This is a genomic window from Rhizobium lusitanum, from assembly GCF_014189535.1.
Lineage (GTDB): Bacteria > Pseudomonadota > Alphaproteobacteria > Rhizobiales > Rhizobiaceae > Rhizobium > Rhizobium lusitanum_C.
The window spans coordinates 1,950,493-2,008,163 of sequence record NZ_CP050307.1; the positions used below are offsets into that span (position 1 = coordinate 1,950,493).

General features: G+C 59.0%; 45 protein-coding genes and 3 pseudogenes (2 of these 48 only partly in view). 26 read left to right on the plus strand and 22 right to left on the minus strand.

The window, feature by feature from the left end:
- From HB780_RS12010 to HB780_RS12020, 3 genes are all read left to right on the plus strand, one after another.
- Window positions 1-384, plus strand: partial view of an ABC transporter ATP-binding protein gene (locus tag HB780_RS12010; protein WP_183687992.1) — the end only. 585 nt of this gene lie to the left of the window's left edge; only the last 384 of its 969 coding nucleotides appear in the window; its start codon lies off the left edge, out of view; it ends in the stop codon at window positions 382-384.
- A 51-nt stretch (window positions 385-435) separates the two neighbouring features.
- The gene (locus tag HB780_RS12015) at window positions 436-1,140 is read left to right on the plus strand and encodes an aspartate/glutamate racemase family protein (protein ID WP_183687994.1); all 705 of its coding nucleotides are present in this window, start codon (window positions 436-438) and stop codon (window positions 1,138-1,140) included.
- Window positions 1,141-1,238: 98 nt separating this feature from the next.
- Window positions 1,239-2,078 carry a MurR/RpiR family transcriptional regulator gene (locus tag HB780_RS12020; protein WP_183687996.1) on the plus strand — a complete coding sequence of 280 codons (840 nt, stop codon included), beginning with the start codon at window positions 1,239-1,241 and terminating at the stop codon, window positions 2,076-2,078.
- A 138-nt stretch (window positions 2,079-2,216) separates the two neighbouring features.
- Here the strand turns inward: HB780_RS12020 and HB780_RS12025 are convergent, their stop codons facing one another.
- The 4 genes from HB780_RS12025 to HB780_RS12040 are packed head-to-tail and all read right to left on the minus strand — an operon-like array spanning window position 2,217 to window position 5,165.
- On the minus strand, window positions 2,217-2,978 hold the full coding sequence (locus HB780_RS12025; RefSeq protein ID WP_183687998.1) for an amino acid ABC transporter ATP-binding protein: 762 nt from the start codon (window positions 2,976-2,978) through the stop codon (window positions 2,217-2,219).
- The gene (locus HB780_RS12030) at window positions 2,935-3,645 is read right to left on the minus strand and encodes an amino acid ABC transporter permease (protein ID WP_183688000.1); all 711 of its coding nucleotides are present in this window, start codon (window positions 3,643-3,645) and stop codon (window positions 2,935-2,937) included. The genes HB780_RS12025 and HB780_RS12030 overlap by 44 nt, the downstream gene beginning before the upstream one ends.
- Complete coding sequence (locus HB780_RS12035; RefSeq protein ID WP_183688002.1) at window positions 3,645-4,319, minus strand: amino acid ABC transporter permease; 675 nt, start codon at window positions 4,317-4,319, stop codon at window positions 3,645-3,647. Before HB780_RS12035 ends, HB780_RS12030 begins: the two co-directional genes overlap by 1 nt.
- 36 nt (window positions 4,320-4,355) lie before the next feature.
- Window positions 4,356-5,165: a transporter substrate-binding domain-containing protein gene (locus HB780_RS12040; RefSeq protein WP_183688004.1), complete on the minus strand. Its 810-nt coding sequence runs from the start codon at window positions 5,163-5,165 to the stop codon at window positions 4,356-4,358.
- A gap of 120 nt (window positions 5,166-5,285) precedes the next feature.
- On the opposite strand from HB780_RS12040, the gene HB780_RS12045 reads away from it, so the two are divergent.
- The 10 genes from HB780_RS12045 to HB780_RS12090 all read left to right on the plus strand — a co-directional run bounded on the left by HB780_RS12045 (window position 5,286) and on the right by HB780_RS12090 (window position 13,687).
- Window positions 5,286-5,603, plus strand: coding sequence for a (2Fe-2S)-binding protein (locus HB780_RS12045; protein WP_286202931.1), 318 nt, complete (start codon window positions 5,286-5,288; stop codon window positions 5,601-5,603).
- Window positions 5,600-7,027, plus strand: a complete 1,428-nt coding sequence (locus tag HB780_RS12050; RefSeq protein WP_183688007.1) for an FAD/NAD(P)-dependent oxidoreductase — start codon at window positions 5,600-5,602, stop codon at window positions 7,025-7,027. Before HB780_RS12045 ends, HB780_RS12050 begins: the two co-directional genes overlap by 4 nt.
- Window positions 7,024-8,160 carry an NAD(P)/FAD-dependent oxidoreductase gene (locus tag HB780_RS12055; protein ID WP_183688009.1) on the plus strand — a complete coding sequence of 379 codons (1,137 nt, stop codon included), beginning with the start codon at window positions 7,024-7,026 and terminating at the stop codon, window positions 8,158-8,160. The genes HB780_RS12050 and HB780_RS12055 overlap by 4 nt, the downstream gene beginning before the upstream one ends.
- Window positions 8,157-9,098: a dihydrodipicolinate synthase family protein gene (locus HB780_RS12060; protein WP_183688011.1), complete on the plus strand. Its 942-nt coding sequence runs from the start codon at window positions 8,157-8,159 to the stop codon at window positions 9,096-9,098. Before HB780_RS12055 ends, HB780_RS12060 begins: the two co-directional genes overlap by 4 nt.
- The gene (locus HB780_RS12065) at window positions 9,095-9,784 is read left to right on the plus strand and encodes a GntR family transcriptional regulator (RefSeq protein ID WP_183688013.1); all 690 of its coding nucleotides are present in this window, start codon (window positions 9,095-9,097) and stop codon (window positions 9,782-9,784) included. Before HB780_RS12060 ends, HB780_RS12065 begins: the two co-directional genes overlap by 4 nt.
- Before the next feature lie 334 nt (window positions 9,785-10,118).
- Window positions 10,119-11,210, plus strand: a complete 1,092-nt coding sequence (gene rutA / locus HB780_RS12070; RefSeq protein ID WP_183688015.1) for a pyrimidine utilization protein A — start codon at window positions 10,119-10,121, stop codon at window positions 11,208-11,210.
- Window positions 11,207-11,947, plus strand: a complete 741-nt coding sequence (rutB, locus tag HB780_RS12075; RefSeq protein WP_183688017.1) for a pyrimidine utilization protein B — start codon at window positions 11,207-11,209, stop codon at window positions 11,945-11,947. The genes rutA and rutB overlap by 4 nt, the downstream gene beginning before the upstream one ends.
- Before the next feature lie 24 nt (window positions 11,948-11,971).
- The gene (gene rutC / locus HB780_RS12080) at window positions 11,972-12,361 is read left to right on the plus strand and encodes a pyrimidine utilization protein C (RefSeq protein WP_007688838.1); all 390 of its coding nucleotides are present in this window, start codon (window positions 11,972-11,974) and stop codon (window positions 12,359-12,361) included.
- Between the two features lie 5 nt (window positions 12,362-12,366).
- A complete protein-coding gene (gene rutD / locus HB780_RS12085) occupies window positions 12,367-13,155 on the plus strand; it encodes a pyrimidine utilization protein D (protein ID WP_183688019.1) in 789 nt (262 codons plus the stop codon).
- A 10-nt stretch (window positions 13,156-13,165) separates the two neighbouring features.
- Window positions 13,166-13,687, plus strand: a complete 522-nt coding sequence (locus HB780_RS12090) for a flavin reductase (RefSeq protein ID WP_183688021.1) — start codon at window positions 13,166-13,168, stop codon at window positions 13,685-13,687.
- A gap of 316 nt (window positions 13,688-14,003) precedes the next feature.
- On the opposite strand, the gene HB780_RS12095 is transcribed toward HB780_RS12090, so the two are convergent.
- The 7 genes and pseudogenes from HB780_RS12095 to HB780_RS12125 all read right to left on the minus strand — a co-directional run bounded on the left by HB780_RS12095 (window position 14,004) and on the right by HB780_RS12125 (window position 25,237).
- Window positions 14,004-15,353 (minus strand): cytochrome c, encoded by a 1,350-nt coding sequence (locus HB780_RS12095; RefSeq protein WP_183688023.1) that lies wholly within the window; start codon window positions 15,351-15,353, stop codon window positions 14,004-14,006.
- A 158-nt stretch (window positions 15,354-15,511) separates the two neighbouring features.
- Window positions 15,512-17,778 (minus strand): annotated as a pseudogene (locus tag HB780_RS12100) (molybdopterin cofactor-binding domain-containing protein).
- Entirely contained in the window at window positions 17,775-18,236 is a 462-nt protein-coding gene (locus HB780_RS12105; RefSeq protein WP_183688025.1) for a (2Fe-2S)-binding protein, read from the minus strand. Before HB780_RS12105 ends, HB780_RS12100 begins: the two are co-directional and overlap by 4 nt.
- Before the next feature lie 286 nt (window positions 18,237-18,522).
- Complete coding sequence (locus HB780_RS12110) at window positions 18,523-20,019, minus strand: ATP-binding protein (protein ID WP_183688027.1); 1,497 nt, start codon at window positions 20,017-20,019, stop codon at window positions 18,523-18,525.
- Window positions 20,016-20,741: a response regulator gene (locus HB780_RS12115; RefSeq protein WP_183688029.1), complete on the minus strand. Its 726-nt coding sequence runs from the start codon at window positions 20,739-20,741 to the stop codon at window positions 20,016-20,018. Before HB780_RS12115 ends, HB780_RS12110 begins: the two co-directional genes overlap by 4 nt.
- A gap of 118 nt (window positions 20,742-20,859) precedes the next feature.
- Window positions 20,860-24,015, minus strand: coding sequence for an efflux RND transporter permease subunit (locus HB780_RS12120; protein WP_183688031.1), 3,156 nt, complete (start codon window positions 24,013-24,015; stop codon window positions 20,860-20,862).
- 9 nt (window positions 24,016-24,024) lie between these two features.
- Window positions 24,025-25,237 (minus strand): annotated as a pseudogene (locus tag HB780_RS12125) (efflux RND transporter periplasmic adaptor subunit).
- Window positions 25,238-26,097: 860 nt separating this feature from the next.
- Between HB780_RS12125 and HB780_RS12130 the strand changes: the two are divergent.
- Window positions 26,098-26,676, plus strand: a complete 579-nt coding sequence (locus HB780_RS12130; protein WP_183688033.1) for a flavodoxin — start codon at window positions 26,098-26,100, stop codon at window positions 26,674-26,676.
- Between the two features lie 278 nt (window positions 26,677-26,954).
- Window positions 26,955-29,035 (plus strand): annotated as a pseudogene (locus tag HB780_RS12135) (carboxy terminal-processing peptidase).
- Window positions 29,036-29,421: 386 nt separating this feature from the next.
- Here HB780_RS12135 and HB780_RS12140 read toward each other — a convergent pair.
- The 10 genes from HB780_RS12140 to HB780_RS12185 form a co-directional block, all read right to left on the minus strand.
- The gene (locus HB780_RS12140) at window positions 29,422-30,759 is read right to left on the minus strand and encodes a diguanylate cyclase domain-containing protein (protein WP_286202932.1); all 1,338 of its coding nucleotides are present in this window, start codon (window positions 30,757-30,759) and stop codon (window positions 29,422-29,424) included.
- A gap of 418 nt (window positions 30,760-31,177) precedes the next feature.
- The gene (locus tag HB780_RS12145; RefSeq protein WP_183688037.1) at window positions 31,178-32,545 is read right to left on the minus strand and encodes an acetyl-CoA hydrolase/transferase family protein; all 1,368 of its coding nucleotides are present in this window, start codon (window positions 32,543-32,545) and stop codon (window positions 31,178-31,180) included.
- A 529-nt stretch (window positions 32,546-33,074) separates the two neighbouring features.
- The gene (locus HB780_RS12150) at window positions 33,075-33,989 is read right to left on the minus strand and encodes a DMT family transporter (RefSeq protein ID WP_183688039.1); all 915 of its coding nucleotides are present in this window, start codon (window positions 33,987-33,989) and stop codon (window positions 33,075-33,077) included.
- 88 nt (window positions 33,990-34,077) lie between these two features.
- Window positions 34,078-35,646, minus strand: coding sequence for a pyridoxal phosphate-dependent decarboxylase family protein (locus tag HB780_RS12155; protein WP_183688041.1), 1,569 nt, complete (start codon window positions 35,644-35,646; stop codon window positions 34,078-34,080).
- A 34-nt stretch (window positions 35,647-35,680) separates the two neighbouring features.
- On the minus strand, window positions 35,681-36,478 hold the full coding sequence (locus HB780_RS12160; protein ID WP_183688042.1) for a YqcI/YcgG family protein: 798 nt from the start codon (window positions 36,476-36,478) through the stop codon (window positions 35,681-35,683).
- 246 nt (window positions 36,479-36,724) lie between these two features.
- Window positions 36,725-37,762: an extracellular solute-binding protein gene (locus HB780_RS12165; RefSeq protein ID WP_183688044.1), complete on the minus strand. Its 1,038-nt coding sequence runs from the start codon at window positions 37,760-37,762 to the stop codon at window positions 36,725-36,727.
- A gap of 24 nt (window positions 37,763-37,786) precedes the next feature.
- On the minus strand, window positions 37,787-38,590 hold the full coding sequence (locus HB780_RS12170) for an ABC transporter permease (protein ID WP_183688045.1): 804 nt from the start codon (window positions 38,588-38,590) through the stop codon (window positions 37,787-37,789).
- Window positions 38,591-38,600: 10 nt separating this feature from the next.
- Window positions 38,601-39,500 carry an ABC transporter permease gene (locus HB780_RS12175; protein ID WP_183688046.1) on the minus strand — a complete coding sequence of 300 codons (900 nt, stop codon included), beginning with the start codon at window positions 39,498-39,500 and terminating at the stop codon, window positions 38,601-38,603.
- A 3-nt stretch (window positions 39,501-39,503) separates the two neighbouring features.
- Window positions 39,504-40,601 carry an ABC transporter ATP-binding protein gene (locus tag HB780_RS12180; RefSeq protein ID WP_435693861.1) on the minus strand — a complete coding sequence of 366 codons (1,098 nt, stop codon included), beginning with the start codon at window positions 40,599-40,601 and terminating at the stop codon, window positions 39,504-39,506.
- Between the two features lie 55 nt (window positions 40,602-40,656).
- Window positions 40,657-42,033 carry an aminotransferase gene (locus HB780_RS12185; RefSeq protein ID WP_183688048.1) on the minus strand — a complete coding sequence of 459 codons (1,377 nt, stop codon included), beginning with the start codon at window positions 42,031-42,033 and terminating at the stop codon, window positions 40,657-40,659.
- Between the two features lie 213 nt (window positions 42,034-42,246).
- Between HB780_RS12185 and HB780_RS12190 the strand changes: the two genes are divergently transcribed.
- Window positions 42,247-43,749 (plus strand): aldehyde dehydrogenase family protein, encoded by a 1,503-nt coding sequence (locus HB780_RS12190; protein WP_183688049.1) that lies wholly within the window; start codon window positions 42,247-42,249, stop codon window positions 43,747-43,749.
- 57 nt (window positions 43,750-43,806) lie between these two features.
- Complete coding sequence (locus HB780_RS12195; protein ID WP_183688050.1) at window positions 43,807-45,048, plus strand: M20 family metallo-hydrolase; 1,242 nt, start codon at window positions 43,807-43,809, stop codon at window positions 45,046-45,048.
- Between the two features lie 43 nt (window positions 45,049-45,091).
- On the opposite strand, the gene HB780_RS12200 is transcribed toward HB780_RS12195, so the two are convergent.
- On the minus strand, window positions 45,092-45,982 hold the full coding sequence (locus HB780_RS12200) for a helix-turn-helix transcriptional regulator (RefSeq protein WP_183688051.1): 891 nt from the start codon (window positions 45,980-45,982) through the stop codon (window positions 45,092-45,094).
- Window positions 45,983-46,039: 57 nt separating this feature from the next.
- Here HB780_RS12200 and HB780_RS12205 point away from each other — a divergent pair, with 57 nt between their 5' ends.
- The 9 genes from HB780_RS12205 to HB780_RS12245 form a co-directional block, all read left to right on the plus strand.
- Window positions 46,040-47,578 carry an IS3 family transposase gene (locus HB780_RS12205; protein WP_183686203.1) on the plus strand — a complete coding sequence of 513 codons (1,539 nt, stop codon included), beginning with the start codon at window positions 46,040-46,042 and terminating at the stop codon, window positions 47,576-47,578.
- A gap of 507 nt (window positions 47,579-48,085) precedes the next feature.
- On the plus strand, window positions 48,086-49,276 hold the full coding sequence (gene fdhA, locus HB780_RS12210; RefSeq protein WP_183688052.1) for a formaldehyde dehydrogenase, glutathione-independent: 1,191 nt from the start codon (window positions 48,086-48,088) through the stop codon (window positions 49,274-49,276).
- 574 nt (window positions 49,277-49,850) lie between these two features.
- Window positions 49,851-50,882 (plus strand): substrate-binding domain-containing protein, encoded by a 1,032-nt coding sequence (locus HB780_RS12215; RefSeq protein WP_183688053.1) that lies wholly within the window; start codon window positions 49,851-49,853, stop codon window positions 50,880-50,882.
- Window positions 50,883-50,955: 73 nt separating this feature from the next.
- Complete coding sequence (locus HB780_RS12220) at window positions 50,956-52,500, plus strand: sugar ABC transporter ATP-binding protein (protein ID WP_183688055.1); 1,545 nt, start codon at window positions 50,956-50,958, stop codon at window positions 52,498-52,500.
- 28 nt (window positions 52,501-52,528) lie between these two features.
- Window positions 52,529-53,518 (plus strand): ABC transporter permease, encoded by a 990-nt coding sequence (locus HB780_RS12225; RefSeq protein ID WP_183688057.1) that lies wholly within the window; start codon window positions 52,529-52,531, stop codon window positions 53,516-53,518.
- Window position 53,519: 1 nt separating this feature from the next.
- Window positions 53,520-54,524 carry a sugar-binding transcriptional regulator gene (locus tag HB780_RS12230; protein ID WP_183688059.1) on the plus strand — a complete coding sequence of 335 codons (1,005 nt, stop codon included), beginning with the start codon at window positions 53,520-53,522 and terminating at the stop codon, window positions 54,522-54,524.
- Window positions 54,521-55,516, plus strand: a complete 996-nt coding sequence (locus HB780_RS12235; RefSeq protein ID WP_183688061.1) for an aldo/keto reductase — start codon at window positions 54,521-54,523, stop codon at window positions 55,514-55,516. Before HB780_RS12230 ends, HB780_RS12235 begins: the two co-directional genes overlap by 4 nt.
- Before the next feature lie 12 nt (window positions 55,517-55,528).
- On the plus strand, window positions 55,529-57,277 hold the full coding sequence (locus tag HB780_RS12240) for a glycerol-3-phosphate dehydrogenase/oxidase (RefSeq protein WP_183688063.1): 1,749 nt from the start codon (window positions 55,529-55,531) through the stop codon (window positions 57,275-57,277).
- Window positions 57,250-57,671: the 5' portion of a class I fructose-bisphosphate aldolase gene (locus tag HB780_RS12245; RefSeq protein WP_286202933.1), read on the plus strand. It continues 421 nt past the right edge of the window; the window shows 422 of its 843 coding nt (coding positions 1-422); it begins with the start codon at window positions 57,250-57,252; the stop codon falls past the right edge of the window. Before HB780_RS12240 ends, HB780_RS12245 begins: the two co-directional genes overlap by 28 nt.

A 57,671-nucleotide genomic window follows, 5' to 3' on the forward strand; every position in this document is an offset into this window, starting at 1 on the left:
CTCCTCCTGATCCGGGAGCTTCAGGAGGAATATGGACTGTCGGTGATCTTCGTCACGCATGACATCGGCGTCGCGGCGGAAGTCGCCGACAGGATTGCGGTGATGTATGCCGGGCGGGTCGTCGAGGAAGGCACTGTCTCCGACATCATCAACCAACCGAAGCATCCCTACACCCGTGGCTTGCTGGGAGCCCGCGTCGAGCTGGCGCATGGCCGGGACAGGCTGGTGACAATTCCGGGCTCGCCACCCGATCTTGCAAACATGCCACCTGGCTGCGCCTTCGCGCCTCGCTGCCCACAGGTGTCTGACGCGTGCCGATCCCGTGTGCCCGATCTCGTCAGCCAAGGCGGAACCGGACAGGTGGCCTGCCTTCAATACGCGTGAGTTTCGAGCTATCCGTCACTAAAAAAACAATTACGAACCAGGGAGACCGTCGTGCTCGTTCAGCATCCTCAACATACAACGAAGCACATCGTCCTCATCAACCCGAATACGTCTGAGACGACGACAACAATGATGACCGACATCGCCCGCAGCGTCCTTCCGCCCGATGTCACCATCGAAGGCATGACCGCGACGAGCGGCGTTCCAATGATCCTCGATGATAGGCAGTTGGCGGCCTCCACCGCCGGAGTGGTCGAGTTGGGGCTCGCAGCGGCCCGGTTTTGCGACGGCATCATCGTCAGCGCCTTCGGCGATCCCGGCATCGAGCAGCTAAGGGAACTCATCGATGTTCCCGTTGTCGGCATCTGCGAGGCCAGCATGCTTGAGGCGTCCGCGCGTCGACGTCGTTTTGGCATCGCGACGGTCACGCCCGATCTCGTCGCCAGCTTTGCCCGCAAGGCGGAAGGCCTTGGACTTGGTCAGCTCTTCACAGGGACGCGCCTGACCGAAGGCGACCCGCAAAAGCTCGCGGCCAATCCGGAGCGGCTGCAGGCCGAACTTGCCTTTGCGGTCGAACAGGCATTCGACCTCGACGGAGCCGAGGCTGTCATCATCGGTGGTGGGCCATTGGGACAGGCCGCCGTTGAGCTGGGGCGCCGGTTTTCCAGGCCGGTGATTGCACCGATCACGGCGGCCGTTGCGCTGCTGCTGCTCCAAATCAAAGCCACGTCTGCCACCAGCAACCTTTCTCCATGAGGAGCGCGCACGGACGTCGGTTGCCGGCGCCCTTTTCGATTGCAAATCGGGTAGCCGCGACCGAAAATCCCTCAGCGAGCAATCTGGTGGAGACGGGAGTGCCCAAAGAAACGTCGTTTCTGTTCAGTGTCAGGCAGGCTCTTCCGGCGCTCCACCCCGCCGAGCGGCGGCTTGGAGATTTTGTCTGCGATTTTCCAGGCGAGCTTGCGAGCTATTCCGCGCAGGAACTGGCGGCACTTGCCCATGTTTCGAAGGCGACCGTTTCGCGGTTCGTCCAGCGGCTGGGTTACGCAAACTACGAAGAGGCACGCAGGCACGCCCGCGCCGAGCAGCAGACTGGATCGCGACTGTTTCTGTCAACCTCCACAGATGCCTCCACGAGGCAATCGATCAAAGCACACATCGCACAAGCGATCGCCAACATTGACGCGACATTTCTCGCAATCAACGATACGCAAATCGACGCTGTTGCAGAAGCAATGCTAAACGCCCGCAAGGTATGGGTGGTTGGCTTCCGCGCCAATCATCCCTTCGCCTCCTATCTCCAGTGGCAACTCACGCAGGTCATCGAGAATATCGTGGCGATCCCCGGTCCGGGGCAGACCCTCGGCGAGCATTTGGTCAGCGTGCAGGAAGACGATGTCGTCGTGCTGTTCGGCCTGCGGCGGCGGATAGCGCGGATGGATCTGCTGATCGAGCAAATCCTGCGGTCGAAAGCCAGGTTTCTTTACATCACCGACGAAGGTGCGCCCGTTCTGACAAGCGCCGAATGGCATTTTCTTTGCCAGACACTGGCGCCCGGGCCACTCTTCAATCATGCCTCCGTCATGGCGCTTTGCCACCTGCTCATAACGCGATGCGTCGAAAAGGCGGAGGTGTCAGGTCGAAGGCGCCTGCGAAGCATCGAAGCTTTGAACGATAGCCTTGAGGAGCTTTAGGCAGATGGCATTCCCTTATCGAGATGAAAGATCCGGGCGCGCATCTGACGGAAAGGCACTGTAAATTTATCGGCCTCGGGTCAAGGGCCGACGCGAGGTCCGTGATCAGGCGACATGAAGATGGGCGATCGGGTCGGATTAAATAGTAACAGGATCTGCCTGAGACACCCGAGCGATCCTACTCGTAAACTCGCGGGTGCGCTGCACCCGAGGAGCGTCGAATATCTGCTCCGGCGGACCAATTTCCTGGATCTTGCCATTCGCCATGAAGACAACGCGATCGGAAACCTCACGTACGAAATTCATTTCATGGGAAACGATCAGAAGGGTGATGTTCTCGGAGGCCAAGAGCTTGATAGTATCGAGGACTTCGCTCACCCGCTCAGGATCAAGCGCAGACGTGACTTCATCGAGCAGCAGGATTTCCGGCTTCAGGCAAAGCGCCCGCGCAAGTGCCACACGCTGTTGCTGGCCGCCCGAAAGCTCATCCGGATAGGCGTTGAGCTTGTCGCCAAGCCCCACCTTCTCGAGCAGGCGCCGGGCGTCAGCCTCCACCTCGCTCCTATCGCGCTTTCGAACCTTCGCCGGGGCGACCGTGACGTTGGCAAGCACAGTCATATTGCCGAACAGATTATATTGCTGGAACACGATCGCGAGCTTTTCCCGCGCGGCCTTCAGCGAGCGGCGATCGGCATAGTCGATCTTGCTACCGTCGAGAACAATCTCGCCACGGTCCGGCTTGAGGAGACCAGTGATCACCCGCAGCAGCGTGCTCTTACCGGACCCTGACGGGCCGATCAGGCTCACGATCTCGCCGCGCTCCACCGTCAGGTCTATGCCGTCGAGGACGGTGAGATTAGCGTAGCTGGCCGTGAGACCGCGAATGTCGAGATGCGCCAAGATAGCTCTCCAGATAGGCCCCCAGCCGGGCCAGGGGGTAGGAAATCAGAAAATAGAGAATAAGGATCGTCGCGAAGACGAGCAGAGCCGAAAAGCCCTTGGTATTGAGGATCTTGCCCGCCTGGGTGAGTTCGAGGACACCGATCTGCGAGGCAAGCGCCGTGTCCTTGATGAACAGGACGAAATAGCCGAACACCGGCGGCAGGATCAGCGGCCAGGCTTGCGGCCAGCGAACGAGACAAAGGGTCTGCCAGGGTGAGAAATTCATGACCTCGGCAGCTTCGAGCTGACTGGGACGCACGGCGGCAAGCCCCGCGCGGATGATCTCGGCGACGAAGGCAGTGGAAATAACCGAGGTGCTGATCAGCGTGACGACCAGCGGCGAAATATCAAAGCCAAGCACCTGCGCGCCGAAGAAGAACACCAGCAATGTCACCAGGAAGGGCACACGCCGAAACACTTCGACATAGACCAAAGCGATGATCTTGAGAGGCAGGAGAAGCCGAGAACGCGACAGGCGGGCCAGGGACAGGATCGTTCCGAATACGACCCCGACGAGGCAGCCGACGGCCGAGAGAAAAAGCGTCGTCAACGCAGCCTCGGCAAGCATGATGATGTTGTAGCTCGTGAAGACCTGGGGAAATTGAACAATAATATCCTTCAACATCAAAGCACCCTGACCCTTGCGCGGAAGACGTAGCGACCGACCACCGCGAGCAGGATCGTCGCCATGAAGGTGATGACGACATAAAGCCCGGCGATCGTCGTGAAGATCTCGATCGAGCGAAACGTTGTCGAGTTCACATTGAACGCCCGGCCTGTCAGCTCCTCGACGCCGAACACGGCCGCCATCGATGTGCCGAGTGTCATCAGGATATATTGGTTGCTGAGCGGAGGCATGGAGACGCGGAAGACATGCGGCACGATCACATAGCGCAGGCTCTGAAGCCGGTTCATGCCCAGCGTCTCGGCCGCGTCGAGTTCCTCACGGTGCACCGATGCGAGGCCGGCTCTAAGGATTTCCGTCAAATAGGCTCCCGCATTCAACGTCATGCCGATCAGCACGGCCGCGAAGGGCGAGAACACGACGCCAAGATCCGGCAAGCCGAAGAAGATCACGTAGATCTGCACGAGCTGCGGCGTGTTGGTGAAGAAGACAACATAGGCCCGCACCAGCCGCGACAGGATCGGGCCACCCTCGTTGCGGGCGATGGCAAGCGCGAAACCGATCACAATGCCACCCGCGAAGGCAAGGACGCTCAGCTCAAGGCTAAGCAGAGCGCCCCCTATCAAATAAGGCAGATAGGATGTGATCTGGCTGTAATGTAGAGCGTAGTGCATGACCCGATCCCGTTCCGTATCAGCCGTGTCGTCCGGTCAGAAATAAGGCGTGACAGGGACCGGATAGACCATGTCGATCCCGAACCACTGCTTGTAGGTCTGCTTCATGAAGCCGTTTGTCTGCAGCTGATAAAGGGCCACATTGACCCACGACTTCAGCGCCGTATTGCCCTGCGCCAAGCCGATGCAATCATAGTCGATCGAGGCCGACTTATCCGTGATCACCCGCGTCTCCGCGCTATAGTTCTTGGTATAGGCGCCGAGATAATCGACAACGTCGACGATGGCATCGCCCCGGCCCTGCTCGAAGGCGCGCACGGCATCGGGATAATTGTCGAACAACGTCACCTGCGCCTTCGGCAAGCGGTCCTTCACGAAATCGACGGGTGTCGTACCGCGCACTTCGACCAGATGAACCTCAGTGGAGTTCAGATCGTCCATGGTCTGGTAAGGCTTGTCCTTCGCAACCAGTGCGCTGATCGCTTCGGTCTGGATCGGCAGGGAGAAATCGATCACCTTCGCCCGGTCGGCCGTGCGGGTCAGCGCGCCAAGTACGATATCGGCCTTGCCGGTCGCCAGAAACGGCACGCGATCAGCCGACGAGACCTGCACGAGCGAAACCTCCACTCCGAGCATCTCGCCGAGCTTCTTGGCGACATCGACGTCGAAACCCTCGATTTCGTTCTTGTCGTTGAAGCGGCCGAGCGGCGGCAGGTTCGGATTGATGCCCACTACGATCTTCTTGGCCGAAAGAATTTCATCCAGGCTATGCGCATCGGCGGCAACCGCCGTGAGAGCGAGGCAGGCCGCGCCGGCAAGCATACAAACCGTCTTTAAACTATTCATATTGATCCCCTTTTTTTGCTTTGCCGTGGCCAGACCGGAGATATTTCAGCATCCGAACCGTTGCACTGGCGTTCCCGACGGTGTATCTATTGTATACCGTTCGTAGACGAAAGAAACACCGTGACAGACGAAAGTCAACCCTTCGAATTGAGACGGCCCAGTCTGCGAGAGCCGAATGTGAAGCGTGGGGCGCCTGTGCGCTTCACCTTTGACGGCGACCTCGTTGACGCCTATGCGGGAGAATCGGTGGCGGCCGCACTGCTTGCCGCCGGCTATCGAACCCTGCGGGAAAGCCCGAACGAGCGTGCGCCACGAGGTGCATTCTGCTGGATGGGCCTCTGCCAGGAATGCACGATGGAAATAGACGGAATTCGCCGGCCGGCTTGCCGCACGGAATGTGCGAATGGCATTATCGTGCGCAAAGGAACAATCGCATGAGCGAGACCTGCGATGTGCTCGTCATTGGAGCTGGCCCGGCCGGCACAGAGGCTGCCTTGTCCGCCGCCGGCTGCGGCCTGCGGGTGGTGCTGGCCGACGAAGCCCCCTCTGCAGGCGGACAGGTCTATCGCGCGCCGCCCGATACCTTTTCCGGCCTGCCAGCCACCCCGGAAAGCCGCATAGGAGATGCGTTGCGTCGCCGGCTCGCGGAAAGCACGGTCGACACCCATTTCGGTCATATCGTCTGGTCGGTCTCGCCGGACTTGCGAGTGGACGCTCTGGCAAAGGAGGGCCCGGTGTCGTGGAGCGCCCGCAAGATCATTGTCGCGACCGGCGCGCAGGAGCGGGTCGTGCCGTTTCCCGGCTGGACGCTTCCCGGCATCATCGGCCTCGCCGGTGCGACGATACTTCTCAAGTCGCAACGCATGCTGCCGGGCCGCAGCACTCTGGTCGCCGGGCAAGGCCCGCTTCTCCTGGCGGTCGCCGCCGGAATTCTGAAGGCGGGCGGTACGGTGGCCGGTGTCGTCGATCTTTCCTCCCGCAGCGAATGGCTGGCGCAGAGCCCCGCATTCCTGACCCGCCCCGACCTTGCCGCTCGCGGTGCCGGATGGCTGGCCCGCCTTCATGGCACGCGCGTTCCCTTTTTCTATCGCCACGCCATCCGCCGCGCCGTAAAGCGGGATGAGAACGAAATTGAGGTGACGATCGGCCCTGTCGACCGGAGTGGTTGTTCGATCGCGGGTAAGGAGCGGATATTCACCGTCGATGCCGTCGCCGTCGGCAACGGTCTTGTCGCCTCCACCGACGTCACCAGGCTGCTGCGGGCAGAGCATACATTCGACGAGGCTCGCGGCGGCTGGATTCCACGGATCGACGCCGACTTTCGCACCAGCATCGCTGGCCTTTATACGGTCGGTGACGGCACCGGGATCGCCGGAGCGGCGGCAGCCGCGCTAAACGGTCGTCTCGCCGGCCTTGTGGCCGCCCGCGACCTGGGAGCCCTGACGGGCGAAGCCTATGAGGAGAAATCCGCACCCCTTCGCCGAAGCGCCAAACGAGCGCTCGGATTTGGCGGCGCCATGGCCGGGCTGATGGCTCTGAGACCGGGACAGATCAAAAGCATCGCCGAAGACGCGGTCGTCTGCCGCTGCGAGGACGTGACGCGCCGGGATATCGACTTGGCCTTTGCGGACGGCGCACGCAGTGCAAACCAGCTCAAAGCCTGGACGCGCTGTGGCATGGGGCCTTGCCAGGGCCGCATCTGCGGCGACATAGCGAGCGCCCTGCTCGCCCAAACGACAGGCGAACATCCAAGGTCGGGCATGTTTACCGGCCGGACCCCGTTTCGTCCGCTTCCGCTCACCCAGCTTCTCGAGCCGGTCGATTACTCCGAACTGAATCTCCCACCGCCCGCGCCGCTATGATGTCAAAAAATCCCTCGCAAATATTCGATATCGCCGTGGTCGGCGCAGGCGCGATGGGGGCGACAGCGGCCCTACATCTCGCGCGTTCCGGCATGCGTGTCGCGTTGATCGACCGTGGTGAAATTTGCCGCGAGGCCTCCGGCGTCAATGCCGGCACGCTGACGCTCCACATGACCCGCGCCGCCCTGATCCCCTACGCCATGAAGGGGCGCGAACTCTGGCTTGACGCGCCGAACTGGCTCGGCATGGATGTCGGTGCCCGCTCGGCGCCGGGGCTGTCCCTTGCCTTCACGGCGGCGGAACGAGAGATGCTGGAAAAAAGGGCGCAGGCGCGTGCCGCCATGGGCGCGCCTATTCGGCTGATCACACCCGCCGAGGCTCTTCGGATAGAACCGGGTCTCAATCCTTCCCTCATTGCCGCCGCCTATTGCGAGCTCGATGGTCACGTCACCGCCTATATGACGGGCCGCGCCTATCGAAAGGCACTGGTCGCGGCAAATGTCACCATTCTCGAAAACGCATCCGTCAGCGAGATAGAACCGGATGGCGGCCACTACACCATTCTGCATGAGGATGGCGGAAGAACGACGACGAAGCGGCTGGTTCTCGCCGGCGGCGTCTGGCTTGAGACGATGCTCGCCTGGCTCGGTTTGAGCGTCCCGATCAAATGCCTGATCAACCAGCTCGCGGTTACCGAGCGCATGCGGCCGGTGATGCAGACCGTGGTCGGGATCGCCAACGGTCTCCTGTCGCTCAAGCAGTTCGAAAACGGCAGCGTCTTGATCGGCGGCGGCTGGCAGGGCATCGGCGATCCGATCCGCGGCGGCGTCGAGACGATCCCGGAAAACCTTATCGGCAATGTGCAGCTCGCCCGTCATGCCATACCAGCCCTCGGCGACACCCGCATCTTGCGTATCTGGCTCGGCCTCGAATCCGAGACCGCCGATGCCATGCCGATCATCGGACCGCTGTCCGGATTTGACGACGCCTATGTGATCGGCGGCGTCCACTCCGGTTACACCAGTGCCCCTTACATGGGACGGCTCCTCGCCGACCGGATTCTCGGGCGTGAGCCCGAAATGCCGCTCTTCGACCCCGCCCGGCTGATCAAGAACCCGGAGGAAATAGCGTGATACCTGCCATAGACCACCCCTTCCGCGGCATCTACGTCGCCACGCTCACCCCATTTCGCGATGATGGCGTGATCGACGAGGAAGTACTCGCCGATCACTTCCGTACCGTGACCGCCGAGCCCGGCATCGTCGGCATTCTTTGTAACGGCCATGCGGGCGAGAACATCTTGCTCACCCGCGAGGAGCGCCGCCGGGTCACGGAAATCGCCGTCAAAGCGATCGGCAGCACCCATATCGTCGTCTGCGGGATCCTGTGCGAGGCGACAGCGGAAGCCGTCTGCCATGCCGAAGACGCTGTCGATGCCGGTGCTGATGCCATTCTCGTCTTTCCGCCATTCTCCTGGGCGCTGTCGCAGGACGCCGAGATGGCCGTGACGCATCATCGCGCAATCGCCGAGGCCGTCGATACACCGATGATGCTCTATCAGGCTGGCGTCGCTTCCGCGCTTGCCTACCGGCCGGAGGTGCTCTCAAGGCTGGTCCTGTTGCCCACAGTCGTGGGGATCAAGGAGGGGAGCTGGGAGAGCAACGCCTATGATCGCAATCGCCGCCTCGTCAAAAACACAGCGCCCCACGTTGAAATCATGGCATCCGGGGACGAGCATCTGCTCTCTTGTTTTGCGATCGGCAGTGAAGGTAGTCTCGTGAGTCTGGCGGCGATCATGCCGGGAGAGATCGTGGCGCTGGATCGCGCTGTGCAAGGGGGAGATTTGGAACGGGCACGCGCCTTGAGCGAACGCATTCAGCCGCTGGCAAATGTTATTTACGGCACGCATCCCGTCGGTTGGGCCACGGCGCGCTTGAAGGCCTGCATGGTTCTGCTTGGGCATTGGCGCAACGGCAGTCCGCGCGCTCCCATCACAGATCTGCCATCCTCCGAAATCCTTCGGCTGCGGCTTGCCCTTGCCACTGCCGGACTGCTAGGCCCTGACGCATGAACGACGATAGCCTTTTGTCCGCCATCAACGGTGAAGCAAGCCTTAGCGAGCGCGCCTATGACGAGCTCAGCCGTCTCATCCTGACCCGCAAGCTGCCGGGCGGCAGCCTCGTGGTGGAAGGACGGCTCGCCCAGCAGCTCGATGTCTCCCGCACCCCGATGCGCGAGGCCATCCTGCGGCTTGCAGCGGAGGGACTTCTCATCAAGCAGGGCTCGCGCTCCTATGCGGTGCGCCGGGTACAGCCGGTGGAGTTCTTCCAGGCGCTCAAGGTTCGCGAGCTGCTCGAAGGCGAGGCCGTGGAGCTCGCGATCGGCCGCATCAAACCAGAAACGATCGAGGCGCTGCGCAGTGATATTCTGAGACTTGGCGCACTGGAAGCGCAGGCCGCCGAGCACTGGGAGACCGACGACCGTCTTCACATGCTTTTCCCGGAAGCGCTCGGCAACGGCGTACTGGTGCGAATGATCCAGCAGCTGCGCGTCATCACGCGCCTGTTTGAACTGACCAGTCCGTCGGGTCGCGTGGCGGCGGATGCCGCCGAACATGTCGCCATCCTGGACGCCTTCGCCAAGGGCGACGGCCGGCGCGCGCGGGCGGCGATGGTAACCCATCTACGCAATGTCGCATCCGAGATTTTGGACATCGTCAGCGGCCGGGACACTGCCCCACCTCGCCGGAGACCGTGAACAGGGGTGAATTCAATCTCGTCGTTCGCCACGGTCCCATCCCTGATAACGAACCCATCTCAGCCTGGGTAAGTCTAAGGACATAACCCTACGATGGGCCGCCACCCTGTTTGCATCACAGTCAAATATGACGGCGCTGCATTTTTGTGCGGCACCGGCCGTTTTTTGGTCAAAAATTTACCGTCCGATAAATTTTTGACCAAACGATAAATAATTTTCGATGCACGAAATGAAATGCTATTGATTCAATTGGATTTTTCGATCTGGCACGCAAACTGCTTTCAAGACATCGAACCAGGCTTTGGCCGCTCGCGACCTCAAGAGGAGAGCAAGTATGGAAATCGGTGTCTTCATCCCGATCGGGAATAATGGTTGGCTGCTGTCGGAAAATGCGCCGCAGTACAAACCCAGCTTCGAGCTGAACAAGGAAATCACACTAAAGGCAGAAAAATACGGCCTCGACTTCGTGCTCTCGATGATCAAGCTGCGCGGCTTCGGCGGAAAGACGGAATTCTGGGATCACAATCTCGAATCCTTCACGCTGATGTCCGGCTTGGCTGCCGTCACCACGCGCATCAAGCTGTTTGCCACCGCCGCGACGCTGGTGATGCCGCCGGCTATCGTCGCCCGCATGGCGTCGACCATCGATAGCATTTCCAACGGCCGCTTCGGTCTCAACCTCGTCACCGGCTGGCAGCGCCCGGAATACTCCCAGATGGGGATGTGGCCAGGCGACGAGTATTTCGCCAAGCGCTACGACTATCTCGGCGAATATGCCACCGTGCTGCGGGATCTGTGGGAAACCGGCAAGAGCGATCTCAAGGGCGAGTTCTTCCAGATGGACGACTGCCGCCTGTCGCCACGCCCCCAGGCCGACATGAAGGTGATTTGCGCAGGCTCCTCGACCGCAGGCATGGAGTTCTCGGCCCAATATGCCGACTACAATTTTTGCTTCGGCGTCGGCGTCAATACGCCGAAGGCGTTTGCACCGGCAGCCGAGCGGCTTCAGGTGGCAACCGCCAAGACCGGCCGCGACGTCTCTTCATTCGTTCTCTTCATGGTAATCGCCGACGAGACGGATGAGGCAGCCCGCGCCAAGTGGGAGAGCTACAAGGACGGCGCCGATCAGGAAGCGATTGCCTGGCTCGGCGTGCAGGGTGCCGCAGATTCCAAGTCCGGCTCGGACACCAATATCCGCCAGATGGCCGACCCCGTCTCGGCCGTCAACATCAACATGGGAACACTGGTCGGCTCCTACGAGACCGTCGCCAAGCTGCTCGATGAAGTCCCGACCGTTCCCGGAACCGGCGGTGTGCTGCTGACTTTCGACGACTTCGTCAAGGGCGTCGAGGATTTCGGCACGAAGATCCAGCCGCTGATGAAGTGCCGTCAACATATAAAGCCGATGCTGGAGGCTGCCGAATGAGCTCCGTTACCACAGCCGGATACCAGGCTCCTCAGGAACGCTCACAGAGCGTCACCCTCCCCGCCAGGCCCGAACCGATTACGCTGAAACCCAGTGAAACGGCGGTCGTGGTCGTCGACATGCAGAACGCCTATTCGACTGAAGGCGGCTATGTCGATCTCGCCGGCTTCGATATCGCGGGGGCCAAGGGGACGATCGCCAATATCAAGAAGACGCTGGACGCGGCGCGCGACGCCGGTGTTCAGGTCATCTATTTCCAGAACGGCTGGGACAAGGACTATATGGAGGCCGGAGGCCCCGGCTCGCCGAACTATCACAAGTCCAACGCACTGAAGACCATGCGCCAGAGACCGGAGCTGCAGGGCCAACTTCTCGCCAAGGGAACCTGGGACTACGCGATCGTCGACGAGCTGCAACCCCAACCCGGCGACATCCTGGTGCCGAAGACCCGCTATAGCGGTTTCTTCAACACCAATATGGACAGCGTGCTGCGCGCGCGCGGCATCCGCAACCTCGTCTTCGTCGGCATCGCCACGAATGTCTGCGTGGAGAGCTCGCTTCGCGACGCCTTCCATCTCGAATATTTCGGCGTGATGCTCGAGGATGCCACCCATCATCTCGGCCCCGATTTTATCCAGCAGGCGACCGTCTACAACGTCGAAAAATTCTTCGGCTGGGTCGCAACGGTCAACGACTTCTGCGCCACCATCTCGCAAGCCGCTCCCAACGAAGCCTGATCCAATCATCAAGAGGAAACCCTCATGCCCAAGTCCATCATCGTGCCCGCAGGAACCCATAAGCCAATCGCACCATTTTCGCCCGGTACGCTTGCCGATGGCATCGTCTACGTCTCCGGCACACTGCCCTTCGACAAGAACAATGATGTCGTGCATGTCGGCGACGCCGGCGCCCAGACGCGCCATGTGCTGGAAACCATCAAATCGGTGATCGAGACGGCCGGCGGCACGATGGAAGACGTGACCATGAACCATATCTTCGTCACCGACTGGGCCAACTATCAGGCCGTCAACGCCGTCTATGCCGAATACTTCCCGGGCGACAAGCCGGCGCGCTACTGCATCCTGTGCGGGCTCGTGAAGCCAGACGCGCTGGTCGAGATCGCAACCGTCGCGCATATCGGCAAGAAGTAGACGGCATGCATTTCGAGGTTCACGGGCTCGATCGCCCCAATGCCAAGACGATCATCCTGTCCTCCGGGCTCGGCGGATCGGGAAGCTATTGGGCGCCTCAGATCGAGGCGCTCGCAACCGATTTCCGGATCGTTACCTACGACCATCGCGGCACGGGGCGCACCGGCGGCGATGTTCCGGACACGGGCGGCATCTCGGCCATGGCGGACGACGTGCTGGAGATCGCAGCCCGGCTGCAGCTTGATCGGTTCGACTTCATGGGCCACGCGCTCGGTGGCCTGATCGGTCTTGATATCGCGCTGCGACGCCCCGAGCTTATCGAAAAACTGATCCTCATCAACGCATGGAGCAAGGCCGATCCGCATTCCGGCCGCTGCTTCGATATCCGCACCGAGCTGCTGGAGCGATCCGGCGTCGAAGCCTTTGTCAAGGCGCAGCCCCTGTTTCTCTATCCGGCCGTCTGGATGTCGGAAAATGCCGAGCGCATGGCGGCTGACGAGCGCCATGGCGTCGCACACTTTCAGGGCAAGGCGAATGTCCTCAAACGGATCGCCGCGTTGCGGGCGTTCGATATCGAGCACAGGCTCTCCGAGATCCACACTCCGACGCTGGTCGTCGGCACCCGCGACGATCTCCTCGTGCCCTATACGCGTTCTATCCGGCTTGCCGAGGGTTTGCCGGCCGCCGAGCTTGCCCTCTCCGATTTTGGCGCGCATGCGGTCAACGTCGTCGAGCCGGCGGAGTTCAACAAGACCCTGCTGCGCTTCTTACGCGCGGGGCCTGAAGGTCGATAAGGAGCCAGACATGCAAGCCTCATCGCTGACGGACGCAGCCCCACCCATTCCCTCCCTCGAGGAAAGGAAGCAGGAATACCGCAACGCCATGGCGCGGCTCGGAGCCGCCGTCAACATCGTGACGACCGACGGCCCGGGCGGTCTTGCGGGCTTTGCGGCGACAGCGGTGTGCAGCGTGACCGACAGCCCGCCGACATTGCTGGTCTGCCTCAATCGCACCTCTTCCGCCTATCCGGCCGTCAACGCCAACCGGGTGCTTTGCGTCAACACGCTGGAGCGCAGTCATGAGGACCTTAGCCGGCTTTTTGGCGGCAAAACACCGGTACACGAGCGGTTCGAGGGTGCCAACTGGTCGCTGCTTGAAACGGGAGCGCCGGCGCTGGACGATGCGTTGATCTCGTTCGATTGCAGGGTCAAAACCATCTCGGACGGCGGCACGCATGATATCCTGATCTGCGAAGTTGTTGCCATCCGCGAGAACGACGGCGGACAGGCTCTCATCTATTTTGACCGGGGCTATCATGCGATCTAGAGGCCATTGGTCATTGGAACTGCAAGGAGCGTCATAAGAACGCCGTTTCCCATGACGGATGCGGCACTGAAAAGCAAAACGTTGGCAGCCTTGGCATTACGGTCGATCACAATCCTGTTTTACGCAAAGGCCTGAATTGCTCGCTTTGAGAAGATTCGGAACGTCGACCTACCAATCGTTTTGCTTTTCCATGAGGTTGCGGTGGTGGATTTGTGCCTTCGCTAAGAAGGGCGGGATAGCGGCAGTAGCTATTGTTAGCTGCCACTATCCCCTTGTCCCTTTGATAAAACCAGCCGACATCTCGACAGGCGCAAAGTCAGCGCATTTGCAGGATGATCGGGCTACTGCTTGCAGGATCGGTATGTTCGCGCAGCGCACGAACGTCATCGGGACTGACAGGTCCGCCATGGTTACCCCATGTCAAGCGGACATAGGAAAGGACATCCGCGATCTGCTCGTCGGAAAGCTGCTCGCGGAAGGGCGGCATGCGGTAGGCATCGGGGATGCCCGCCGTGACCACGCGGCCCGATCCATTCAGCGTCACATTGATCTGCGAGGCGTTTTCCGCAGTGAGGGAAGAGGCAGCACCGGCCAGTGGCGGTATCCACTGGTTCCGGCCCTTCCCGTCATTGCCATGGCAGAAGCCGCATTTGGCCGCAAAGGTCTGCGCACCGGCCGCGTTGCGACCGCCGGCGGAAGACGCGCTGATCAGTGTCGGCGGCTGATATTGCCATGGCGTGCCATCGCGTACGGGGTCTCCCGGCAGTGATTTCAGATAGTGACTGATGGCACGCAGATCGTCGTCTGTCATGAACTGCGTAGAGTTGTTGTAGGCCTCTGTCATCGAGCCGAAGACGACGGCGTGCTGGTTCCTGCCGTTCTTCAGGAACTGGTAGATATCGTCCTCGCTCCAGCGGCCAAGCCCGGTATTGTGATCCTGGCGAAGGCTCGGTGCATACCAGCCATCCAAGAGGGCACCGGCGAGATAGAGCGGGCTGCCTTCGTCCAGGGCCTTTTCATTCATCGTCAGGCTGCGCGGGGTGTGACAGCTGCCGCAATGGCCGGCTGCCTGGACAAGGTAGGCACCGCGGTTCCAGATTGCATCTTCCGACGTTTTCTCAACATAGGTGCCCTTGTCGGTAAAGACGGCGTTCCATAGGGCCAGCGGCCAGCGCATGTTCAGCGGCCACCTTATCTCCGAACCCCGGTTCGGTTGATTGACGGGCGTCACTCCAGTCATGAAGAATGCGTAGAGCGCGCGAATGTCGTCGTCATTCATCTTCACGTAGGATGGATATGGCATGGCCGGATAGAGCCGGCGCCCATCGGGCGCAACGCCATGCCGAACCGCCCGGTCGAAATCGGCCAGTGTATAGTTGCCGATGCCGGTTTCCTTGTCAGGCGTTATGTTCGTCGCGAATATCGAACCCAGCGGCGTTCCCATTTCCAGGCCGCCGGCAAAAGGCTTGCCGTTCGGCACGCTATGACAGGCAACACAGTCGGCCTGGCGCGCGACATATTCACCGCGCTGCGCGAGTTCTGGCGAAGGCGCTTGAGCAACGGTCGTCTGGTCGAACGGAGAAGACGGTTTCTGCGTGACAAACCACGCCAAGCCGCCGGCCGCGACAATGACGATCAAGAGGAGAACCAGGAGCGCTTTTTTCAAGGACAATCCATCCCGTTTGTTTGTTGCTTTTTGGCTTTGATTTGTAGCGCTTCACCGAGGCACGCCCCCTTCAGCCTTGCGCAGTTTCCCGAAGACAAGGTGTCTCGCCGTTCGAGGCGATGGGAACCAGGCAAAGCAGGGCGGCCTCTCATGACGACCTAGCTTTCAAACGCATACTGAGAAAGCGGCATGCTGCGGATACGCTGACCCGTCAGCGTGGAGACCGCATTGGCGACGGCCGGAGGGATGGCGGGAAGTCCCGGCTCCCCTATGCCGCCCATCTGCGCACCGCTCTCGATGATACGCGTATGCACGCGCGCCATTCGATCGGGAGGCAGGATGGGATAAAGATCGTAATTGCGCGCGACCGGCTCGCCATTCTTGTAAATGGCCTCCTCCATCAAGACCTGGGAGAGGCCGAGCGCCGTCGCCGAATTGATCTGGGCCTCGATAATCGCCGGATTGACGATGCTGCCAGGATCTATCGCTTCCCAGATATCATGGACCACGACCTCTCCCTTTCGTATCGAAACCTCGGCGATGGCTGCCGTATGGCTGCCGAAGGGGGAGGCCATCGCCACCCCCGCGCCCTGCGCGAACCGTCGTCGGCCGTGAAAGGCCCTCTTTTCCAGCCTCCGGAAAGGTCTCCGACCGCCTTGAGCAGGTTGGTCAATCGCTCATTGCCCTGAAGGAGGCGCAGCCGCAGCTCGAACGGGTCCTGTTTTCCCTTATCCGCCAATTCATCCAGGAATGACTCGTAGAGAAAATCGTTCATGGAGTTGCCGACAGATCGCCAATAGGCAAGCATGGTCGGGTTTTCCACGTAGATCTGGGCAATGCGGCGATTGGGAATGGCATAGGCTTTGCCCGTCAATCCTTCCACCGCCGTGTCGTCGATCTTGTCGTCGCTGTGGCCGGAGATCCCTTCGGTCGGCCCCTCGCAAACGGTAATCGCCTCAAGCGCGATCGGCATGCCCTTGTCGTCAAGTGCCCCTCGGAAGCGAACAGCTGCCATCGGGCGCAGCGGATCGCGTAGGAACTCCTCTTCCCGGCTCCAGATCAGCTTGACCGGACGGCCGACTTCCTTGGCAAGCTGGATGGCCTGGGGATAGGGATTGGCCGCCGCATAGAGGAAATGGCGACCGAAAAAGCCACCCAGCAGCGGGCTGTGAATCTTGACCTTCGACGGATCGAGGCCGGTCGACTTGGCGATCGCCGCCTGGAACATTTCGGGGGCCTGATTGGGTATCCAGAGCTCCAGCGTTCCATCATCATTGAACCGCGCCAGCGCCGACGGCGGCTCCAACTGCGCATGATGAACATATTGGCTGTGATAGGTGGCGGAAACGACTGTCTTGGCGCTGGCCAAAACGCTCGCAGCATCGCCTTCCTTCTCCGCGTCCTTGCCATCCCCAGCTTCATTGGCAAGACGATTGCTAAAGGCGGCAGTGGAAAAATCCGCCGGCATGTTGCGCGCGCCCGGTATGAGCGGCTGCGCGCCCGGCTCGTTCCAATCGACCTGCAGCGCTTCTACCGCACGCTTGGCGTTCCACCATCTTTCCGCGACAACCGCGACGGCACCGGGCAACCGATGGACCGAATGCACGCCGGCCATCGCCTTGACGTCTGCTTCGTTGCGGATGTTGCCGACCGACAGGCCTAGGCGTGGCGCATGCTGGACGGCGGCATGCAGCATGCCGTCGACCTTGCAATCGATGGCATAGATGGCCCTGCCAGTTGACTTATCGAGAACATCGAGCCGTTTCACCGGCTTGCCAATCCAGCGGAACTGGCTGCGCTCCTTGAGCGTCACACTTTCCGGAGCCGGCACGGGAAGGCTCATCGCATCCGTGGCGACGTCGCCATACGCAAGCTTGCGGCCGGACGCGGTATGGATGACCTGGCCCGGCTCGGTTGTCAGCTCACCGACAGGAACCTTCAGGCGCGTTGCGGCTGCCTCAAGGATCATCGCACGCGCAAGGGCGCCCAGCCGACGCATCGTGTCATAGCTCATACGCACCGACATGCTGCCGCCGGTGATGCGCATCTTGCCGCCGATGACCAGATAATCCGAGCCCGTCGGCGCGTTTTCCACGATGAACGAACTGGGATCCATGTCGAGCTCTTCGCCGACGATCTGCGCCATGGCCGTAAAGACGCCCTGCCCGCCTTCGACGAAGGGGCTCATGAAGCGCACGGTATTATCAGGCCGAATTTCAAGAAACGCGGGAACCCGCGTGCCCGGCGCCATGGCGCTTGTCGCCTGTTGTGCCCGCGCGGTGCCGGCGGGTATCCCGAACCCAAGCACCAGGGCGCCGGTCATCGTTCCCGCGGCGCCGAGAAGAAAGCCCCGGCGAGAAATGTTGACTGGCGCTCCATCGGGAAATTCGCCTTCCAAAGCGAGTTTACGGTCGATCTCGTTCATAGCGTTTCCACCTTCTGGCCGGAGAGCTCCTGGACGGCAGCCTTGATCGAGTTGTAGGTTCCGCATCGACAGAGATTGATCATCGCAGCCGCTATATCTTCTTCAGACGGTTTGGCCGTCTGCTTGAGCAGCGCCGTCGCCGCCATGACCTGACCCGACTGACAGTAGCCACACTGGGGGACCTGATGCTCGACCCAGGCGGCCACGACCTTCTTGCCGACGGGATCATTCTCGATCGCTTCGATCGTGGTGATATTTCGACCCACCACGCTCTCCACCGGCGTCACGCAGGAACGGACGATCTCGCCGTCTACAAGGACGGAACAGGCACCGCATTGAGCCAGACCGCAGCCATATTTGGTGCCGGTTAGTCCGAGTTCATCACGGATCACCCAGAGAAGCGGCGTGTCGTTACCCGACTCGACCTGATAGATTTGATTGTTGATTTGAAGTCTCATGGCTCTTCCTCGGGATTTGACACGACGGTGAACGCAGGCGTTATATTAGTATTGGCTATCTAGGTTGTGCGATCAATTATCGGTGACCACAAAAGCTCACCCGGATCCGGCTGGGTAAGCTCCACTTGCGATTTACATTCCCGTTTGAATTGCCTGTCACAGCTCGTGATGCCCGCTATGGATTCAAACGGCATTGTAACGGAATAGGTCGCCTTCATTAATACCGGAAATCGGCATACGCTTATGAAACAGGCTCATAAATCGACCCGCCGCTTCGCGTCCGCGCCTATCCTTCCTGACTGGCGAGCCTGAACGGTCCCGACCGCCTCTTTCGCCTGCTCGCCCTTGCAGGTGTTTGCACATGACCCTCCTGCGGCAGGGAGATGACCGCCTTGAGGCCAGGGTCGTTGGGAGTGAGCTGAATGTCGCCGCCGTGCTGCCTTGCAATGGCGCGGGCGATCGACAAGCCCAGCCCAACACCACCGGTATCCCTGCTTCGAGAGGCCTCCAGACGGAAGAAGGGGGCGAAGACCTTCTCCCTCATGTTCTCGGGAATGCCGGGACCATTGTCTTCCACCACGATATCGATGGTGGTGGCTGAATGGAGGATATAGACCTTCGCATGGCCGCCGTAGCGCGCCGCATTTTCGGTGAGGTTTCGCACCGCGCGGCGCAGCCCGTCCGGCCGGCACCGGTAGGTCGTCTTCGGCCCCTCGATATATTCCACCGGCAGGCCGAGATCGGCAAGGTCGTCGCAGATGCTGCCGACCAGCGCCTCCAGTTCTATGGCGCGCGTTTCCTCCGCCGTGGACTCTCCGCGCGCAAAGGAAATGGCAGCCTCCGTCATGCTTTGAAGCTCGTCGATCGTCGACAGCATCTTCTGCTGGATGTCGGCGTCCTTGACGAACTCGGCCCTGAGCCGCAACGAGGTCAGCGGCGTTCGGAGATCGTGGCCGATCGCGGCCAGCATCCGGGTGCGATCATCGACAAAGCGATGAAGACGCTCCTGCATTTTGTTGAATGCCTCGGCGGTGCGTCTGATATCGTCGGGACCGTTTTCAGGCAGAGGCGGGAGGTTTTCACCCCTGCCCAAGGCTTCCGCCGAAAGCGCGAGACGCCTCAGCGGACGCGCGATACGACTGGCGATGAACACCCCGAGGAGCGACAGGATCAGTGCGGTTGTCGTCAGCGAAGTGAGTGATTTCAAACTCCACCACTGGTCGATGTCGGCCTTGTAGAAAGCCGTGTTCAGCCAGACGCCGTCGCCAAGTTTAATCACTAGCCCATATCCATTGCGGTCGCCGAAGTAGACGAACTTGGCAGGTTGCGGCGAGCTCCATAGAACCGGCGGCGGCGTGGTCCATCTAATGGATGCATCTGCCGCCGTCACATCTTCGGACATCAGGCGCCCTGCTTTGGGATTCGAGCGAAAACCATACTTTCCGGTGAGATCGATGAAGTTTTCGATCGGGCGGGTCAATTCCGTTGCCGCGCGGGCTCGCCATGCATTGGCGTCGGTCGGCTCTTCCGTCGAGAGCCAGAATCGGGAATAGCTGGTCTCGCTGGCAAGAAGAGCCTGCTCGCGCAGCGGTTCGGGCACGGATTCCATCAGCCGCGTGACCGAGGCGCACCTGCTGAAGAACTCGCTTTTCATCGCCGCATGCAACGCCTTGGTTCGCTCGTCCCAGGAGATCACGAATGTCAGGGCCTGCGAGACCACGAGTGCAAGCAGGGTGAACCCTATGAATTGCGCGGCAAGGCTTCTTCTCCACCAGTAGATCATTCGAACCCCACATCCACCGACAGGCTGTAACCGCCACCCCAATGCGTCTTGATGACCGACGGATTTTTCGGGTCCGGCTCGATCTTCTTGCGCAGCCGGCTCACCTGATTGTCGATGCTCCTGTCGAAAATATCGGCTGTCTTCCCGACAGTCAGGTCGAGAAGCTGCTCGCGACTGAGAACCAGGCCGGGACGTTCGAGGAACACTCTCAAAAGCCTGAACTCCGCCGTGCTGAGCGGAATACCGACGCCGTCATCTCCGGAAAGTTCCTGCCGGCCCATATTGACGCGCCAGTTCCCGACGCGGACGACCTTTGCCTTTTTCAGCGTTTCCCGTTGCTGGTGCGGCACGCTGTTTGCCCGGCGCAAGACGGCCCTGATCCGCGCCAGCAGCTCGCGTGGATTGAACGGTTTTATGAGATAGTCGTCAGCGCCGAGTTCGAGGCCGATGATGCGGTCGGTATCCTCGGTCATCGCCGTGAGGAATATAATCGGAACATCCATCGTCGCCCGCAGGTGGCGGCAGACGGAGAGGCCATCCTCGCCGGGCATCATGACGTCGAGAACGACGAGGTCGACCGAACTGCGCTCAAGAATCCGCCTGAGTGCCGCACCACTGTCGGCCACGCTCACCTTGTAGCCCTGCTGCTCAAGATACTGGCCGACAAGGTCTCTTATGTCCGCGTGGTCATCGACGACAGCGATATGCGCAGCTTTTTGCATATACAGTTTCCACCATGTTGAGCCACTTTACAAAAGCACGGCCCAGTCCGCATCGAAAAAAGTGTATCAAAGTTTCACAATGACCGCCCGGTTGCGACCCGCACGGCAGGCAGCGATATCAAGTTTCATGGATACCGGAGGCCGTCACATCGGTAGGCTCCGGCTCGCGCACAAGTGGGCTCTTCTCCGGCTTGCGGAGGAAGCCAACGACGAAGGTGAAAAATACCGGCACGAAGAAGATGGCGAGCAGGGTTGCGGAAATCATGCCGCCGAGCACACCGGTTCCGATGGCGTTCTGGCTCGCCGCACTTGCGCCCGTTGCGATCGCCAGCGGCACCACACCCAATGTGAAGGCAAGCGAGGTCATCAGGATCGGCCGGAACCTCATCCGCGCAGCCTCGATCGCAGCCTCCCGCGCCGAGCGCCCCTCCGCGACGAGATCTTTTGCGAATTCGACGATGAGGATCGCGTTCTTGGCCGAAAGGCCGATGATGGCGATAAGACCGACGAGGAAATAGATATCGTTCGGCAACCCGCGCAGCATCACCGCCAGGACCGAGCCCAGCACGCCGAGCGGCACAACAAGCATGACCGACAGGGGGATCGACCAGCTTTCGTAAAGGGCCGCCAGCAGGAGGAAGACGAAGAGAACGCTGAGGCCGATCAAGAAAGGCGCCTGCGATCCAGACTGGATTTCCTGGAAGGATTGCCCGGTCCATTCGAAGCCGAAGCCCGCCGGCAGTTGTTGCGACAGCCGCTCCATTTCGGCGATGGCATCTCCCGAGGAATATCCGGCCGCCGCCTGTCCGCCGATACGGGTCGAGGGATAGCCGTTATAGCCGACCACCTGCGATGGACCTCGGACCCAGTCGATCGATGCAAAAGCGGACAGAGGGACCATGCTGCCATGACTGTTCCTGACGTTCAGCCTCAGCAGGTCCTGTGACTGCATGCGCTGCACGGCGTCCGCCTGCACGGTCACGCGCTGCATCCGGCCGGCATTCGGATAATCGTTGATATAGGACGACCCGAAGTTCGCCGACAGCGTGGCGTTGATGTCGCTGAAGCCGACGCCGAAGGCGTTTGCCTTCTCGCGGTCGATCATCAGGTTGATCTGCGCGGCATCCGGCAGGCCCTCGACACGAACCCCGGCAAGAACGGGACTGGCCCGGGCCGCATTCAGCAATTGCGCCGAGGCCGCGGCAAGCGCCGTCTGCCCTGCACCTGATCGATCCTGAAGGCGATAGGCAAATCCATTCGAGGTGCCGAGACCCTGGATCGGCGGCGGCGAGAGCGCGCGCACCGAGGCATCGCGGATCGCGGCAAATTTCGCATTCACCCGCGCGGCGATCGCGGCGGCGGAATCGCTCGGGCCGCGCTCGCTCCAATCCTTCAGCGTGATGAAGGCAAGGCCGGCATTTTGCCCAGACCCGGAATAGGAAAAGCCCGAGACGGCGACGACATTCCTGATGGCGGCTTCATCCATAAGTATCCGTTCCATCTGCCTGATCGCCTCGCGCGTCCTGTCGGTGCTTGCTTCGGCGGGCGCCTGCAGTTCGGCGATCAGGTAGCCCTGGTCCTCGTTCGGCAGAAACGAGTTCGGCAATTGCAGGTAAGCCCATCCGAGCCCGCCGAGCAGGGCAAGATAAATGAGCATGAAGCGGCCGGCGCGTCTGACCGTTGCCCCGACGCCGACCGAATAGCGCCGCGTCAGGCTGTCGAAGCCGCGATTGAACCAGCGGAAAAAGAAGGTCCTGCGTTCGCGCCCGTGGGAGACCGGCTTCAGGAAGGATGCGCAGAGTGCGGGCGTGAAGGTCAGCGCCAGCAGGCCGGAGAACAGGATCGAGACGACCATGGTCAGGCTGAACTGCTGGTAAATGACCCCGACAGCTCCGGGGAAAAATGCCATCGGAATGAAGACCGCTGTCAGGACGAGGGTAATGCCGATGATCGCGCCTGTGATCTGCGACATCGCCTTCTTCGTCGCCTCCTTCGGCGACAGTTTTTCCTCGGCCATGATGCGCTCGACATTCTCGACCACGACGATGGCGTCATCGACGAGAATGCCGATCGCCAGCACCATAGCGAACATGGTGAGCACGTTGATCGAGAAGCCGGCGGCATACATTACCGCGCATGCGCCGAGAAGTGCTACCGGGACGACGAGTGTCGGAATGATGGTGTAGCGGATGTTCTGTAGAAACAGGAACATGACGATGAAGACGAGGACGATCGCCTCGAGCAGCGTGTGCACGACCTTCTCGATGGAAACCTCGACGAAAGGCGTGGTGTCGTAGGACACCTCGTAGCTGAGGCCAGGCGGGAAATAGCGGGAGAGATCCTCCATGGTCGCGCGGACCTGCTCGGCCGTGGCAAGGGCGTTGCCAGTCGGCGTCAGCTGGATGCCGACATTCGCGCTTGGCTGACCGTTGAGGCGGCTCGCGAAATTATAATTCTCTCCGCCGACTTCGACCCGCGCAACGTCGCGCAGCCGCACCGCCGAACCGTCCGGATTTGCGCGAAGGACAATCCCGCCGAATTCCTGTGGCGACCGCAACTGCCCCTGGACATTGACGATGGCCGATGTCTGCTGGCCGGGCAAATTCGGGCTGGCGCCAACGCGCCCCGCTGTGACCTGAGCATTCTGCGCGGTGATCGCATTGGTGATATCCGCCGCCGTCAGGTTGAGGCCGAGCATCCTGTCCGGATCCATCCAGATACGCATGGAGCGCTGCGTGGCGAAGAGCTGCGCATTGCCGACACCCGGAACGCGCCGCAATTCCCCGATGACGTTTCTGCTCAGATAGTCGCCGAGACCGACCGCATCCGTCCTGCCGTCCTCTGAACGCAGCACGACCATCATCAGGAACGAGGTTCCGGCCCGATCCACCCTGATGCCCTGCTGCGTCACCGCACTCGGCAGGCGTGGCTCGACACGGGCAATGCGGTTCTGCACCTCAACCTGCGCCTCGCCGACATTCGTTCCCGTCTCGAAGGTGACGTTGAGCGCGATGCGGCCGGAGGCTTCCGACACGGATTCGAAATAGAGCAGCCCCGGAACGCCATTCAGCTCCTCCTCGATGGGACGGGTGACCGACTGGTAGATGTCCTCCGGCGTGGCGCCAGGATAGTTCGTCGAGACCGTGATCTGCGGCGGCGCGACCTGTGGATAGCGCGCAATCGGCATGAGCGGCAGGGTGAGGATGCCCGCAAGCGTGATGAAGATCGCCACGACCCAGGCAAAGATCGGGCGGTCGATGAAGAAATTGGCCATGAAGGCACCTTATCTTTGCAGGGGCAGATTGGCTTGGGCGGCTACGCGCTCGGCCGTTTCCGCGGTCGGTTTGGCGGCGGCGACGGCGGGATCGGTCCAGGGCTGGGGCGCCACCGTCGCGCCGGCGCGTGCCCGCTGGAAGCCGTCGACGACGACGCGGTCTCCGGCTTGAATGCCCTGATCTATGATCCAGCGCTGGCCGATCGCGCGGCCAACCGCAACGCTGCGCTGCTCGAGCTTGTTCTCATTCGCGATGACGAGAAGGCTTGCATTGCCGGCCGCGTCCCTCTGGACAGCCTGTTGCGGGACCGCAAGGCCCGCGTTCCGGGTCCCTTGCGCGACCTCGACGCGCACATACATGCCAGGCAGCAGTTCGCCGTCGGGATTTGGAAACTCGCCCCGAAGAGTGACTTGCCCGGTGGTCGCATCGACGGCCGCCTCCGAAAACAGAACCCGGCCGGGATGCGGGTATTCCGTGCCATCATCGAGACGCAACCCGACGCGAGCCTCGTTGGACCCTGCGGTCAGGCTGCCATTGGCGAACGCCTTGCGGAGACGGTTGAGATCGGCCGCCGGTTGGGTAAAGTCGGCATAGATCGGGTTCAGTTGCTGGATCGTCGCCAGATTTTCCGAGCCGTTGGCCGAGACCAGCGCGCCCTCGGTGATCAGCGCACGCCCGATCCGGCCGGAGATCGGCGCCGTCACATTGGAATATTGCAGGTTAAGCTTGGCCGAGACGAGCCCCGCCTCGGCGACGGCGACATCCGCATCGGCCTGCGCCAGCCGGGCGACGGCGGAATCATAATCCTGCCGGCTGGTGACATTCGACTTGCGAAGCTGTTCCTGCCGCTCGGCGGTCTGTCTCGCATCCAGTTGCACCGCCTTTGCCCGACGCAGGGTGGCTTCGGCACTGTCGACCTGGGCCTTGAAGGGCGCCGGGTCGATTCTATAGAGCACGTCTCCCTGGCTTACCGTTGCGCCCTGCTGAAAGACCTGTTCGGTGACGATACCCGAAACGCGCGGCCTGACCTCTGCCACTCTCGTGGCGGTCACCCGGCCGGGAAGCTCGGTGGTCATCGGCAGCGCCTCTGGGGGAAACCGTGATGAAGCCGACGGCTGGCGGCGGCGGGGTCTGTGGAGCGGAAGCCTCGCCCCGTTCGCACGCGCTCAGGCTCAAGGTCGTTATAGAAGCGGCAGCCAAGCGGACGAATAGCATGCGCATATGGAACTCCATATCAGATGGACGGGGATGGCGATCAGCGATAGCCGGCGGGCATTAGCGATCGCGCCGGCGCTGGCCGACAGCCGGCTCCCCCTCAAATCGCGCGGCCGATACTTTGCATTTCAAAAGGTATGAGGTCGGAACCATCGTGCTCAACTCCGTCGACATCGTGGGGACTTTGGAGCCGGCAAACTACACGGCGGCTGTCGCAAGGATGTGCCCGGCACGGGCCAATTTGTAACAAGCTGTCGCAACTTTATCGCATCTGCCGCGCGCGCCGATGCTGCGACGCAGCAAGAGCCGCGCACCGTGACGACAAGGGCCAAAGCAGAGCCGTGCCCCTGAAAAGCATGGAACCTAGCGATGCATTGCTTCAGGTATTATCAGGATGAGCCTGTCTTCACGCCTTGGGCGAGCGGCGCCCTACTCCGCGACATGCGTCTACATCTTCGGCACAAAGCTGCGACATGCCTGGCCTATCTTCCGGTTCGAACTTCACTGCGCGTTCGGCAATGTCGAAACCAACAGGAGGATAAGAAATTGGCCATTGAGCTATCGCAAATCGCAATATTGCGCAGAGTGCTCGAAGACTTCTGCTCCCGCCACGATCTGAGGCTCTCCGACCAACCCGCGATCATCGCCGCACGGGAACTCATGAGATTTGCGGACGAAGGTGAAAGCGATCCCGCAAATCTCACACTCCGTCTCGACGAGACGATGCCCTCACATCTTCATCGCGAACCACTGTCCGCAAGGGCATAAGCATGCGTTCAACGATGTTCGACCGATGCGGCCCATGCTCTGAAATACATGGATGATCTGGCCGCTCGCAACGAACTTCTGAAAAGGAAAGTAAGAGTATGCCGCTTTCTCGCCGTACTATGCTCACCTCGATGGCCGCTATGGCGGTCATTCCGAGCTGGAGCTTCGCAGCGGAACCCCGCAGGATATTGCTCGCCTACTATTCCTATACGGGGAACACCAGATCGGTTGCGGAAAAGCTCCAGGCGCATGTAGGTGCGCAGCTTCTCGAGATCAAAATGGCAGACCCCTACCCCTCCGACATCCGCAAGGCGACGGAGCGATCGAGACATGAGCTTGAAAGCGGCGAGCTTCCCGCATTGCTAGGCTACCCCTACGACGTGTCGGATTATGATCTGATCCTTGTCGGAGGCCCGGTGTGGTGGAACACCGTCGCGGCACCCGTCATGAGCTTTCTCGAGCGGACGGACTTCCGTGGCCGGAGCGTCGGCCTCTTCGCCACCTACGCGCTCACCCCTTCACACTATGAGAGCAACTTCGCGGCCCAGGCCCACAACGCATCCTTCCTGCCGGATCTGATGGTCAACGAGTTCGATCTTGCAAACGGACAGGCTGGAGATGCGATAACTTCCTGGGCATCCCATTACCTGCTCAAGGATAGGCCACGAGCGTTGTGACGGTAACGTCATGCGCAATCACGCGAAGTGCCTCATTGCCGTTTTCAGAATGGGGGTTCATTCAATCCCGTATAAGTGCTCGATGAATGAGGTGATGGGCCAGACAAGGATTTCGATCCGATCCCTGCCGCCTGCCGACCCTTAAATGCCGGTCGTGTACGGGGACATTCTGGAAATCTTTCCAGAGAGAGTGCATCCGTGCAGTTGCCAAAAAACCATAATTGTTCCACCAAGATCACAGATTAAACATTCAACGTTGAGAATCGGATCAAAGCTTAATGCGTATACAATACGGTTTCCTCTGCCTGTTCCTGGCAATTGCTCCGTCGGCATACGCTCTGGAAGCCGGTTCGCCACCAATTTTGACGCCCCTAGAGCAACAGGGGCAGGCCGCTCATTTGAGCGCACAATTTTTGACGCGCTACCACTACAGGCCCGTTCCACTTGATGATGCCTTGTCGGTCAAGGTCATGAACCGGTTTATCAAGTCTCTGGATCCGGACCGTGTCCTCTTCCTGCAAACGGATATCGACAAGTTCATGGCGGGCAGCACCAAGATCGATGACGCCATCGATCAGGAAGATTTGAATATCCCATTTTCTATTTTCAACGTTTATGAGCAGCGCGTCGTCGATCGCATGAGCTACGCGCGCGGCCTGCTTGGCCAGAAGTTCGACTTCAGCGTGCAGGAAGACTATCCCCTGATCCGCGACAAGGAGCCTTGGCCGCAATCCGACGCGGAAAGCAATGAACTGTGGCGCAAACGCGTCAAGAGCGACTGGCTACGCTTGAAACTGGCGGGCAAGGCCGACGCTGCTATTCGCGATACACTCGACAAACGCTACAAAAACTCGCTCGAGCGCGCCTACAAGTACAAGAGCGACGATGTGTTCCAGTCATTCATGGACGCCTATACAACGTCGATCGACCCGCACACCGACTATTTCGGCGCGACCGCTTCAGCTGAATTCGATATTTCCATGAAGCTTTCGCTGGTCGGTATCGGCGCGGTACTGCAGGAAAGAGATGACTACACGACGATCCGTGAGCTCGTGCCCGGTGGCCCGGCGCAATTGTCCGGCAAGCTTGCGGTCGGTGACCGCATTACCGGTGTTGGTCAAGGCGAGCACGGTGCGATAAAGGAAGTGGTCGGTACGCGCCTTGATGAAATCGTGCAAATGATCCGGGGGCAAAAGATTCTGTCGTGCGCCTGGACATCTTGCCGGCGGATGCCGGAGCCGATGGTAAACATCGCCTCATCAGCCTCGTGCGCGATAAGATCAGCCTTGAAAAGCAGGCTGCCCAGAAGACCATCCTGTCGGTAAAGGATGGCGACACCACGCGCAAAATCGGCGTGATCACTCTGCCGGCGTTCTATGAGGATTTCGAAGCGCGTCGAAAAGGCGACAAGGATTACAGAAGCGCAAGCCGCGATGTCGCCAAGCTTCTTACTGAGCTCAACCAAGACAAGGTCGATGGCGTTCTGATCGACTTACGCAACAATGGCGGCGGTTCGTTGTCCGAAGCGATCGATTTGACCGGCCTGTTCGTTGGCAAAGGTCCTGTGGTTCAGCAGCGCGATGCAGACGGTAAGGTGGATGTAGAAAGCGATGATCTTCCCGTGCCTGCCTGGACTGGTCCGGTTGGCGTGTTGATCAATCGCGGCTCGGCGTCCGCATCCGAGATTTTTGCCGCGGCGATACAGGACTATGGTCGAGGGGTGATTGTCGGAGAACCCAGTTTTGGTAAGGGCACCGTGCAAACCGTGGTCAATCTTGACCAGGTGGCCCGCAACAGCAAGCCGAAATTTGGCGAGCTGAAATTGACGGTTGCCCAGTTTTTCCGTGTCAATGGCGGCACCACACAGCTGCGCGGCGTGACACCTGACATCAGCCTGCCGGGCCTTTCGGACCCCAAGACCTTTGGTGAGGCAAGCTATGACAATGCTCTGCCATGGACCGAGGTCAAGCCAGCAAACTATAAGCCCGATGGCGATGTAAGGGCATTGCTGCCGCAACTGCAAAGTCGCCACGATGCCCGGGTGCGGGGCGATCGGGATTTCCAGCGCTTCGTGGAAGACATTGCCGAACTGAAGGCGCAGCGCGAGAAACGGGTTATCTCCCTCAATGAAACCGAACGTCGCAATGAAATGACTGCCCAGGCAAATCGTCTCAAGTCGCGCGAACAGATAAACGATGGCGTGGACACTGGCGGAGACGATGGCCTGCAGGCAAACGAGCGTAGCCTGAGTGCCGACATTGCCCTTGAAAAAGCCCGCAAGAGCGCGAAAGACGTCCTCTTGAACGAGGCCGCCTCCATTCTCGCCGATGAGGCGGATCTGCAGACAGGCACGCGCTGAAGGTTGGCGCGGATGGTTCACCGCGAGTTCGGCATGAGTTTCGGAGATTGCAGCGGCGATCAACGGAGCAGTCTTGGCGTATCTCGCCTATCAAGACGACGTGCATGTATGGCTGACGTCACTGGTTTGTGTAGCATGCCTGAGCTACGAGGTCGGTACCACCGGCCAGTGATGTCAGAAGATTCGGTACCGCGATTGTAAACTGATAGGTGATCCTGATCTGGGCAAAGCCGTTCAGACCGCCCGCGCAGCAGCACTCTTTCTTTGTCGAGGTTGATGTCCGACGCAGGCAAGGCCTATTGGCTCATTGAAGCGAGGGGCCGTTCGCTCAATGGCCAGGACACTTCGGGACCGGTTGCTTGCAGCGGGCCGCAAACGGCAGCCTTTCACGTCCTGGCCTGCTCGGATGTCAGCCGGACGTCGGAGGCCATCCGCCATGTGTTCCGTCCATCGGCCTTGGCCCGATACAATGCACGATCGGCCTCCTGAACGAGTTCTTCGCCATCCAGCCCGTCAACCGGCGCTGCTGCTATACCAATGCTGACGCCGATCTTGACTGCCAATCCCTTGATGAAGAAGGGCGGCTCGAAGGCACCGACGCAACGTTCCGCCAGATCGACAGCGTTCTTTTCGTCGCCCATCGTCAGAATCGCGAACTCGTCACCGCCCAGCCGCGCGACCATATGACCTTGCGCTTCAGCCTGCAGACGCTCGCCCACCTTCTTGAGCACGTCGTCGCCGGCGGCATGTCCGAAGGTATCATTTACGGGTTTGAAGCCGTCGAGGTCGAGACAGCAGACCGCAACGCCGGTCCCGTTGTTCGATTTCAAGTTTTCACCCAGAGCCTTGTAGAACTGCATGCGGTTCGGCAGTCCGGTCAGGACATCATGGTGCGCGAGGCGATTGGCTTCGGCCTCGGCGAAAATCCGGTCGCTGACGTCGGCAATGGTCAAGAGGAGCCGATGCTCGGCGCCTTCGTAAAGCCGGCGAACGTAGATGAGCACATGGCGCTCCACGCCCTCGGCCGTCCGTTGCCGCCAGACCGTGCGCGCTTCGCAATCACCATCGAGTTCATGCAGAGCCTTGGAAAATCTGTCGACCTCGTCTTCAACGTGCATATCGCATGCTCGCCTCGGCAGCGCCGGCGCTCCCTCAAAACCATAGAAATCGACGGCCGCTCGGTTGGCCTGAAGAATGGCAAGGGTGTCCCGATCGCACAGAAGCATCGGCATCGGATTTGCGTCGAAGAGCTGGCGAAGCCATTCTTCGCGCTCCTTCAACTCCGTAATATCAATCCGCGTGCCAATGGCGCCGCCATCCGGCGTGCGCCGATCGTCGTGTCTGAGCCACCGCCCATCACGTAACTGCTGCTCTTCCTGTGAAACGGGCTTGTGGAATTTCAGCATGCGCTCGCGGAGCCAGGCATTCTTGTCCTCCACGACCTCCCGCATCTCGCCGCTCGCGAGGCTGATCTTCAAGATATCCTCGAACGGAATGCCCGGCTGAAGATGGTCCGCGATATCGGCGTAGAGTTCGGCATACTTCTGGTTCCACAGCACATAGCGGTCCTCCGCATCGAAGACGCACACCGCTTCCGGCAACATCTCAATGACATACCGGAGACGAAGGTTTGCTTCACGCGCCTCCAGTCCTGCCGAAAGATCATTCCCCTCCGCATCGATGAGCACCGCCGTCATCGCGTCGGTGGCCGATGGCCACGTCATAACCCTCACACGGCATGATCGCTGCTCGCCATGACAATTTACCAAGAATGAAAATGATTCCTTTGCCACCAGCGGCCACTCGGGCAGCAGATCCTTTATGGCAGCACCAAGCAGCCGGTCATTTGGGCGAAATAGTTCCACAGCCTCGGGATTGGCAAATACAATCGAACCCGTAGCGCCGAAAACAAGTGCTGCCATCGGACACGCCTCAAGGAATGCTACGATCTCCGCACCAAGCATCACTACCCCAGCCGTACAGTCGTTCCAGACTTCCATCGAAGTTTGACTGTACCGCTCGATGGTAAAGGAATGTGATAATCTTTTGCCAAAGGCGCGTCTTTCATGATCCGTGGCCCGGATTCAGTTCTGGCTAAAATTCCGCCGTCCTGAAGGGATATGAACCGGCGACCTTCTTGTCTCACCGCTCGGCGTTCAAAGTCCGTGAATCCAACGCAGTATCAGCATAAAGCCCTGCCCCGTGGGCTGCCCGGTCCAGCTCCTCGCGAAAATCAGGGTGGGCCAGCCCAATCAGCGCCCTCGCTCGCTCGGCCACGGATTTGCCCTTGAGGTTGGCCCATCCATACTCGGTCACAACGATATGTGTGTCGTTGCGCGATGTTGTTACCGGCCCCGTCAGCGCCGGAACGATGCGCGAGAGCGTGCCTTTCGCCGCGGTGGAATGGCAGGCGATGATCGAGCGTCCGCCCCGCGAGGCATAAGCGCCGCGCACAAAATCAACCTGGCCGCCGGATGCACTGAACTGCCGTCCATTCATGAATTCAGAATTGCACGCTCCGTTCAGATCGATCTGCAGCGTCGCGTTGACCGACGCCACCCGGTCATTCTGGGCAATGACGAAGGGATTGTTCACATAATCGACCGGATAGGCCTCAACCTCCGGGTTGTTGTTCAGGAAGTCGTAGAGCGCCTGATCTCCCAGTGCAAAGGTGAAGATAGAGCGCCCGACATGTGTCTGCTTGCGACTATTGTCGACCACGCCCGCCTTGATCAGCCTGGCGAGCCCCGGCGTCATCATTTCCGTATGGATACCAAGGTGGCGATGCCCCGAAAGCCCCGAGCACACCGCATCGGGCAAAGCACCGATACCCATTTGCAGGCAATCGCCGTCTTCCACCAGGCCCGCAATGATCGCACCGATAGCATCATCGACCTCATTGCGCGGGGCGGCGGGGAGCAGAGGCAGGCTGACGTCGTTTTCAACCAGCGCCGTCACGCTTGAAACGGGGATCATGCAATCGCCCCGCACATACGGCATGTTTGGATTGACCTCGAGGATCAGCCGGATTCCGGGCTTTCTCGATACTGTAAGCGCGTAGTCGGTGCTGGCGCCAAGGCTGAAATTGCCATCCGCGTCCATCGGCGAGACGGTCGCAATCAAGGTGTCCACGCCGACATGCTCGATCAGCGAGCGTGGCACCTGGCTGAAGTGACAGGGTACCAGTTCGACGGCGGGCAATGCCTCCGCCAATCGCCTCTTGTCGAGCGCACGTTCCACGCCTCCATGAAAGTAACTCATCGGGACGATTACGTCGCGCAGCTCGAAATCGAACACGCTAGTGCCGGCGACGCCAGTACAAAGGAGATAATGAAGCCGCACATTCTCGACAGCTCCCGCGCGGGCCCGTTCGGCAAACGCCGCAAGGATGGCGGGTGGCTGGCCGGCGGCCAGTGGCATCGCAACCTTCGCCCCGGACGGGATCATAGCGACCGCCCTCTCGGCGGATGTCAGCCGTTCGCGATACTGCGGTTGATGGATCGTGGTCATTGGGCCCTCCTCCCAGTGCACTTTTCAGAAAAAATCAGCGTCCATTTCCAATGATCACATCCTCACCGGCATTTGCGGCCATTGCCGGCGCTTTCGTCTGCCGCAGAGCACCCTCCTCCACAAGAGGCGCGCAACGCCTGCTTTTGCAAGGCTGGACGCCAAGTGACGCGGCATTCGAGTGAGACTTCGTAAAGCAATGCGGCCTGGTCGCCTTGCTTCGGCCCTGCCATCCGGTTCGCTCCACCTCCTGTATCGGGAGTGAAGCAGCAATTTACATTGCAGGCAACGCCGGAGTTTTTATGCACAATCGGCCGTATGCGGCCGAAATGGCGCTCTTGAGGAGAGTCGAACCACAAACGTGCCAATGGACCGCGAGATGTTGCACGACATCATCGGCCGAAAACTCCAAGGCCGGCTCGCAAGCGGGAGATGGTCAAAGACATGTACTGCAAGATGGAAGTTCAGTGGCCGGTCAGGCGTCGTCTTATAGCGGGTCCCATGACGGATTCGATGCCGATTGGAATTGAGCTCAACTCGACGCGACGACTTCCTCATCACCGCGACGATTCCGGAATGAGGCCAATTGCGAAACCACTATGCCAGCGATGACAACGCAGAAACCAACGATGCTTTTTGTCGACAACACCTCGCTCAGCCAGAGAAAGGACAGGATTGCAGAGAAGATGGGAATGAGGTTTTCGAATGCGTTGGCCTGCCAAAGAGCAAGACGTGCGATTGCATAGCTGTATAATATATAGGCGATGGCGGAGCAGAAAATTCCAAGAAACGCGATCTTCAGAACGATAACATAATCTATGTTCTGATTTAATATATGCCGGCTATCAAAAATGGCCACAACAGGAATAAAATATAGAGAACCGAATAAATTCTGTGTGCCGACAACAGTTATACTTTTATATTCTCCAAGGAGATGTTTTGCCAGGATAATATAAACGATCGCAGAACCCACGGACAACAAGAGGAATAGCAGGCCCTCGACGGAGTAGGCCAAGCTGAGGTTTGTCGGATCGATGATCGTGATCGAGATACCGATAAACGCTATCATCAACCCAATAATGCCGGTCGGACCAATCCTCTCCCCGAGGAATATGAAGGTTATCGCCGGAAATACCACAGGAACGGTCGCCACGATCAGAGCGCTGAGCGTCGATGGCGTGAGGAAAATTCCGTATCCCTCTCCGATAAAATAAAGAAAGGGGGAAAAGAAAGATAACAGCGCAAACGTTGGAAAATGCTCTCGCCTGATTTTCTCATTTATACGGAATATCTTCTTCAAGATAAATATAAACAGCGATGCAATCAATAGCCTCGCCAATATCGCAGTCATGGGACTGTAAGCTACAAATACATCTTTCGATAAAATGAAATTTATAGACCAAAGAAACATGGCTAAGGTAATGGCTAGGTGAGGCAAAATCTTCATGATCTCATCAACTCAAAATTCGCCTAATGAAAAAATTTACCCAATTTCCAGAGTTCCTGGAGATGAAATGTAGAAAAGTGCGGAGAGCTTACGATGCCGCCTCGGGAGCCATAGAATTAATGCCTTCATAGCGCGATGCATGCCGCTTGATGTTTTCTATAAGTCTTTCAACATCCGTTTGGTCAGTTCTGGGATTCATAACAACAAAACGCAGATAAACGGCTTCATTGTATATTGTTGTTGTCAGGTAAATATTGTTTTCCTCAATTATAAATTTTCGTAGCGACTTATTGAAGTCGTTCAGATCAACGTTATTATGTTCTGGAATATATCTGAACAGAACAATATTGAATTCCGGTTTTATAGGAATTTCAATTTCATTGATTGAAGACAGTTTTTCCACAAACAAGCTTGTCGTTTCAAAAATTCTCTTGATCAGTATTTCGAACAGCCCGTCGCCATAGATGGAGAGGATGCCCCAAAGCGATAGGGCGGCCGCACGTTTCGTGCACTCCGCAGTTGCCAGTCCGCAGTCATATTCATGACCCTCATCAGCACCTTCGGCAAACAGATAACGGGCATCCTGGCTAAATGCGAAGTATTTGTCCCGCGAACGCCGATAGAACAGATATGTCGACAATGTCGGGACGAAGAGCATTTTGTGAGCGTCCCATACAACACTGTCCGCTCTATCGATCCCCTCCAAAAGATGACGATGTTCAGGTGAGAAGCTGACGGCCCCTCCGTGAGCGGCGTCTACATGCAGCCAGACATCATAGGCCTCACACAGGTCTGCAATCCGGCTAAGAGAGTCGAACGAGCCTGTTTTAGTCGCGCATGCCGACGCCACAACTGCGATGACAGGAATTTGCCGAGCTTTCAGGATTTGCAGGAGCTCGGCAAGCGCATCGGGATCGGTCCTGCCATTGCTATCAGATTTAACATACAGACATTGGTTCGATCCAAGTCCAAGTATTCCGGCCGCCCGCTCGATGGAATAATGCGACTCTCGATGAGCTATGATGACCGGGCTCGTTTTGGAAAGAGGAAGCCCCTCTTTCCAGACACCGTCTAGAGCTTTGTTTCTTGCGGAAAGCAGCGCCGTCAGATTTGCCAAAGTTCCGCCCGAAGTAACAAGGCCGGAAAATGAGTCCGGCTTGAAGCCGAGCTTAACGCCCAATCGTTCCACCATGACCTTCTCAACGGCTGTCGCCCAGGGACCGAGCTCGTAGATGGCCATGCCTTGATTTGCGACGTCCGCCGCAAGCTCAAAAAGCGATGCCATTGGCAAGGGTGGAGGCAACTGATGGCCTATATAGCCGGGATGGTGGACCGTCTGTGTGTTGGCGAGGAACTGACCGATCAAGGCGCTCGCCCTTGATGTAACCGCCTCCATATCTCCCGGATCAACCGGTGGATTATTCTGTAAGGACTCACGCGCCTTGGCGATGTTTTCCAGCGGAGGTCTAATGGCGAGCACAGGGCCGGACCGGACCTGTGCATTTTTGAGATATTGTGAAAGCAAATGAACGACTGCCTCACCTGCCTTTGCGAAATTGTCTGCGCTGTAGAGCTGATCAATCAGCGACGTAACTGAATCGTCGCGCGCAGCTAAAATTCCAAAGTCTGATTTTCCAGACGCATTATTGATGGACATGTAAGTCGCCTTCCAACGAGAATGGATATCGCCGCTACTTATGCTTTATGTTCAGCGGGCATCGGGAAGGCGCGGGAGAATCGTCGCTATATAGAAAATACTGCTTCCATTCGCGGTTATGCTCGTCACCGTACATACTGTAATCCAGATGTCCTTCGATGCCGTCATATTTCATCCAGCGCTCTCTGATCTTTTGACGAACTTTCGGGCCGTAAGGCGTATCTTTGCCGGCTACAATATCGAAATTTGTTCTCGGTTGGATCGTGAAGACGAGTGAATCAGACAGCACTCGGCTGCGGTGCTTTCCAAGAACAGGTGATGTGATGTTTACGAAGAGCTGATACTCATTGAAGCAAAAGCTCCATATCGGATCATCCGGATCAGCAGGAATATTTTCAGGCCAGCTAAAATTATCTTTATAATGAAGATACTGAAGTATATACCATGACGCATTTGAATATTGGTGGGATTCAATAAATGTTTTGTTTGGCTTGAATATTGCCATCAGAGGAGGACAGACGGTGCCTGTTCCGTATTTTTCCTTCAGTGTTTCGACATACTCCACGACACAAGAGGAGAAGTGATCGAGCGCCTCGGCTGTTTCCCAGCCATCGATAAAGGTGAGCAGGAGATATTTTTGATCCATCGCCTTCTTGGCAAAGATGCATGGGAACGTTTCGTCGTTAATATGAGCAGATATCTGTTCCCAGGATTTCAGCTGCCAGCTTTCACCGCACTCCTCTTGAGATTTGGCTTTCATGTCTCCCATTTGCGCTGCCGAGGTGAGCAACGACGGAGAGTTCAGTTCAAGAAGATCGAATTTAATAGACAAATCGCAACTCCTAATAATTGTGGTTCTTGCAATTACGAAGCAGCAAAAATCAGATGCGCGTAGATAGATTTTACTATCTACAGACATATACTTATGATTTTAGTGCTTATTGATGTATTTAATACTTAGAATAGTAGTTCTATTCGGAAATTATACACACAGATACTGGACGGCTTGCGATTGGAGAATTTCGCAAACTCGATGGTCGCAAACCGTCTCTAAGGCCTGAGATTGAAGGGAACCGCGCTACCGCAGGAGCTTGGTCCAAAGCTTGTCGTAGAGTTCGACGACTGTCGGATCGCAGGGCGGCACGAATTCGGGATCGGGCGTCCCCGCCGGCAGGTTCAATTCGGGAGCTTCGGCCAGGGCCGGATCCATAAATTTCTTGCTACCTTTGATAGCGTTGGAATATTTGGCGTAGTTGGACACCAAGGCTGCATTTTCAGGTTCCATCATGAAATTCAGAAAAAGCTTGGCGTTTTCCAAATTCGGAGCACTCTTCGGAACGACGAGATTGTCCATGAAGCCAGTGAAGCCTTCCTTCGGATAGGCATATTTCAGCGATGGCTTTTCCAAGCGCGCGCGCAACGCGTAGCCATTCCAGCTCTGCGAAACCTTTGCTTCGCCCGAAACCAGCAATTCCTTCGTTTCAGAATTGTAGCTCTTCACCCATGGCTTCTGCGTCATCAGCAGGTCGAGGACTTGCTTCAAATCCTGCGGATTGCTGTTGCAGCGAGGAAGCTTCAGATAGCGCAGGCTGGCGTTGATGACCTCGTTGACGTCGCGCAGCATATTGATCTTGCCCTTCACGCCGTCCGCCGGATCGAAGATCTGCGCCAGCGTGTCAGGGTCGGTCTTGACGATGTCGGTATCGACGACAAAGGACGTCGTTCCCCAGGCCCATGGAACTGAATAATGACGACCGGCGTCCCAGTAGACGTCCTTCCACTTGTCGTCGACATTGGCGTAGTTGCTCATGCTGTTCGGCTCGATCTTCGCCAGCAGATCTTCCTTGATCAGGATCGCCACCATGTAGTCGCTGGGCACCAGGACATCGTATCCGGTCGCGCCGCTCTTGATCTTGGCGAGCATCGTCTCGTTGGAATCGTAAGTATCGACGTGCACTTTCACATCGTATTTGCTCTCGAATTTTTTGACCAAATCCGGTGGGGTGTATTCGCCCCAGGTATAAAGGTAGAGATCGCCCGCCGCCGATGCCGTGTTCGCCGCGAACGTGGCCGCCGCCAAGGCGATGCCGCAGGTTGAGAGAAATTTCAATTTCATGGTAGTTCCCTTTTTTTGTTGGACTTATTGGGTCTTTCTGGTTTTTCCCAGAATTGCCGACGTCAGCACGATGATCGTCGAAACGGCGATGAGGATGGTTGAAATCGCATTCACCTGGGGGGTGATCCCCAGCCGGAGCATCGAGTAGATGTAGATGGGAAGCGTCGTTGCGCTCGGCCCCGCGACCATGCTCGTAATGATGAAATCGTCGAGCGAGATGATGAAGGCCAGCAGGAAGCCGGACATGACGCCGGGCAGCAGCAGTGGCAGCGTGACGAAGCGGAATGCCTGCACGCTCGTTGCGTAGAGGTCTGACGCCGCGTCCTCCAGGCTTTCGTCCATCGCCTCCAGCCGGGCCTTCAACGGCAGGTAGGCGAACGGTATGCAGAAGACGATATGCGCCAGAAGGACGGTTATCATCCCCAGCTTGAGCCCGATGGTGACGAAAAGTACCAGCGTCGAAACCGCACTGACGATTTCGGGCACCATCAACGGCAAAGTCAGGAGCGCAAGCACAGAACCGGTGTTTTTGATCCGCCGGCTGCGCGTCGTCGCCAGAGCCGCGCCCATGGCCAGCACCGTCGCAACCGAAGCCGCGACCGTGGCGATCAGAAGGGAATTGATGGCGGCGACCTGAATGTCGGAATTTGCAATCACCTTCTGGTACCAGCGGATGCTGAAGCCGCTCCAGACGCTGACGGAATCTCCGGAATTAAAGGAATAGAAGATGAGAAAGGTGATCGGCGCGTAGAGGAAAACGATCGCCAGGCCGGCAAGGAGGCCGAAGCCCGGGAAGGTCCGAATGTCTTTTTGAGGTTTGTGAGCCATCGGAACCTCGTCAATGCGCGTTTTTGAGACTGTCGCCGGCCCGTCTGGCGACGGTCAGCAGCAGAACAAGGGTGACCGTCAGCAGGATCATCGAAACAGCAGCACCGAATGGCCAATTGCGCGAACCCTGAAACTGCATGACGATCAGGTTTCCGATCATCATCTTCTTGCCGCCTCCCAGGATATCGGGTGCAAGAAAGGAGCCAACGCTGGGAATGAAGACCAACAGGCAGCCGGCGACGATACCTGGTTTCACGATGGGGATGAGCACACCGAACAACACCTTGCGGTATCCTGCATAGAGGTCGTAGGCGGCTTCGATCAGGCGGAAGTCGAAACGCTCCAGCGCCGAGTAGATCGGCAGAATCATGAATGGCAGGTACGAGTAGATAAGCCCGAGGCCGATGGCGAAGTCAGAATAGGCGAGCGGAAGCGGATCCTTGATGATGCCGAGCCACTCAAGGAGTGAGTTCACCGGCCCGTCGTCGCGCAGCACGAACAGCAGCGCGACCGTCCTGATCAGCAGGTTCACCCAATAGGGTATGGTAATGAGAAAGAGCCAGATGTTCTTCTGGTTTTCGGGCCGCGTCGCGACGAAATAAGCGACGGGAAATCCGGCCAGCAGACAGAGGACGGTGGCAATCGCCCCCTGAAGCACCGAACGGCCAAAAATCGCCAGATAATCGGTGGTGAGAACCAGGCTATCGTCGAAGATGTCGCGGTCGAACAGAAAGCGGATATAGGCCTCTGGTGAAAACTGCCAGACGACACCGCCATAGGCACCTGGTTTCAACAATGAATAGACGGCCATGAGCCCGAGCGGCAGCAACAGGAAGATGCCGATCACGGCCAATGCTGGTCCGGCAAGTAGGGCGTTACGTCGATTGTGTGTGGGGTCGGATTTGCTCATCGCCTAGTCCCCCAATACCCGCATGGCGTCGGGCTCAAAGCCAATGGCGATTTCCTGGCCGACATCAAACGCCATGCGCCCGCGCGCACCGCCTTTGGGCGCCCGCGCCACCAGTTCGACATCGCCCGCCCGCAACCTGAATTCGATCGCATTGCCGAGATAGATCTGCCCGACCACCCTCATCCGGAGCAATTGCTCTTCTGCAACCTTGCCTTCGGCGTCCAAGATAATTCGCTCGGGCCGGATCGACAGCGTGACCTTTTCGCCGGGAGCAAATGTCTGTGTCGCCGGGCTGGACAGAATAAGGTTGCCGACGAGGCGAACCCGGGCGCTACCCGGCCCGATGTCGACGACCTCGGCCGGCAAGAGGTTCGATTCACCGATAAAGTCGGCGACGAAGCGATTTGCGGGATGTTCGTAGATTTCGGCCGGCCGCCCGATCTGCTGCACGCTGCCTTGCGACAACACGGCGATGCGGTCGCTCATTGCCAGCGCTTCTTCCTGGTCGTGGGTGACGAAAACGAAAGTGATGCCCGTTTCACGCTGAAGGTTCTTCAGCTCCCAGCGCATTGCCTGGCGCAGCTTCAGATCGAGTGCGGAGAGCGGCTCATCCAGAAGCAGGATCTGCGGGTTCGGCGCCAATGCCCTGGCAAGCGCAACACGTTGTTTCTGCCCGCCCGACAATTGGTCGGGCTTCCGGTCGCCAAAACTCTGCATGTGCACGAGATCGAGTATTCGCTCCACCCGGGCTGCGAGTTCGGCTTTCGGGACGCCTTTCATTCTCAATGCGAAGCCAACATTTTCCCTGACCGTCAAATGCGGGAACAGGGCGTAGTGCTGAAAGACCGTATTCACCGGACGCCGGTTAGCCGGCAACCCGACGACGTCCCGGCCGAAAATTTCGATCCTCCCCTCACTCGGCTGCTCGAAACCGGCGAGAATTCGCAGAAGCGTTGTCTTCCCGCAGCCTGAAGGCCCGAGCAGCGTGAAAAATTCGTTTTCCCTGACACTGAAGTCGATCGAACGGAGCGCGACATATTCATTCGCTTTTCCGCCGTTGAAGACCTTGCCGACGCCCTGGAAAGAAGCGGCTTCTCCCACTGGACTAGCTATCCCCGACATCTGGTTTGGCCTTTCTCACTGCGTAAGCAGAATTTCAGTTCTGGAGCGTCTGGGTTGCCGCGGAGATGGCGTCGTCGAGGACATCGACGATGGTTTCGCAGTCCGTTTTCGAGAGGATAAGGGGTGGCGACACGACGATGCGATTGCCGATCGGCCGTATGATGACGCCGTTTTCCTTGCATCGGGCAAAGACCACGTCAGCGGCGTGGCTGGAGGCTGGAAACCCTTCCTTGTTCTGCCGGTTCGACACCAGGTCGATGCCCAGCATCAGGTGGCTGCCTCGAACGTCGCCAACGATCTCATGCCTGAGAAGCTTCTTCGCATAGGCCTGCAAATGCGGTCCGACGTTGCGCACATGATCGAGCATGTTCTCGCGTTTCATGATGTCGATGGTTTCGAGCGCCGCCGCGCAGGCGACCGGATGCCCGGAATAGGTAAAGCCCATCGTGAACACGCCGTCCACGCATTGCGGCTGGCTGATGACGTCATGGACTGCATCGGACAGGATCGTCGCACCGAGAGGTATATAGCCAGAGGTGATCCCCTTGGCGAGGATGAGAATATCGGGAACGTGTCCGAACAGTGCCTCGGAGGAAAACCACTCTCCAAGCCTGCCGAAAGCCGTCACCACCTCGTCAGCGATATACAGCATGTCGTATTTCTTGCAGATTTGGTGCATCCGGCTGTGATAGCCCTGCGGAGCGACCAGCACGCCGCCCGCACCCATGATCGGCTCGGCGATGAATGCGGCGACGTTATCGGGACCCAGTTGCAGAATGCGTCGCTCGAATTCATCCACCAGAAAATCGCAATATTCCTCATCGCTCCTGCCATCGCCGCCGCGATACGTGTCGGCCGCCGAAACGTGATGAATGAGGTCTCTCCCGATCGCGTCAAAGCCAATTTTGGTCGCGTGAATACCGGTGAGATTGGCGGCGACATAGGTCGCCCCGTGATAGCCGTCGATGCGCGAGATTATCTTCTTCTTGTTCGGCTTGCCGAGCTGGTTGAAGTAATAATGGACAATCCTGATCGCCGCGTCGTTGGCGGTCGAGCCGCCGGTCGAATAGAAGACATGGTTGAGTGTGCCGGGTGTCAGGCTGGCAAGTTCTCGCGCCAATATGGCGGCCGGCACGTTCGTCGAGTGGCCGAACGGGTTGTAGTACTGCATTTTCATGATTTGAGATGAAACCGCATTTGCGATTTCTTCCCGGCCATGGCCAACATTGACGCACCACAAGCCGGCAATGCCATCGAGATATTTCCGACCGGTGCTGTCAAGGATGTGGACGCCGTTCGCCTCGGTGATGATCTGGCTACCTTCAGCCTTGAAATTGGCGAAGTCGGCATAGGGGTGGATGAAGTGGTCGCGATCTGCTTCCCAGACCGCAGCGTGTTCGAAATTGCGCATGCAGGTTTCCAAGTTATGATTTGCACAGAAAATAAGCAAGATTTTGTTCTGCCCGAAAGTCACCCAATTGGGGGACAGCAGATGCGATCTGCCACTGAACGCGCCGATGTCCCCCGAATGGGTAACTTTTCAAATCGCGAGCGATCCTGTCGTTTGTGGCAACGATATTTCAGCCAGAGTTCGGCTGCGGCAAACAACAGGAGACATGGGAACATGAACGCACCCGTGACAATCAAGCGGCTTGGCGCAGACGCTGCCCATTTCGTCGGCAAGGAGAAGAAGCTCTATATCGCCGGGGCCTGGGTTCCCGCTGCGGGCGGCAAGACCTTCGATGTCATCGATCCGGCAACCGGCATGGTGTTTGATCGCGTGCCCGAAGGAACCGCCGCCGATATCGACCTTGCGGTTGCAGCTGCCCGCCAGGCTTTCGAGGATGGGCCCTGGGCGACAATGACGCCTTCCGAGCGCGGCAAGCTGGTCTGGCGTCTTGGCGATCTCGTCGAAAAACACGCCGACGAACTTGCCGAGCTGGAAGCCCTCGACAATGGCAAGCCGGTGACAGACGCCCGTCATGGCGACGTCGCCTTCTCCTACGAATTGCTCCGCTATATGGCCGGATGGAGCACCAAGATCTGTGGTGAGACCATTCCCCTGTCATCGTCCTCCGCGCCCTATCATGCCTATACCTTGCGCGAGCCGGTCGGTGTCTGCGGGCAGATCGTGCCATGGAATTTTTCTCTGATGATGGCGGTCTGGAAGGTAGCGCCGGCGCTTGCCGTCGGTTGCACCATTGTCCTGAAGCCGGCGGAGCAGACGCCGTTGACCGCCCTGCGACTGGCCGAATTGGTCGAGGAGGCAGGCTTTCCCGCTGGCGTCTTCAACGTGGTGACCGGATATGGCGAAACGGCAGGTGCAGCGCTTGCAGCGCACCCCGATGTCGACAAGATCGCGTTTACCGGCTCGACCGAAGTCGGCAAGAAGATCCTCGACGCAGCCAAGGGCAATCTGAAGAAGGTGTCGCTGGAGCTTGGCGGCAAGTCACCAATGATCGTCTTTGCCGACGCCGACCCGGCGGTGACGATCCCAGCGGTTGCCTACGGCATCTTCTACAATATGGGGCAGACCTGCACCGCCGGCACGCGGCTTTACGTGCACAAGGATATCGCCCCCGTCATTCTCGACGGCCTCAAGGCGTTTGCCGCCAAGATGAATGTCGGCGTCGGGCTCGACCCTACCACGCAGATCGGGCCGCTGGTCTCGCTCGAACAGTTCGAACGCGTCACCAATTATGTCGCAGCCGGCATCGCCGAGGGCGCGACCCTGTTTCATGGCGGCAACCGCGTAGGTGACAAGGGCTATTTTCTCGAACCGACCATTCTGACAGACACGACATCGGACATGTCCGTCGTGCGCGAAGAGATTTTCGGGCCGGTCCTTGTCGTTGCCACCTTCGAAGACGAGGGTATCGACGCTGTCGTGCGAGAGGCCAACAACTCCATCTATGGCCTGGCGGCCAGCGTTTTCACCCGTGATGTCAGCCGAGCCCATAAGGTTGCCAAGAAGCTGAAGGCCGGCACGATCGGCGTCAATACCCATCATGTGATCGATCCGGCCCTGCCCTTTGGCGGCTTCAACCAGTCCGGATGGGGGCGTGAACAGGGCTATGAGGCCATTCTGCTCTACACGGAAGTCAAGTCCGTCGGCATTGCGCTTTAGTCAAGCACAACGCGGCTGGATTGCCGGCTAGCACTGTGAACAGGAGAAATGCTGCGCATGTCCAATCTAAGGATTGATGGAGACCGGCTCTGGGACAGCATCCATGAGACGGCTGTCTTTGGCGGGACGCCGGACGGAGGTGTAAAGCGACTGACGCTTTCGCAAGAGGACCGCAAGGTTAGAGAGTGGTTCAAGTCCCAATGTGAGCAGCTCGGTTGCCGGGTAAGCATCGATGAGGTCGGCAACATGTTCGCCCTCCGGCCGGGCCTCGATGATAACCTCGCGCCGATTGCGATCGGCAGTCACCTGGACACCCAGCCGACCGGGGGGAAATTCGACGGTATCCTTGGCGTGCTGGCGGGGCTTGAAATCATCCGGGTCTTGCACGACGCCGACTATCACACCCGCCATCCCTTGATACTCGTCAACTGGACCAACGAGGAAGGCGCTCGCTTCGCTCCGGCCATGCTTGGCTCCGGCGTCCATGCCGGTGTCTTCGATCGGTCCTTCGCCGATAGCCGCATCGATGCGGAAGGCGTCACATTTGCTCAGGCGATAGAGGCAATCGGCTATCGCGGCCCCACGCCACTCGGACAAACACGTTTTGCCGCAATGTTCGAACTGCACATAGAGCAGGGGCCGGTTCTCGAGCGCGAAGCCATTGAAATCGGGGTCGTGACGGGCGTGCAAGCCATGCGTTGGTACGATCTGGTCATTGTCGGTCGCGAGGCGCATGCGGGGTCGACTCCGATGGATATGCGTCAGGATGCCCTGGCAGACGCAGCGCAAATCATACTGGCTGCGCAAGACGTTGCCCGCCGCCACGGCGGGCTTGCCACCACCGGTCAAATTACGATCGCGGCCCCCTCGCGAAACGTCATTCCCGGACATGTGACGTTGAGTCTCGATCTTCGACACGAGCGGGATGGGGAACTAGATGCAATGGAGCGGGAAATCGCCTCCATCATCGAAGATCGGTGCCAGTCCGCCCGCGCCACACTGGCGCCAATCTGGAAGAGCCCCGCCGTTCGCTTTGATGCATCCTGCCTGGAAGCAATCAAAAAGGGGGCATCTGCCGCCGGCGCCAGCACGCGAAACATCGTATCCGGGGCAGGTCATGATTCCGTCTATGTGTCGAGAATTGCGCCGACAGCGATGATCTTCATTCCGTGTCTGGAAGGGCTCAGTCACAACCCCGCTGAAAGTGCGTCCAAAAAACACTGTACTTTGGGAGCGCAAACTTTGCTCAACGCCGTGCTCTTCCACGACCAGATATCAGCAGACCAAGGAAGCAGCTGACGCCTCCCAGCCGCAGTTCACCCAAGGGGAGCGAAGACAATTATCAAGCTGTTTTCAGCTCATCCGACATGAAACTGATAAATGCTGAAAACAGCTCGCCTTGAGTTCGTATATTCAATTTCTGATATAATCTCTTGCGATAAATTTTGACGGTCTCGGGGCTTATTATCAGGAATCTTGCGATGGATTTAACCGAATGCCCGCGCAGGGACATAATTGCCACTTCACGCTCCCGTTCACTCAAAATATTGCTGCCGAAATTCCGAAAGGAAGCGGAAGCGAGTCCATCGGCGCTGTCGCTCCGCGACGGCGTTACGTCTGAAAATATGGAATTCCATTTTTGCTTGCAGAGCGCGTCGAGACAGCCGTAAAAAGCCTCTAGGAATCCGATGTTACTCGTCCCGCCGACCGCATCCCTACCCCGCCGCCCGATAGAAATAGTCAACACGCCATTCGTGCCCAGATCGACCAAAATTGCGCATTCGTCGACCAGTCCTATATGTGAATAATATTCGCGGTAGTAATCACTGCTTGTGAAAGAGTCAGGAACGCAGTCGGCGAGCCTAAATACTCCTGCGGAGCAACCTTCGACAATCCTATTGTAAATGGGATCAAGTAGGTAGGCGCCATTCACGTAAGGGTGAATCGTCGATCTCTCGTCAAAGCCGGATAAGTTGTCGTAAACCCGGACAGGAGGTTGGCCCACCTTGAACAGTGAAATGAAGACGCTATTGCATTCCGCATAGTTGTCAAAAAACCTTGCCAGCAAATCGCCAAATCTATCTCTGTCGCTCTCACCAATCAGGGGCGCCAGATCTCTCAATACATTATCGCGATTGTCCCACTTGAAAATCTCGGAAGCACCGGGTCCTTCGGGCAGGCTGGGACAATCGGTCACTGTCAGTGCTTTTGCTATAGGAATGTTGATTTCCACTAGGAACTGCCCCGGAAGGGGGTGCGGACGAAAACTTGGACCACCAGGAGGTAGTTCATGTATTCCTACGCAGACAGACTTCGAGCCGTTGAGCTTTATATCAGGCTTGGCAAGCGACTTAACGGGACCATTCGCCAGTTGGGTTACCCCACAAAGAATGCGCTGAGGGGTTGGTACCGCGAGTACGTACAGCATCTCGACCTGCGTATTCAGCCGGTAGCTCGAGCGCCAAAGTATTCCGAGAGTCAGAAGCAGGCGGCACTTGAGCATTACCGCACCCATGATCGTTGCATCTCTGCGACGATGAGGGCGCTCGGCTATCCTGGTCGAGGAACTCTGACCGCATGGGTACGGGAGGCCTTTCCGGAGACACGAACATCGATGGTCGGTCGATCGTGGCGCCCTGCCTATCCCGCAGCGGTGAAGCAAGCTGGTGTCATCGGACTATGTAGTGGAAATGAAAGCGCCCAACAGGTGGCTGACCGGCTGGGCGTCTGTAGGCCGACGTTGTACAACTGGAAAGACCAGCTACTCGGTCATGAGGCTCCTTCATCCATGAAACGCCGCAAAACCACCCCGCAGGCGCCGGAACGCGAGGAACTCGAGCGACAGCTTGAAGCCCTCCAACGTGATGTTCGCCAGTTGCAACTCGAGCATGACCTCCTGAAGAAGGCCAATGAACTCCTAAAAAAAGAACTGGGCGTCGATCTGCAGATCCTGAGTAATCGGGAAAAGACACAGCTGGTTGACGCCCTTAAAGATACCTATCGCTTGCCAGAACTGCTCGCACAGCTGCAAATTGCGCGAAGCTCCTACTTTTATCATCGCACGCGCATGTGTCTGGCAGACAAGTATGCCGCCGTCCGGCACAGCCTTGCGGAAATCTTTGAAGCGAACCGTCGTTGTTACGGCTACCGCAGACTACAGGCGTCACTGGCCAGGAAGAGCGTGATCATCTCGGAAAAGGTTGTCCAGCGCTTGATGAAGCAGGAGCACCTGGTCGTGGCCAGACCGCGCCGACGGCGTTTCGGATCATACTTGGGAGAAATAAGTCCGGCACCCGAGAACCTGATCAATCGCGACTTCCATGCGAAAGCGCCGAACGAGAAATGGCTGACAGACATCACCGAGTTCCAGATCCCAGCCGGGAAGGTGTATCTCTCGCCCATCATCGATTGCTTCGACGGAATGGTCATCAGTTGGTCGATTGGAACGCAACCAGACGCGGGGCTGGTCAATACTATGCTGGATGCAGCTATTGAGACCGTGACCGACGGCGAGGAACGGCCAATCGTCCATTCCGATCGCGGAGCCCATTATCGCTGGCCAGGCTGGCTAACGCGGATCAGCGAAGCGAAACTGGTTCGCTCGATGTCCCGAAAGGGCTGCTCACAAGATAACGCCGCATGCGAAGGCTTCTTCGGCCGATTGAAAACGGAACTATTTTATCCACGAGATTGGAAGACCATCACAATCGAACAGTTCGTCGCTGAGGTAGATGATTACATCCGCTGGTACAATGAAAAGCGCATCAAGATATCGCTGGGATCGCTAAGCCCCGTCGAGTATCGTAAGAGCCTCGGCATTAGCATATGAAGCAGTCCAACTTTTTATCCGCACCCCCGAATTTTCGCCGAGAATTGACCCTCCTTTCATGTATGGAACGGCGGCTAGGCTACGGTCAAGATGTTACTTTTCTCCGTCGGCTTCGGTTTGCCGTACCTCGTGTTTTTCGATCGGAGGCCGCCCCTTGCCCCAAGCATGCGGCAATAGACCGGCCAGGCTTGTCATGTCCGGATGGCGCCCACCGACCATGATCTGTCGGCATGGGGGCGTGCGCGGTATTTAATCCGCCGGCTGTCGTCTTTGTCCGCGCTCATGTCGCTTTCACTGCCTCTGTCCGCCTTCCATCGTGGTCTGCTCAAGGTGTTCAAGGGGCCGCTTCGGTCCGCATTATGCGCCATTCTGGATGCGGCCGCTTAGGCGCTATCCGGAAGCGCCATGGTTAGCCGATTTGCAGAGGAGGCAAGTCGGCTGGGAGAGCGTGTCACCGGTCTTGCCGGCGGCGGAATCCATGCATCGAAACCCATAGGAGGAGTGAGTATGAGCAGGAACAGAGGCGTCGTCTACATGCGGCCCGGCAAGGTCGAGGTGAGGGACATCGACGACCCGAAGCTTGAGGCGCCGAACGGCCGCCGCATCGAGCACGCGGTCATCTTGAAAGTAATCTCGACCAATATCTGCGGCTCCGACCAGCACATGGTACGCGGCCGCACGACCGCCATGCCCGGCCTTGTCCTTGGCCATGAGATCACCGGCGAAGTGATCGAGAAGGGCATCGATGTGGAGATGCTGGAGATCGGCGACATCGTCTCGGTGCCGTTCAACGTCGCCTGCGGCCGCTGCCGCTGCTGCAAATCGCAGGATACCGGCGTGTGCCTGACCGTAAACCCGTCGCGTGCCGGCGGCGCCTACGGCTATGTCGACATGGGCGGCTGGATCGGCGGACAGGCCCGTTACGTCACCATTCCCTACGCCGATTTCAACCTGCTGAAATTCCCGGATCGCGACAAGGCCATGGCGAAGATCCGCGATCTCACCATGCTCTCCGATATTCTGCCGACCGGCTTTCATGGTGCGGTGCGCGCCGGCGTTGGCGTAGGATCCACCGTCTATGTCGCGGGCGCCGGTCCCGTCGGTCTTGCGGCTGCCGCCTCCGCCCGTATCCTCGGTGCGGCCGTCGTCATGATCGGCGACTTCAACAAGGATCGCCTCGCTCATGCCGCGAAAGTCGGCTTCGAACCGATCGATCTTTCAGCGGGCGACCGTCTCGGCGACATGATCGCTCAAGTCGTCGGCACGAACGAAGTCGATAGCGCCATTGACGCCGTCGGCTTCGAGGCACGCGGGCATTCAGGCGGCGAACAGCCGGCTATCGTGCTCAACCAGATGATGGAAATCACGCGGGCGGCGGGATCGATCGGCATTCCCGGCCTCTATGTTACCGACGATCCGGGCGCCGTCGACAGTGCGGCCAAGGAAGGCAATCTCTCGCTCCGCTTCGGTCTCGGCTGGGCCAAGGCGCAGTCGTTCCACACCGGCCAGACGCCGGTCATCAAATATAACCGCCAGCTCATGCAGGCGATCCTGCATGACCGACTGCCGATCGCCGATATCGTCAATGCAAAGATCATCTCGCTGGATGATGCCGTCCAGGGCTATGAAAGCTTCGACCAGGGTGCAGCGACGAAATATGTCCTCGATCCGCATGGCGACCTTCTCAAGGCGGCCTGACCGTAAAGATAGAGATTGGGTGTTATAGAGGATGGCCGGCCAATAGGGTCGGCCATCCTCTTTTGAGACGAAGTGTCCGATGATCAGAGATCAGCGCCGCTACCATCAAAGATAGCCGCACGGCATACCGGCCGAGGTCCTGAGTGCTGCCGGAAGTGACGCGCTGGCTGGTTGGCCGCCATGCCGAGACTAATACCTATGCTGATAGTCGACTGGACGTGCGCTGGAAGGGACATTCCCTGCCCTATAGGACGTTCGACGCCGCTAATGTCGCCCGATTGTTCAGTCCCTGCATTTGCTGGAACGGACTTGAGCTGAAACGGTCTTGAGTCCCGGCCTGACGTTCCACGCAGCCACCGAGGTGTGGCTCCCGAAGTCACCGCCATGATCGAGTCGATCACCAACCAGGCTCTTCGTTGTGAAATATATTTCATTGCATGAATTATATTGACATATCGATTCTCCCAAGGCTAACTGCGATCACCGGGGTTCGAGGAGGAAGTCCGGTTTCACGAACAAGGCGCAATGCGCGCCATCGGCTTTTTGGGAGGGGCGTCAGCCTCGAGGAGGAACTTTGCGCAATTTTCTGGGCACGACAGCGATGGCTGTTTTGGCTGTCGCGACATTAAGCACAGCTGCGTCAGCGGCTGAAACGGAAAATCCGTTTCGCTGCAAGCCGGGCGAAAAATACGTTATGAACGTCATGGTTTCGGGCGTCGAATACTGGTTCCCAGTCTACGAAATGTTCAAGCAGGCCGGCCGACAGCTTGGTTGCGAGACCGCCTATACCGGCACGCCGGAATATGACGTCAACAAGCAGATCGCTAGCTTCGATCAGGCGCTCGCCCAGAATCCGGCAGGCATCCTTGTCCATCCGATGAACTCTGACCCCTTCATCGAGCCCATCAATCGCGCTATCGATCAGGGCACGGCGGTGGTCACTTTCGCCGCGGACTCGCCTCTCTCCAAACGCATATCCTTCATCACCTCGGACAATAATCGCGAAGGCGCTTATGCAGCCGATGCGATCGCCGAAAAACTTGGCGGCAAGGGTGAATATGCGGTTCTGGAAAATCCGGGACAGGACAACCACGACAAGCGCATCGCCGCTTTCATTGCCCGCATGGAAGCAAAATATCCCGGCATGAAGCTCGTCGGCCGAGCCGCGTCGAACCAGGATCCCAACAAGGCCTACCAGGGTCTCATGAGCTTGGTGCAGGCACATCCGAACCTCAATGCCGTGTTCATGCCGGAGGCAAATTCGGCGATCGGCGCGGCCCAGGCCAACAAGGAAAGCGGTGGCAAGATCCTCGTGATGTGCGCCGACGTCAACGCCAACATCCTCGACATGATCAAGGCCGGCGAAGTGTTCGGCTCGATCAATCCGAACCAGGGCATGCAGGGCTACATGGGCTTCATGATGCTGTGGTTTGCCAAGCACCCGGAACTGATCGACCCGATGAACGATGCCAAGCGCTCGGGCTTCAACCCGATGAGCATTCCCTTCGTCGACAACGGCCTGTCGATCGTGACAGTGGCCAATGCCGATGATTTCTATTGGGACAAGTACCTGAAGCGCCGTGGCACGAAGGGCATCGAGGAGTAGGTCTTGCAAAGCGGCTGTCCGGGGTGAGGAGATCCCGGGCGGCCGATGCGAGGCGGAGAAGGGAGAGAATGTCATGGTGCAGCCACCGGTCTTGGAGATACGCAATGTCAGCAAACGTTTCGGTGCCATCAAGGCGCTGACGGATGTGGCATTCACCCTTGAAAAGGGCGAGGTGCATGCGCTCTGCGGCGAAAATGGCGCGGGCAAGTCGACGCTCATGAACATTATCGCCGGCGTGCTGCAGCCGAACGAGGGGGAAATCCTGGTCAATGGCGCGCTCGTGAAGATCACGTCTCCTGCCTATGCCCAGTCGTTGGGTATAGGTCTGGTCCATCAGGAAATCGCGCTCTGTCCGGACGCGACGGTTGCCGAGAACATGTTCATGGCGGCAACCAACCGGCGCCGTTCGCCCCTGATGAATTTTGCCAGGCTGGAGCGCGAAGCGCAGGCCGTTATGGACCGCCTTGCTTCCATCGATGTCCGCCAGAAGGTCGGCGATCTGCCGATTTCCAGCCAGCAGCTGGTCGAGATCGCCAAGGCGCTGACGCTCGACTGCCGCATTCTCATCTTTGACGAGCCGACGGCCGCACTGACCGAAGCGGAAGCCCAAGTGCTCTTCGGCATCATCAACGACCTGAAAGCCCACGGCATCTCGATCGTCTACATCAGCCACCGCATGGCGGAGATTTTCAGCCTCTGCGACCGCGTCACCGTCTTTCGCGACGGGCGATATGTTTCGACTGAACGTGTGTCCGATATAACGGCGGAAGATGTCGTGCGCCGCATGGTCGGCCGCGAGATCACGCAGCTCTATCCGGACAAGCAGACCGTGGCGGAGCGCACCGGCGGGAGCATTCTTTCCGTTCGCAATCTCGGCGACGGCAAGCGTTTTCAGGATGTCAGCTTCGAACTGCGCAAGGGCGAAATTCTCGGGATCGGCGGTCTGATCGGCTCCGGTCGGACCGAGATCGCGGAGGGCATTTGCGGGCTGCGCCGAACGACGGAAGGCGAGGTTCGACTGCTCGGCAACACCCTCTCTGCGTCGTCCTATGCGGATTCGGTGCGGGCGGGTGTCGTTTACCTATCCGAGGATCGCAAGGGCTCCGGCGTGTTTCTCGACCTGTCGATCGCGCAGAATATAGCCGCTCTCGATCTGAAATCGCTGACCGGGCCTTTCGGGCTCCTGAATGCGAAGACGGAGGCCGAGCGCGCGCACGATCTTGCCCGTCGTCTTGGCGTTCGCATGGGTGGTATCGACATGCCGGTCTCGTCGCTCTCGGGCGGCAACCAGCAGAAGGTCGCCATCGCCAAACAACTGGCGGTCGATCCGAAGGTGATCCTCATGGACGAGCCGACGCGCGGCATCGATGTCGGCGCGAAATCCGAGATTCATCGCCTGCTGCGTGACCTCTCGCGTTCCGGGATTGGCATCGTCGTCATCACGTCTGAACTGCCGGAGCTCCTTGGTCTATGCGACCGGGCGATCGTCATCCGCGAAGGCACCGTCGCCGGCGAGCTCGAAGGAGCGGCGATGACGGAAGAAGCTATCATGAGGCTCGCATCGGGCATCGGCGCGCGGCAGCTCACCACATCGAAGGCATCAGAGCATGCCGACTGAGAAAAAAGCAGAAACGGAGGACAGGGCAATGACAGATCACGCATTGGCGGTGACGAGGGAGCGTGCTTCTTCCTGGCGGCGGCTCGGAACAATGCGGGAAGCGGGGCTGATCGCGATCATTCTCGTCCTCTGCATTTTGATGAGCTTTGCTTCCCCGCACTTTCTGACGCTTGGCAACTTCAGGGCCATGCTGATGTCGTTCTCGGTCGAAGGCATCGTCGTCGTCGGCATGACGATCCTTCTGATCGTCGGCGGTATCGACCTCTCGGTCGGCTCGGTCGTCTGCTTCTCGATGGTCCTGTCCGGATCGCTGTTCCTGATGGGGCTGGATCCGTGGAGCGCGTCGCTGATCGGTATTTTCGCCAGCGCCCTGATCGGCTGCGCCATGGGCTTCTTCGTGACGGTCATCGGCCTCAACCACTTCATCGCATCGCTGGCCGCCATGGTGATCGTGCGGGGCATCTGCCTCATCATTACCAAGGGAACGCCGCTGTCGCTGTTCACGCTGCCGCCTTCGTTCAAGGCGGTCGGACAAGGCACGCTTTACGGGATACCCTACGTGATCCTGATCTTTGTCGCCGTGGTCGCCATTTTCGACTTCCTGCTGCGCCGCGCAACGGCCTTCCGCAAGGTTTTCTATACTGGCAGCAACGAGAAAGCGGCGCTCTACTCCGGGATCAAGACCAACCAGGTCAAGTTCTGGGTTACCGTTCTCTGCGCCACGCTGTCCGGCTTTGCCGGCGTCATCTACATGTCGCGGTTTGGGGCTGCGACCCCCACCTTCGGCGTCGGAATGGAGCTCAATATCATCGCAGCGGCCGTCATCGGCGGTGCGTCCCTGAGCGGCGGCTCCGGCACGATCCTCGGCGCTATCCTCGGCATTGCGCTTTTGTCCGTGGTCACAAGCTCGCTGATCCTGCTCAATATATCGGTCTATTGGCAGGACATGATCAAAGGCTGCATTCTGCTCGCTGCCGTTTCCATTGACCACTTCCTTCACAAGCGGAAGGCCGCCTGACATGCCGATTGCAAAGCTCAAATCCCCATCTGCTCCCCGCGAGGAAATCGTCATTGCGCGCCAGATGCACCAGGCGCTCGTCCTGCACTTCCTCGAGGGCCTGACGCAGGCGCAGATCGCCGATCAGCTCGGCATCTCGCATGCCACCGTCAACCGGTTGATCAAGCGCGGCCGCCAGCTCGGCCTTGTTGAGATCAAGATCAAATCCCCCGTCGAGCCGCTGGTGGACATGGAGGAGCAACTCCTGGCGCTTGGCGGCATCAGCCGTGCCATCGTGGTGCCGACAGTGTCCGATAATCCACAAACAGCGCTGCAGGCGGTTGGCGAAGCGGCAGCCCGTCTGCTTCTTGAGCACATTGCCGACGGCGACACAATTTGCATCACCGGCGGCAAGGGTGTCAGCGCGGTCGTCGCCGGCCTCCAGACGCCACGCCGCTTCGACGTCGAAGTCATCCCGGCGACGGGCTGCGTTCAGGGCAAGCACTACACGGACGTGAACCACGTCTCGACGATGATGGCCGACCGCCTCGGTGGCCGCTCGTACCAGATCCACGCGCCGCTCTTTGCCGATAGTGCGGCCGAGCGTGGAATGCTGATCAACATGCGTTCTGTCGCGGACGTCTTCAAACGGGCGCGCGAGGCCAAGGTGGCGATCGTCGGCATCGGCTCCATTCTCTCCGACGATTCCAGCTACTACGACCTGCATCCCTCTTCGAGCACGGACCGCGCAGCAATCGAACGCTCCGGCGCCTCGTGCGAACTGCTGGCCCATCTGCTCGATGACCGGGGCAGCGTTTGCGACTACAGCCTCAACCGGTCACTGGTCTCGCTGACCCTTCCGGAGTTTGCTTTAATCCCGACGAAGATCGGCGTGGCAAGCGGGCCGAACAAGGCGGGACCGATCCTCAGCGTCATGCGGGGGCATCATCTCGACACGCTGGTCACCGACGAAGCGACGGGCGCGCGTGTTCTTGCACTGGCAAACGGCGAAGGACAACGCGCATGAGCGGGCAACAGTTGATACGCGACATAGGTAGTTCAGGCGTCGCCGCCTCGGCAGTCGGGCTCGGAACATGGGCGATCGGCGGCTGGATGTGGGGCGGCACGGACGAGGCGGAATCGATCGCCGCGATCCAGGCATCGCTGGATGCCGGCGTCACGCTGATCGATACCGCACCGGCCTACGGGCTCGGCCGATCCGAGGAGATCGTCGGCAAGGCGCTTGCCGGCCGCCGCGACAAGGCTATTATCGCCACCAAATGCGGCCTCGTATGGCACACCGACAAGGGCAGACATTTCTTCGATCAGGATGGCAGGCCGGTTCACCGCTATCTTGGCCGCGATGCGATCTTCCACGAGGTCGAGGAAAGCCTGCGGCGCCTCGGCACCGATTATATCGATCTCTACATCACCCATTGGCAGGATCCCACGACCCCGATCGAGGAGACGATGCGGGCGCTGGAGGACCTGAAGATATCGGGCAAGATCCGGGCGATCGGCGCCAGCAATGTCGGAGCGCCGGAACTTGAAGCCTATATTTCGACTGGCGGTCTGGATGCCATCCAGGAGCGCTTCAGCATGATCGACCGGGAGATCGAGACCGATCTGCTGCCGTTGACCCGAGCGAACGGCATTTCGACGCTGAGCTATTCCTCGCTTTCGCTCGGCCTCTTGTCCGGTGCGATTGGACCAGAGCGGGTCTTTTCCGGCGACGATCAACGGCTGGATAACCCGCGCTTCTCCGTTTCCAACCGCGAAAAGGCGTTGGCTTTTGCGAGTGCTATCCGGCCGGTTGCCGATAAACACGAGGCCAGCGTCGCACAGACGGTCATTGCCTGGACGCTTTCCCGGCCCGGCGTCACCTTTGCCCTTTGCGGTGCGCGCAATCCCGCGCAGGCACTCGACAACGCCCGTGCCGGAACCATCAGGCTGGACGGGGATGATCAATCAGCCATCGATGCAGCCATTTCAGCGAAACTGACTGATATGAACAGGTAACGGGTCGCCATCATGAATCGTGAAGAGACTTTGGACGGGCTTCGCCAAAGCCCGAAGGTGGACGTGTGTGTCATCGGCGGCGGTATCAACGGCATCAGCGTCTTCCGGGAGCTGGCGCTGCAGGGGCTGAGCGTGCTTCTTGTCGAAAAGCACGACTATTGCTCCGGCGCGAGCGCCGCATTGTCGCGCATGGTGCATGGCGGCCTTCGCTATCTCGAGAACGGCGAGTTCAAGCTGGTACAGGAGTCCCTTGCCGAACGTGACCGGCTGCTGCGAAACGCCCCGCACTACGTCGCCCCTCTTCCGACGACGGTTCCGGTCTTCGATGTTTTTTCCGGGCTTGGCAACGGGATCGTTCGCTTCCTGGGATTGACCCGCCGGCCCAGCCGCCGTGGCGCGGTTGCGATCAAGGCCGGACTCAGCATCTACGATTTCCTGACGCGCAAGCGGGCCATGATGCCGCATCATCAGTTTCGCGGGCGGCGGGCGACGCTCACCAAGTGGCCGGCGCTCAATCCCGACATCAAGAGTTCCGCCACCTATTACGACGCCTGGGTCAGCCATCCGGAACGCCTCGGCATAGAATTGCTGGATGACGGGCTATCGGCAGGACCACAGGCGCGGGCACTAAACTACGCCGATATCCGGGCGGGGGGCCAGGGTCGATATCTCGTCCGTGACAATATCACCGGCTCGTCAGTGACGATCGAGCCCACACTCATCATCAACGCAACTGGCGGATGGATCGACATTACCAACGGCACGCTCTCTACGCCGGACACGCGGACGGCACCATTGATGGGTGGAACCAAAGGGTCTCATCTCATCATCGACAATGCGGCGCTTTACGAAGCGCTGGCCGGCCACATGATCTACTATGAGAACGAGGACGGCCGGATCTGCATCCTGTTTCCTTATCTGGGTAAGGTTCTGGTTGGCTCCACCGATATCCGCATCGACGATCCCGATACCGTGCGCTGCGAAGCGGATGAACGCGACTACATATTGCAGTCTCTGTCATTCGTCCTTCCGGGCATCGAGATCCGGCCGGAAGAGGTCAGCTTCCAATTCTCGGGCGTGCGTCCCCTGCCGGCAAGCACCGACAGCTTTACCGGCCGCATCCCGCGCGATCATTTCTGCACGGTCGTGGATACTGCCGACGGCGGACCATCGGTGCTGTGCATGATCGGCGGGAAATGGACCACCTTTCGTTCGTTCGGCGAACTCGCCGCCGATCTCGCATTAGAGCGGCTGGGGAAAGAGCGCCGCATTTCGACAGCCGACCGGGCAATCGGCGGCGGGCGGAGATTTCCCCTGGATCGCGCTGCCTGGATTGCTCAGGTGGCCGCAGAAAAGGGAATTCCAGGTAGCCGGATGGCGACGCTTTTCGGCCGTTACGGCACGCAAGCGGAAGCCTTCGCCAGTTTCATTGCGATGGCGCCAGATAGGCCTATGCCGCATCCGGACTACTCGGAGCGCGAACTGCTTTTTCTCATTCGCAACGAAGCAGCCGAGCACCTTGATGATCTGCTGCTGAGGCGCACCACGCTTGCGATATCAGGCAATCTCTCCCAGCAGATGATGGACGCGGTACTCGATCTTCTGGCGGAGCAAAAAGCCTGGACGCCGGCGCAGCGTGGTGCCGAGCGCGACCGTTTTCTCACCCTTCTGCGTGAACGCCACGGCGTCACCGAAAGCACTCTTACAGACCGGAACGAACAAAGGAGCATGGAATGCGAAGCAACAGCAAAGTCCGGATGAACCGGCTGTTCAGCGGCGGCCGCTGCCTGGACGTGGCCATCGATCACGGTGTCTGCAACGAGCCGTCCTTTCTCAACGGCCTCGAAGACATGCCGGCGGTCGTCAAGACCTTGGTTGACGCGGCACCCGATGCGATCCAGATGAACTACGGTCAGGCCGACCTGCTGCAGAATGCAGCCGGCAAGGACAAGCCGGCGTTGGTGATGCGCATCGACATGGGAAATCCGTATAACCGCACGCGTCACCGGGACATGTGGGCTGTGCTCCAGAACGAAGCCGAGCCGTTGATCGGCGCGATCAAGATGGATGCAGCCTGCGTCGTCGTCAATCTCTTCATGCTTCCCGACGAACCCGACCTCTTTCGTCAATGCGTGCAGAATATTGCGCGCGTGCG

Bases quoted from the DNA above. Each gene is read 5' to 3' on its own strand.
- HB780_RS12030 (WP_183688000.1), bottom strand. From the start codon at position 3,645: ATGTTGAAGGATATTATTGTTCAATTTCCCCAGGTCTTCACGAGCTAC.
- HB780_RS12035 (WP_183688002.1), bottom strand. From the start codon at position 4,319: ATGCACTACGCTCTACATTACAGCCAGATCACATCCTATCTGCCTTAT.
- HB780_RS12040 (WP_183688004.1), bottom strand. From the start codon at position 5,165: ATGAATAGTTTAAAGACGGTTTGTATGCTTGCCGGCGCGGCCTGCCTC.
- HB780_RS12050 (WP_183688007.1), top strand. From the start codon at position 5,600: ATGAGCGAGACCTGCGATGTGCTCGTCATTGGAGCTGGCCCGGCCGGC.
- HB780_RS12055 (WP_183688009.1), top strand. From the start codon at position 7,024: ATGATGTCAAAAAATCCCTCGCAAATATTCGATATCGCCGTGGTCGGC.
- HB780_RS12065 (WP_183688013.1), top strand. From the start codon at position 9,095: ATGAACGACGATAGCCTTTTGTCCGCCATCAACGGTGAAGCAAGCCTT.
- rutA (WP_183688015.1), top strand. From the start codon at position 10,119: ATGGAAATCGGTGTCTTCATCCCGATCGGGAATAATGGTTGGCTGCTG.
- rutB (WP_183688017.1), top strand. From the start codon at position 11,207: ATGAGCTCCGTTACCACAGCCGGATACCAGGCTCCTCAGGAACGCTCA.
- rutC (WP_007688838.1), top strand. From the start codon at position 11,972: ATGCCCAAGTCCATCATCGTGCCCGCAGGAACCCATAAGCCAATCGCA.
- rutD (WP_183688019.1), top strand. From the start codon at position 12,367: ATGCATTTCGAGGTTCACGGGCTCGATCGCCCCAATGCCAAGACGATC.
- HB780_RS12090 (WP_183688021.1), top strand. From the start codon at position 13,166: ATGCAAGCCTCATCGCTGACGGACGCAGCCCCACCCATTCCCTCCCTC.
- HB780_RS12105 (WP_183688025.1), bottom strand. From the start codon at position 18,236: ATGAGACTTCAAATCAACAATCAAATCTATCAGGTCGAGTCGGGTAAC.
- HB780_RS12110 (WP_183688027.1), bottom strand. From the start codon at position 20,019: ATGATCTACTGGTGGAGAAGAAGCCTTGCCGCGCAATTCATAGGGTTC.
- HB780_RS12115 (WP_183688029.1), bottom strand. From the start codon at position 20,741: ATGCAAAAAGCTGCGCATATCGCTGTCGTCGATGACCACGCGGACATA.
- HB780_RS12120 (WP_183688031.1), bottom strand. From the start codon at position 24,015: ATGGCCAATTTCTTCATCGACCGCCCGATCTTTGCCTGGGTCGTGGCG.
- HB780_RS12130 (WP_183688033.1), top strand. From the start codon at position 26,098: ATGCCGCTTTCTCGCCGTACTATGCTCACCTCGATGGCCGCTATGGCG.
- HB780_RS12140 (WP_286202932.1), bottom strand. From the start codon at position 30,759: ATGACGTGGCCATCGGCCACCGACGCGATGACGGCGGTGCTCATCGAT.
- HB780_RS12145 (WP_183688037.1), bottom strand. From the start codon at position 32,545: ATGACCACGATCCATCAACCGCAGTATCGCGAACGGCTGACATCCGCC.
- HB780_RS12150 (WP_183688039.1), bottom strand. From the start codon at position 33,989: ATGAAGATTTTGCCTCACCTAGCCATTACCTTAGCCATGTTTCTTTGG.
- HB780_RS12155 (WP_183688041.1), bottom strand. From the start codon at position 35,646: ATGTCCATCAATAATGCGTCTGGAAAATCAGACTTTGGAATTTTAGCT.
- HB780_RS12165 (WP_183688044.1), bottom strand. From the start codon at position 37,762: ATGAAATTGAAATTTCTCTCAACCTGCGGCATCGCCTTGGCGGCGGCC.
- HB780_RS12170 (WP_183688045.1), bottom strand. From the start codon at position 38,590: ATGGCTCACAAACCTCAAAAAGACATTCGGACCTTCCCGGGCTTCGGC.
- HB780_RS12175 (WP_183688046.1), bottom strand. From the start codon at position 39,500: ATGAGCAAATCCGACCCCACACACAATCGACGTAACGCCCTACTTGCC.
- HB780_RS12185 (WP_183688048.1), bottom strand. From the start codon at position 42,033: ATGCGCAATTTCGAACACGCTGCGGTCTGGGAAGCAGATCGCGACCAC.
- HB780_RS12190 (WP_183688049.1), top strand. From the start codon at position 42,247: ATGAACGCACCCGTGACAATCAAGCGGCTTGGCGCAGACGCTGCCCAT.
- HB780_RS12195 (WP_183688050.1), top strand. From the start codon at position 43,807: ATGTCCAATCTAAGGATTGATGGAGACCGGCTCTGGGACAGCATCCAT.
- HB780_RS12205 (WP_183686203.1), top strand. From the start codon at position 46,040: ATGTATTCCTACGCAGACAGACTTCGAGCCGTTGAGCTTTATATCAGG.
- fdhA (WP_183688052.1), top strand. From the start codon at position 48,086: ATGAGCAGGAACAGAGGCGTCGTCTACATGCGGCCCGGCAAGGTCGAG.
- HB780_RS12220 (WP_183688055.1), top strand. From the start codon at position 50,956: ATGGTGCAGCCACCGGTCTTGGAGATACGCAATGTCAGCAAACGTTTC.
- HB780_RS12225 (WP_183688057.1), top strand. From the start codon at position 52,529: ATGACAGATCACGCATTGGCGGTGACGAGGGAGCGTGCTTCTTCCTGG.
- HB780_RS12230 (WP_183688059.1), top strand. From the start codon at position 53,520: ATGCCGATTGCAAAGCTCAAATCCCCATCTGCTCCCCGCGAGGAAATC.
- HB780_RS12235 (WP_183688061.1), top strand. From the start codon at position 54,521: ATGAGCGGGCAACAGTTGATACGCGACATAGGTAGTTCAGGCGTCGCC.
- HB780_RS12240 (WP_183688063.1), top strand. From the start codon at position 55,529: ATGAATCGTGAAGAGACTTTGGACGGGCTTCGCCAAAGCCCGAAGGTG.